Source organism: Clostridium sp. 001 (assembly GCF_019056555.1).
In the GTDB taxonomy this organism is placed as follows: Bacteria; Bacillota; Clostridia; order Clostridiales; family Clostridiaceae; genus Clostridium_B; species Clostridium_B ragsdalei.
This window is the reverse complement of record NZ_CP020473.1, coordinates 2,190,802-2,248,472: the sequence shown is the minus strand read 5'-3', so window position 1 is coordinate 2,248,472 and position 57,671 is coordinate 2,190,802. Positions and strand designations below refer to the sequence as shown.

Annotated in this window: 49 protein-coding genes, 7 tRNA genes, 1 rRNA gene and 1 other annotated feature (1 of these 58 running past the window's edge); of the genes, 44 read left to right on the top strand and 13 right to left on the bottom strand. The window is 31.0% G+C overall.

The window, feature by feature from the left end:
- Positions 1-156: 156 nt before the first annotated feature.
- From B5S50_RS10410 to B5S50_RS10395, 4 genes are all read right to left on the bottom strand, one after another.
- Positions 157-318 carry a CxxH/CxxC protein gene (locus B5S50_RS10410; protein WP_083985512.1) on the bottom strand — a complete coding sequence of 54 codons (162 nt, stop codon included), beginning with the start codon at positions 316-318 and terminating at the stop codon, positions 157-159.
- A gap of 63 nt (positions 319-381) precedes the next feature.
- A complete protein-coding gene (locus tag B5S50_RS10405) occupies positions 382-1,167 on the bottom strand; it encodes an MBL fold metallo-hydrolase (protein ID WP_065076924.1) in 786 nt (261 codons plus the stop codon).
- Between the two features lie 29 nt (positions 1,168-1,196).
- Positions 1,197-2,459, bottom strand: coding sequence for a UDP-N-acetylglucosamine 1-carboxyvinyltransferase (locus B5S50_RS10400; RefSeq protein WP_013240769.1), 1,263 nt, complete (start codon positions 2,457-2,459; stop codon positions 1,197-1,199).
- Between the two features lie 260 nt (positions 2,460-2,719).
- Complete coding sequence (locus tag B5S50_RS10395) at positions 2,720-2,887, bottom strand: DUF1540 domain-containing protein (protein WP_013240768.1); 168 nt, start codon at positions 2,885-2,887, stop codon at positions 2,720-2,722.
- Between the two features lie 217 nt (positions 2,888-3,104).
- On the opposite strand from B5S50_RS10395, the gene B5S50_RS10390 reads away from it, so the two are divergent.
- Positions 3,105-3,653 (top strand): 2'-5' RNA ligase family protein, encoded by a 549-nt coding sequence (locus B5S50_RS10390; RefSeq protein WP_065076923.1) that lies wholly within the window; start codon positions 3,105-3,107, stop codon positions 3,651-3,653.
- A 52-nt stretch (positions 3,654-3,705) separates the two neighbouring features.
- Here the strand turns inward: B5S50_RS10390 and B5S50_RS10385 are convergent, their stop codons facing one another.
- Positions 3,706-5,604, bottom strand: a complete 1,899-nt coding sequence (locus tag B5S50_RS10385) for a glutamine synthetase (RefSeq protein ID WP_065076922.1) — start codon at positions 5,602-5,604, stop codon at positions 3,706-3,708.
- Between the two features lie 340 nt (positions 5,605-5,944).
- On the opposite strand from B5S50_RS10385, the gene murI reads away from it, so the two are divergent.
- Both murI and B5S50_RS10375 read left to right on the top strand, forming a co-directional pair.
- Entirely contained in the window at positions 5,945-6,730 is a 786-nt protein-coding gene (gene murI / locus B5S50_RS10380) for a glutamate racemase (RefSeq protein WP_065076921.1), read from the top strand.
- Positions 6,731-6,856: 126 nt separating this feature from the next.
- A complete protein-coding gene (locus tag B5S50_RS10375; protein ID WP_065076920.1) occupies positions 6,857-7,525 on the top strand; it encodes a helix-turn-helix domain-containing protein in 669 nt (222 codons plus the stop codon).
- Positions 7,526-7,628: 103 nt separating this feature from the next.
- Here B5S50_RS10375 and B5S50_RS10370 read toward each other — a convergent pair whose 3' ends face one another.
- Positions 7,629-8,528, bottom strand: coding sequence for a radical SAM protein (locus tag B5S50_RS10370; RefSeq protein ID WP_065076919.1), 900 nt, complete (start codon positions 8,526-8,528; stop codon positions 7,629-7,631).
- Between the two features lie 78 nt (positions 8,529-8,606).
- Positions 8,607-9,656 carry a transporter gene (locus B5S50_RS10365; RefSeq protein WP_065076918.1) on the bottom strand — a complete coding sequence of 350 codons (1,050 nt, stop codon included), beginning with the start codon at positions 9,654-9,656 and terminating at the stop codon, positions 8,607-8,609.
- Between the two features lie 287 nt (positions 9,657-9,943).
- On the opposite strand from B5S50_RS10365, the gene B5S50_RS10360 reads away from it, so the two are divergent.
- From B5S50_RS10360 to B5S50_RS10350, 3 genes are all read left to right on the top strand, one after another.
- A complete protein-coding gene (locus tag B5S50_RS10360) occupies positions 9,944-11,047 on the top strand; it encodes a hypothetical protein (protein ID WP_065076917.1) in 1,104 nt (367 codons plus the stop codon).
- Positions 11,048-11,106: 59 nt separating this feature from the next.
- On the top strand, positions 11,107-12,039 hold the full coding sequence (locus B5S50_RS10355; RefSeq protein WP_217303715.1) for a TIGR01212 family radical SAM protein: 933 nt from the start codon (positions 11,107-11,109) through the stop codon (positions 12,037-12,039).
- Between the two features lie 317 nt (positions 12,040-12,356).
- Entirely contained in the window at positions 12,357-13,067 is a 711-nt protein-coding gene (locus B5S50_RS10350; protein WP_217303714.1) for a 2-phosphosulfolactate phosphatase family protein, read from the top strand.
- 38 nt (positions 13,068-13,105) lie between these two features.
- Here the strand turns inward: B5S50_RS10350 and B5S50_RS10345 are convergent, their stop codons facing one another.
- From B5S50_RS10345 to murC, 5 genes are all read right to left on the bottom strand, one after another.
- Positions 13,106-13,504, bottom strand: a complete 399-nt coding sequence (locus B5S50_RS10345; protein WP_065076914.1) for a hypothetical protein — start codon at positions 13,502-13,504, stop codon at positions 13,106-13,108.
- 64 nt (positions 13,505-13,568) lie between these two features.
- A complete protein-coding gene (locus B5S50_RS10340) occupies positions 13,569-14,222 on the bottom strand; it encodes an HAD family phosphatase (RefSeq protein WP_065076913.1) in 654 nt (217 codons plus the stop codon).
- A 142-nt stretch (positions 14,223-14,364) separates the two neighbouring features.
- Positions 14,365-14,440 (bottom strand) — tRNA-Pro (locus B5S50_RS10335).
- A 376-nt stretch (positions 14,441-14,816) separates the two neighbouring features.
- Positions 14,817-15,137: a hypothetical protein gene (locus B5S50_RS10330; protein ID WP_217303713.1), complete on the bottom strand. Its 321-nt coding sequence runs from the start codon at positions 15,135-15,137 to the stop codon at positions 14,817-14,819.
- Between the two features lie 66 nt (positions 15,138-15,203).
- Positions 15,204-16,577, bottom strand: coding sequence for a UDP-N-acetylmuramate--L-alanine ligase (murC, locus tag B5S50_RS10325; protein ID WP_217303712.1), 1,374 nt, complete (start codon positions 16,575-16,577; stop codon positions 15,204-15,206).
- Positions 16,578-16,840: 263 nt separating this feature from the next.
- Here murC and purR point away from each other — a divergent pair, with 263 nt between their 5' ends.
- The 16 genes from purR (at position 16,841) to B5S50_RS10245 (ending at position 36,292) form a co-directional block, all read left to right on the top strand.
- Complete coding sequence (gene purR, locus B5S50_RS10320; RefSeq protein ID WP_217303711.1) at positions 16,841-17,656, top strand: pur operon repressor; 816 nt, start codon at positions 16,841-16,843, stop codon at positions 17,654-17,656.
- Between the two features lie 101 nt (positions 17,657-17,757).
- On the top strand, positions 17,758-18,048 hold the full coding sequence (gene spoVG / locus B5S50_RS10315) for a septation regulator SpoVG (RefSeq protein ID WP_013240751.1): 291 nt from the start codon (positions 17,758-17,760) through the stop codon (positions 18,046-18,048).
- 273 nt (positions 18,049-18,321) lie between these two features.
- Positions 18,322-19,575: a transposase gene (locus tag B5S50_RS21575; protein WP_254306610.1), complete on the top strand. Its 1,254-nt coding sequence runs from the start codon at positions 18,322-18,324 to the stop codon at positions 19,573-19,575.
- Between the two features lie 282 nt (positions 19,576-19,857).
- Positions 19,858-21,228: a bifunctional UDP-N-acetylglucosamine diphosphorylase/glucosamine-1-phosphate N-acetyltransferase GlmU gene (glmU, locus tag B5S50_RS10305; protein ID WP_065076910.1), complete on the top strand. Its 1,371-nt coding sequence runs from the start codon at positions 19,858-19,860 to the stop codon at positions 21,226-21,228.
- A gap of 22 nt (positions 21,229-21,250) precedes the next feature.
- Entirely contained in the window at positions 21,251-22,210 is a 960-nt protein-coding gene (locus B5S50_RS10300; RefSeq protein ID WP_065076909.1) for a ribose-phosphate diphosphokinase, read from the top strand.
- A gap of 212 nt (positions 22,211-22,422) precedes the next feature.
- Positions 22,423-23,109: a response regulator transcription factor gene (locus B5S50_RS10295; protein WP_013240748.1), complete on the top strand. Its 687-nt coding sequence runs from the start codon at positions 22,423-22,425 to the stop codon at positions 23,107-23,109.
- On the top strand, positions 23,110-24,525 hold the full coding sequence (locus B5S50_RS10290) for a cell wall metabolism sensor histidine kinase WalK (protein WP_217303710.1): 1,416 nt from the start codon (positions 23,110-23,112) through the stop codon (positions 24,523-24,525).
- An 82-nt stretch (positions 24,526-24,607) separates the two neighbouring features.
- Positions 24,608-25,786, top strand: coding sequence for a S1C family serine protease (locus B5S50_RS10285; protein WP_065076907.1), 1,179 nt, complete (start codon positions 24,608-24,610; stop codon positions 25,784-25,786).
- A gap of 91 nt (positions 25,787-25,877) precedes the next feature.
- The gene (gene pth, locus B5S50_RS10280) at positions 25,878-26,453 is read left to right on the top strand and encodes an aminoacyl-tRNA hydrolase (protein WP_065076906.1); all 576 of its coding nucleotides are present in this window, start codon (positions 25,878-25,880) and stop codon (positions 26,451-26,453) included.
- Between the two features lie 325 nt (positions 26,454-26,778).
- A complete protein-coding gene (gene mfd / locus B5S50_RS10275; protein WP_217303709.1) occupies positions 26,779-30,300 on the top strand; it encodes a transcription-repair coupling factor in 3,522 nt (1,173 codons plus the stop codon).
- A 75-nt stretch (positions 30,301-30,375) separates the two neighbouring features.
- Complete coding sequence (locus B5S50_RS10270; protein WP_217303708.1) at positions 30,376-31,401, top strand: peptidylprolyl isomerase; 1,026 nt, start codon at positions 30,376-30,378, stop codon at positions 31,399-31,401.
- 159 nt (positions 31,402-31,560) lie between these two features.
- Positions 31,561-32,118, top strand: coding sequence for a stage V sporulation protein T (spoVT, locus tag B5S50_RS10265; RefSeq protein ID WP_065076904.1), 558 nt, complete (start codon positions 31,561-31,563; stop codon positions 32,116-32,118).
- Positions 32,119-32,269: 151 nt separating this feature from the next.
- Positions 32,270-33,805 carry a polysaccharide biosynthesis protein gene (locus tag B5S50_RS10260; RefSeq protein WP_217303707.1) on the top strand — a complete coding sequence of 512 codons (1,536 nt, stop codon included), beginning with the start codon at positions 32,270-32,272 and terminating at the stop codon, positions 33,803-33,805.
- 176 nt (positions 33,806-33,981) lie between these two features.
- Positions 33,982-35,427 carry a nucleoside triphosphate pyrophosphohydrolase gene (gene mazG, locus B5S50_RS10255; protein WP_217303706.1) on the top strand — a complete coding sequence of 482 codons (1,446 nt, stop codon included), beginning with the start codon at positions 33,982-33,984 and terminating at the stop codon, positions 35,425-35,427.
- Between the two features lie 281 nt (positions 35,428-35,708).
- Complete coding sequence (locus B5S50_RS10250) at positions 35,709-35,984, top strand: HU family DNA-binding protein (RefSeq protein ID WP_013240739.1); 276 nt, start codon at positions 35,709-35,711, stop codon at positions 35,982-35,984.
- Between the two features lie 59 nt (positions 35,985-36,043).
- Positions 36,044-36,292: an RNA-binding S4 domain-containing protein gene (locus B5S50_RS10245; protein WP_013240738.1), complete on the top strand. Its 249-nt coding sequence runs from the start codon at positions 36,044-36,046 to the stop codon at positions 36,290-36,292.
- 8 nt (positions 36,293-36,300) lie between these two features.
- Here the strand turns inward: B5S50_RS10245 and B5S50_RS10240 are convergent, their stop codons facing one another.
- Positions 36,301-37,689 carry a transposase gene (locus B5S50_RS10240; RefSeq protein WP_217301860.1) on the bottom strand — a complete coding sequence of 463 codons (1,389 nt, stop codon included), beginning with the start codon at positions 37,687-37,689 and terminating at the stop codon, positions 36,301-36,303.
- A 192-nt stretch (positions 37,690-37,881) separates the two neighbouring features.
- Between B5S50_RS10240 and yabP the strand changes: the two genes are divergently transcribed.
- From yabP to B5S50_RS10130, 22 genes are all read left to right on the top strand, one after another.
- Positions 37,882-38,172, top strand: a complete 291-nt coding sequence (yabP, locus tag B5S50_RS10235) for a sporulation protein YabP (RefSeq protein ID WP_217303705.1) — start codon at positions 37,882-37,884, stop codon at positions 38,170-38,172.
- Between the two features lie 26 nt (positions 38,173-38,198).
- Complete coding sequence (gene yabQ / locus B5S50_RS10230; protein WP_065076900.1) at positions 38,199-38,609, top strand: spore cortex biosynthesis protein YabQ; 411 nt, start codon at positions 38,199-38,201, stop codon at positions 38,607-38,609.
- Between the two features lie 122 nt (positions 38,610-38,731).
- Positions 38,732-39,004, top strand: a complete 273-nt coding sequence (locus tag B5S50_RS10225) for a septum formation initiator family protein (RefSeq protein WP_065076899.1) — start codon at positions 38,732-38,734, stop codon at positions 39,002-39,004.
- Between the two features lie 185 nt (positions 39,005-39,189).
- Positions 39,190-39,600 carry a S1 domain-containing RNA-binding protein gene (locus B5S50_RS10220; protein WP_013240734.1) on the top strand — a complete coding sequence of 137 codons (411 nt, stop codon included), beginning with the start codon at positions 39,190-39,192 and terminating at the stop codon, positions 39,598-39,600.
- A 130-nt stretch (positions 39,601-39,730) separates the two neighbouring features.
- A tRNA-Leu gene (locus B5S50_RS10215) sits at positions 39,731-39,819 on the top strand.
- Between the two features lie 8 nt (positions 39,820-39,827).
- Positions 39,828-39,903 (top strand) — tRNA-Met (locus tag B5S50_RS10210).
- Between the two features lie 16 nt (positions 39,904-39,919).
- Positions 39,920-39,996 (top strand) — tRNA-Met (locus B5S50_RS10205).
- Positions 39,997-40,007: 11 nt separating this feature from the next.
- Positions 40,008-40,096: transfer RNA gene (locus tag B5S50_RS10200), tRNA-Leu, on the top strand.
- A gap of 8 nt (positions 40,097-40,104) precedes the next feature.
- Positions 40,105-40,180 (top strand) — tRNA-Met (locus B5S50_RS10195).
- A gap of 306 nt (positions 40,181-40,486) precedes the next feature.
- A complete protein-coding gene (gene spoIIE, locus B5S50_RS10190) occupies positions 40,487-42,874 on the top strand; it encodes a stage II sporulation protein E (protein ID WP_065076898.1) in 2,388 nt (795 codons plus the stop codon).
- 505 nt (positions 42,875-43,379) lie between these two features.
- Positions 43,380-44,786, top strand: coding sequence for a tRNA lysidine(34) synthetase TilS (tilS, locus tag B5S50_RS10185; RefSeq protein ID WP_065076897.1), 1,407 nt, complete (start codon positions 43,380-43,382; stop codon positions 44,784-44,786).
- Entirely contained in the window at positions 44,773-45,318 is a 546-nt protein-coding gene (gene hpt / locus B5S50_RS10180; RefSeq protein WP_065076896.1) for a hypoxanthine phosphoribosyltransferase, read from the top strand. Before tilS ends, hpt begins: the two co-directional genes overlap by 14 nt.
- An 82-nt stretch (positions 45,319-45,400) precedes the next feature.
- Positions 45,401-47,209: an ATP-dependent zinc metalloprotease FtsH gene (gene ftsH, locus B5S50_RS10175; protein WP_065076895.1), complete on the top strand. Its 1,809-nt coding sequence runs from the start codon at positions 45,401-45,403 to the stop codon at positions 47,207-47,209.
- Positions 47,210-47,524: 315 nt separating this feature from the next.
- A complete protein-coding gene (locus B5S50_RS10170) occupies positions 47,525-48,304 on the top strand; it encodes a type III pantothenate kinase (RefSeq protein WP_065076894.1) in 780 nt (259 codons plus the stop codon).
- Between the two features lie 8 nt (positions 48,305-48,312).
- The gene (gene dusB / locus B5S50_RS10165; protein ID WP_065076893.1) at positions 48,313-49,275 is read left to right on the top strand and encodes a tRNA dihydrouridine synthase DusB; all 963 of its coding nucleotides are present in this window, start codon (positions 48,313-48,315) and stop codon (positions 49,273-49,275) included.
- A 58-nt stretch (positions 49,276-49,333) separates the two neighbouring features.
- Positions 49,334-50,155 carry a hypothetical protein gene (locus B5S50_RS10160; protein WP_217303704.1) on the top strand — a complete coding sequence of 274 codons (822 nt, stop codon included), beginning with the start codon at positions 49,334-49,336 and terminating at the stop codon, positions 50,153-50,155.
- Between the two features lie 179 nt (positions 50,156-50,334).
- Positions 50,335-50,814, top strand: coding sequence for a transcription elongation factor GreA (gene greA / locus B5S50_RS10155; protein ID WP_065076891.1), 480 nt, complete (start codon positions 50,335-50,337; stop codon positions 50,812-50,814).
- A gap of 16 nt (positions 50,815-50,830) precedes the next feature.
- Positions 50,831-52,342: a lysine--tRNA ligase gene (lysS, locus tag B5S50_RS10150; RefSeq protein WP_065076890.1), complete on the top strand. Its 1,512-nt coding sequence runs from the start codon at positions 50,831-50,833 to the stop codon at positions 52,340-52,342.
- Between the two features lie 130 nt (positions 52,343-52,472).
- Positions 52,473-52,547: transfer RNA gene (locus tag B5S50_RS10145), tRNA-Asn, on the top strand.
- Positions 52,548-52,629: 82 nt separating this feature from the next.
- Positions 52,630-52,798 (top strand) — a binding site (T-box leader).
- Positions 52,799-52,883: 85 nt separating this feature from the next.
- Positions 52,884-54,275 (top strand): glycine--tRNA ligase, encoded by a 1,392-nt coding sequence (locus B5S50_RS10140; protein ID WP_065076889.1) that lies wholly within the window; start codon positions 52,884-52,886, stop codon positions 54,273-54,275.
- Between the two features lie 449 nt (positions 54,276-54,724).
- Positions 54,725-56,101: a UDP-N-acetylmuramoyl-L-alanine--D-glutamate ligase gene (gene murD / locus B5S50_RS10135; RefSeq protein WP_065076888.1), complete on the top strand. Its 1,377-nt coding sequence runs from the start codon at positions 54,725-54,727 to the stop codon at positions 56,099-56,101.
- A gap of 576 nt (positions 56,102-56,677) precedes the next feature.
- A 16S ribosomal RNA gene (locus B5S50_RS10130) occupies positions 56,678-57,671 on the top strand (it continues 516 nt past the right edge of the window).

The window sequence follows — 57,671 nt, the reverse complement described above, 5'->3', positions numbered from 1 at the left end:
TTAAGGGCTGATTTGTATTAATACAATGCCAGCCTTTGTCTAAAATCACCATATTTATCTTCTATTTTAAATATTTTGTCTAAGTTAAAAATCTTTTTAATAAAAAACCTATACTGAGGTATTATAATAAAAATTATTATATTTTGCAATTCCTTTTTAAGGTCTTGATTTTAAGGCGTAAGTGGCCTCTTTGTTGCAATAAGTACACTTATGGCCTGTTATATTCACCAAATAGGGAAAAGTTTCATTATCCACCAAAAAATCATCAAAAGCTATGTCAACATGATGATCACAGCAATATGTAGTTTCTCTTTCCATTTTAATATCACTCCTGACAGTTTTCACAAGGCAAAATTAACTGTATAAAATCTTCCCATACTTTTAAAAGCTTATATAATTGCTGGGCTGATCACGTCTTGCCATGGATATGCTTACATCAGTATTTAATTTAATGCCGCATTCTCTTAAACTATTTGTTACAGTTTCATAGGCTAATTCAGGATAATTATTTATTTTACTTAAATGTCCTAAAATAATTCTTTTGAATTTTCCATTTAAAATGTCTGGGATGGCCATTCCACAGTCATCATTTGATAAGTGACCTATTTTACTTAGAATTCTCCTTTTTAAATCATAGGGATAAGGTCCAAACTTTAACATTTCTACATCGTGGTTACTTTCTAAAAGAATTAAATCTGAATCTTTTAATATATCCTTGATGTCATCTGATATAAAACCTAAGTCTGTTGCTACACATGCTTTCTTGTTTTTACAGTTAATTGCATATCCATAAGGATCTGCAGCATCATGGGATATACTATAACTTACTATGTCCATGTCTTTTATGTTTATATAATTGTCATAAATTATTTTGATATTATGTTCTTTTATCTTGCCTATAGATTTTAACATGGCTTTCCAGGTAAGGGTATTTGCATATATAGGTATATCATATTTCCTAGATAACACACCTACACCTTTAATATGGTCACTGTGTTCATGGGTAACTAGTATGGCGTCTATGTCATTTGGCTTATGTCCAATTTTTAAAAGAGCATTTTCTATACTTTTACCAGAAAGTCCTGCATCTATCAGAATTTTAGCATTATCAGATGCTATAAATATGGAATTTCCACTGCTGCCACTGTATAAAGGACAAAAAATCATAATAAATCTCCCTATTAATAATATTTGTATTACTCAGAATAAGATACTCTCTTTATATCGGCACCTAGAGCTCTAAATTTATCTTCTATATTGGGGTATCCCCTATCAATGTGTTTAATACTCAAAACTTCAGTAGTGCCCTCGGCAATAAGGCCAGCTATAACCATTGCAGCACCAGCTCTCAAGTCTGTTGCTTTTACAATAGCTCCACTGAGCTTACTTACGCCATCTATAATGGCGGTTCTACCTTCTACTTTAATATTGGCACCCATTTTTTTGAGTTCATCTACATGCTTAAATCTACTTTCCCATATACTTTCATTTATAATGCTTCTTCCTTCTGCTACGGTTAAAAGAGTACTTAAAGGTTGTTGTACATCTGTAGGAAATCCAGGGTAAGGTTGGGTCTTTATATTTACGCCCTTTAATTTTCCACTTGATTTTACAGTAACAGAATCACCATCTTCTATTACCTCAGCTCCCATTTCTATAAGCTTTGCTGATATAGATTCCAGGTGCTTAGGTATAACGTTTTGGACAACTACTTCTCCACCGCAGGCTGCTGCTGCAATCATATACGTACCAGCCTCTATTTGATCTGGTATAACACTATAGGAGCAACCTTTTAGTTCTTTGACCCCTACTATTCTTATTATATCAGTGCCTGCACCTTTTATATTCGCTCCCATGCTATTTAAGAAATTTGCTACATCTACTACGTGGGGTTCCTTTGCTACATTTTCTAAGGTAGTTACTCCTTCTGCAAGAGAGGCAGCTAACATTACGTTTATAGTGGCCCCTACGCTTACTACGTCAAAAAATATACTTGTTCCAATCAATTTTTTAGCTTCTACTAATACACAACCGTGTTTAATTTTAACTTGGGCACCCAAAGCTTCAAATCCTTTTATATGCTGATCTATAGGTCTAACCCCTATAGGGCATCCTCCTGGTAGTTCAACCCTAGCTTTTTTAAATCTACCTAGCAGTGCGCCTATGAGATAATAAGAAGCTCTCATTTTTCGTACATCATCAGTGTTTGCATCTATACTATTTATAGTAGTACTATCAATTACTACTGAATTTTTACCTGTTTTTATTTCGCAGCCTAAACTCTCAAGAATTCTTTCTATGCAGTGGACGTCTTCTATATTAGGTATATTATCAATTGAGCATAATCCTTTACTGGCCATTATTGATGCCGGTAATATTGCTACAGCAGCATTTTTTGCACCGTTAATTTCTATAAAACCGGAAAGAGGCCTTCCACCATTAATTACCAATTTATCCATTCACGTATCCATCCTTATCACAAATTTATATTTATATAAAGTTTAGAAAATCTCAAATTTAATTCATATTACACAAAATTTATTATATCATAATTTTGTGTTATTTTAACATAAAATTTGAAAATATGAATGATACTCTTAAATTATAATATAAATGAAATTAATTATTTTTTAAATTAAAGCCCAGCTTTAATGACAAAGCTGGGCTGGTGGAATTGTTTTAAGTTTTTATTGTTTCAAGTAGATACTGTGGAGAATAATTATTCTTGCTTCATAAAACTACCACAGTCAGTACATTGTACGTCTTTAGCCATAGATTCATGCTTTGTAACTTGTATTTTGTCGAGAGTGCAATAATTTGTATTCTTTGCATGAAATCTGCATTCATTTACTATACATCCAATACTATTATTTTCAGTATTATTCATAATATACCTGCTTTTAAAAGATAAATATATTTTAAAGCAGGATTTCACCTCTTTCTCTTTGTAAATTTTATAACATTAGTATTTTTACACTTAGACACATTTTATATACCTATAATTATTGGTAATTTTTAATGCTATAAGAATAATAATTATGTGATATAATGTTAGTTACATACTATACATTTTTGTAAAATTAATTTGGGGGATTGAGAAAATAATGAAATATTATTTAGTAGCTTTGTTTGATAAAGATTCCTATTCTTATATTGAGCATATACAAAGGAATATATGTAGAAAGTATAGATTGTATAAAAATATACCGCCTTTACATATAACTCTTGGAGCTGTGGAAAATCCAGATATAGAGAAATTTACTAAGATTGTTTCTGATATATTAAAACCTTATAAGAAGTTTAAAGTAAAAGTGAATGAAGCCATTTGTTTTAATCAATCTTATAAGTCTGTTAATTTAAAGGTAGAAAATAAAGGATATGTAATAAGGCTGGCAAGACAGATAAATGAAACTTTAAAACTTTATAAGTTTGATGTTAGAGAGAATGGAAACAATTGGGACCTACATACTGTACTTGCAAATACGAATTACTCCATTAAGGAATTGACATCCAAGGAGTACGTTTCAGCTTGTAATAATAACAAAAAAGATGAAATTTATAAAATGGCTCGAATAGATAGAATAGCACTTTGGAAACCTATAAACAATAGAAAGGAAACACTTATAAAAAATTTCCCTTTAAGGGATTTTTAATATAATTTGATTAAAAAGGTAGTAAACTTTAAGCTTACTACCTTCTTTATACTTAGATATCTAATAAATTTTTCTTATAACTTGAGTATAAATCTTTCAGTTCACTAATTTTTTCTTCAGCTTCTATTTGAAGGTTAGATACTTCTTCGTAATCTCCAGCTTCTGATGCAAGTTTTATTCTAGTAAATAAGCTTTTATTAGAATATGAATCTTTCATTAAGTAATATCTTAAATCATTTATTTTTTGCCAATTAGCTACATCTAGATCTAAAGCTTTATCTATGGAATGTAACATCTTACAATCTCTTATTTCATTGGAGTAATCATTTAATATTCTATGATTTAGTTCTATTAGCCATCTAGTTGTAGCTCCTAATCTAAAGCTGTTTATTAATTTTTCGTCTAATACACCTTCTGCAGTTAGGACAGCTTTTTTCTCTGGGTATTTATCAAGAGCGCTGAGATTTTCATATACAGTTGCAGGGGCTGTACCAAATAATCTTACTCTTTCTTCATCAGAAAAGGATTCAAATACATTTTCCTCACTTCTATATGCCCTTCCCTTTTCCAAATAATCTGCATCATCTTCAGCTTTCTTGGAAAGTTCCTTTAATAAGTCATCTTCTGTTTTTTCATTTGTAACCGCATATTTTATTCCGTCCATCATAGCTAAATATAATGTAGTTACAGCTAAATAGGTGTTTGTATGAGGATTTGGAGCTCTTAATTCAAATCTTGTAGCTAAAGGATTTGCAGAATCTCTTATAACTCCTATAAGTACAGTTCTGTTTCTTGAAGGAATCTCTGCAGAGTGACCTAGGGAAGTTACTATACATATAGGTGCTTCAAATCCAGGTTTTAATCTTCTGAGGGAATCAGTGGTGTTAGAAACAAAAGGATTTATAACTTCGTAGTTTTTAAGTATTCCCATTACAGAAGCATATCCAAAAATACTTAAGAAGTGTTCTTTAGTAGAAGAAAATAGATTCATAACTTTACCATTTTTAAGTTTTAGTGCTATTCCTATATGGGTATGTTCTCCGCTGCCAGCTACCCCTTCAATAGGTTTAGCAAGGAAAGTAACATCTAATCCATTGCTTCTAAAAGTTTCTTCAACTATATTCTTTACAAGTAATTCATTATCTGCTGCTTGAACAGCAGTACAGTATTTCCAGTCTATTTCTAATTGTTCCATTACATGATTGAAGTTTCCTGATTTATCTACTTTAGCTTTTACACCGCCTACTTCTTTATGTCCCATTTCAGGCTTTAAGCCGTATAAGTTCATATTTAATAGAGTTTCCTCTAAGGCTGTTTTTACTATACCTTTTGTTCTAGTCCAATATTGTTCTTGAAGTTCCTGAGATGTGAATAATTCTTCAGTGTGTGCTTTATCGTTAGGTGTCATTACCCAAAATTCTAGTTCTGTAGCACAAGTAGCAATTACATCATCTATATCCTCGTATTTTATTCCAAAAGATGATATAGTACTAGGGTATTTTTTAAATAAGTCTAAGAGATTTGATGTGAAATGTTCTACACAATTTTTTAGAGCGTATCTAGAATCTACTGCTTTGTTTTCATGATATAGGAAACAAGGAATTCTCAGTGTTCCAACAGGCTTATTTGTTTCAAGGTCAATATTTTCTTCATTGTATTCTACATACCAATTTACATCAAGATCAGGCAGCATATCTACTTTTGCATTGTTTAGAGTTGCTATTCCTGGAAGAACTACAGATGAACCATCAGTTTGAATTGCTCCATTTAAAAAGCCATTTATATCTTTCAAAAAGACCTCAATAGGGATTTTCTCATCAGTATTGTTACCAGAAAGATCTATACCTATAAGGGACACAAATTTTATTTCTGAATGTGCAGTTAGCATTTTCTTTAAATTTTCCTCTGAGTGCGTTTCTTTAGGCACTACATACACTAGATCTTTTAACATAATTCCATTCCTCCTATAAATAATTAGAAGAGTATCTCATTTTTAATACTCTAATATTTTTACACCTAATAAATTGCTACTTTCGTTATTTTAATAACTCAAATTTATATATCTATGATTTTATAATTAATATTGATATATGTCAATAGAATTTTGAAGGAATTTATAATTGTAATTGCAATATTAATAGAAAGCAAGAAATTTGCAACATACTTATATTGTAGATTTAAACGATTAATTATACTCATAATTTAGTTTTTTAGATTTTTTTTGTATAGTTTAAATGTATAATATATAATGAATATAGAAAGTTTTTTGATTAGAATAATGAGGTGATAGAGTGGATTTAGAAGATAGACCTATTGGTTTTTTTGATTCTGGAATAGGTGGAATAAGTGTTTTAAAAGAAGCAGTTAAAATCTTATCAAATGAAGATTTTGTGTATTTTGGAGATTCTAAAATGGCTCCTTATGGGGTAAAAACTGCAGAAGAGGTAAAAAGACTTACTTTTAATGCAGTAGAGCTTCTATTAACAAAGAATATAAAGGCGTTGGTTGTGGCTTGTAATACTGCAACTAGTGCAGCAATAATAGATTTGAGAAAAAAATATAGCAAATCTATGCCTATAATAGGCATAGAACCAGCTTTAAAACCGGCAGTAGAATTTAATAGAAAAGGTAAGATAGTAATAATGGCAACTACTATGACCCTTTCAGAAAGAAAGTTTAGTAATCTCATGAAAAAGTATGAAAGTAGATCATCGATAGAACCACTGCCATGTCCTGGTTTAGTAGAACTTATTGAGCAGGGTAAGATAGAAGGAGAGGAAGTAGAAGGTTATTTAAAGGAAAAACTAAATTCACTGAAAGATGAAGGAATTGCAGCAGTGGTATTAGGATGTACTCATTACCCATTTGTAAAGAAAAGCATACGCAAAATTTTAAATGAGGACATCCCTATAATAGATGGAAGTAAAGGTACTGTAGAACAACTTAAAAGACAGCTTGTTAAATACCATATAAAAAACAATAAGAATAAAGTAGGAAAAGTAACAATATTTAATTCCATGGAAAGTAAATTTATAATACAATTGAGTTATAAACTTTTAAAAGAGGGAAGTATATAGAAAGTTTAAAGTTTAAATATCAAAGTTCAAATAATGACTTCCTTCTTGCATTAGGAAATCTATAATTTTAATATTTTCTGACATTAGGAGAAAAATAATCATTATCTATTAAATTAGGAGGAGAAAATGAATAGAGTAGGACAAAAAATAAAATTAGCAAGAACTGAATTGGGTATTAGTCAGAAACAGTTAGCTAAAAAACTAGGAGTTTCAGAGAAATTTATAAATGAAGCGGAATCTGGAAAGAGAATAGTAAATCAAAATATAATTGATAAACTTTCCAAAATATTAGGTAAAAGTATAAATGATATAACTATGTCTTTTGAAGAGGAAGTATATAAAGAAGATAAAACTCCAAAATTTTCTCCAGTAACTAAGAAGGAGAAAGTACAGGACGTTTGGAGTGAGGCTTTTGGATCTGTTTTAAAAAAGGTACCTATTTATAAATATGATATGAGAAGATCAGTAGGATTTAGACAGCTTCCGTTGATTGATAATAAAATAGAAGGATATGCTCAGGATAAAGTGATGTATTTGCAAGTAGAAAGTGATGATATGGAAGGATTTAGAATACAAAGAGGAGATTTAGTTTTTGTACACATCACAGGGGAAATCTATAATAATTCTATATATTTAGTAGAATATAGTGGAAAAAGGGAATTGAGACAGATAAAGAAGCTGGATAGTAATAAGGTGCTTCTTATTAGTAGTAGAAGTGGTATAAGAACAGAAACTATTGAGATTAAAAGTTTAAAGATAATTGCTAAATTGGATAGACTTGAAATAAAACTTTAATTTGGAATTAAAGCTGAATATTTAGGACACAACTAGGTAAAAACAAAATATAGTGAAATTGGCTAGGATAGGAACAGAGATTCTATTCTAGCCAATTTCTAATTTAAATTCCTTCTAAGTTGAAGTCAGGTACAAAACTTTTAGAAGAACTTGTACTGTCTTGAATAAATGCATTTTTTATACCTAGAGATAGACAATAATTTATAAATGAATCATAGTGCTTTGGGCTTAAAGGCCTGTTTATTTCAGGAAACTTATAAGAATTATACATAGGTGTATATTGATTCATTATGCTTATGTAAACTGAATCTCCAAAGGTATTGTATATATAATCTATTATTTTCTTTGAGTCAAATAATAAACCGGGCAGCATGAGGTGACGTATTATAACCCCTTTTGTTACCATGCCGTTTTTATCAAATTTTATAGTGCCTACTTGGTTAAACATTTCTTCTATGGCTTTTGAAGCATAGATAAAGTAGTCGGGGGCATGAGAATATTTAACTGCATATTTGCTATTAAAATATTTTAAATCAGGAAGATACACATCTATATATCCTTTCAGGTCTTTTAAAGCAGCTGCATTTATATAACTGTTAGTATTGAATAATACTGGAAGATGAAGACCCTTTGATTTAGCTATATCCAGGGCTTTAATTATTTGTGGAATGTAATGGGTTGGAGTAACTAAATTTATGTTGTGAGCATTTCTATCCTGTTGTTCTAGAAAAATTTCACTAAGCCTTTTTATGGATACTTCTTTTCCTATGTTCTCAGCACTTATAGTGTGATTCTGGCAAAAAACACATCTTAGATTACAATTAGAAAAAAATATAGTTCCTGAACCATTAATACCAGAAATGCAGGGTTCTTCCCACTTGTGTAAGGATACTTTGGCTATTTTTACATTTTTGCCAGCATTGCAAAAGCCAGTTGAGCCTTTTAATCTGTTTGCTTTGCAGGATCTAGGACATAAGATGCAATTTTCCAAATAGTTTTGCATAAAAGCACTTCCTTTAAAGTTTAGATAATTAAAAATCAATATGATTATAGCTTTTTAATTATAACATAAAGAAGTAATTCATTTATTATAATTTCTAAGATAAAAAACAATACATTGTACTATAAATATAAGACTTACTAAACCAAAAGCAGGATATAAAAATGAAATTAGTTTTACAAAACCAATTTGGGATACAGGAATTGTAATTAATATTATTATAATTATTGATCTTTTATAGGGTATATTAAATACTTCTTCAAAGTTCTTTCCTACACTATATATATTAGATACCTCTGTAGAAAACATCTCCAACCAAATTATAGCAAGCAGTACTATTTCTAATATTTTTCCAAAACGATTTGCTATGTAGAGGAGGGGAATTTCATATTTAAATATATAGGGTATATTCAAAATTAGCATGAAGTTTATTATAAAAACCAGTATTGTAAGGATTAAGGAGCCGATAATAGAACCTGCGATAAGACTTTTCCTTTTGTTTATGGAAAGACTTAAAGGCACTAAAACGCCACTGCAGGATAACATATTAAAACCAGAATACATTAATGAAGAGAAAAGCCAGCTCTGTTTACAGCAATTTATATTTTTTAAGCTAGATATATTTAGATTTTTATAGAAAGCTAAATATAATATAAATAACGTTACTATTACTAATATAAGTGAAGGAACTATGACTGAATTTATTTCAAGCAGCCCTTTAGTATCTCTAAATAATGTAATCATAGCTATAAATATCATAAATATTATACCTATCCACCGTGATACTCCAAAGTATTGATGAATTAGGGCGCCACTTCCAGCAAGTATTATAGCTGATCCACCAATTAAGAAAAAAGTAGTTAAGGAATTGGTAAGTATACCTAAAAATCCAGGACTTACTAAGGATATGAGACCATCATAAGAGTTTAATTTATATTTTTTGCTTATGCTAATTATTATAATTGACATTACTATGTATACAATACAGCAGATCAATATACCTATGAAGCTTTTGTAACCATATTGGGTAAAAAATTGGCTTATTTCTTGTCCTGATGCTAAGCCAGCGCCAACTATTGTACCTATAAATACAGCGGCTACTTGGAAAATCAAAACAATCTCTTTATTCAAAAATATCCCCCCAGTAATATAATTTTTAATTTTACTTATGTCCACTTTTCCGAAAAGGCAGCCATCGAATAAATATATCCTATATATAAATATATAAATCACATATAAAAATAATGAATTATAAATTAAAATTCTATTTACGGGAAAAATAAAGTTTAAGTGAATTAGCTAAGGCATTTGAAAGAAAATAGGTTGGCATAATAACTAGTTATTTCTTTCAAAATCACTTAACTTAATAGAAGGAGGTGAATTTCTACTACAGAGTAAAAACTGAGAGTAGGAAGTATATGAGAAAAAGAAGTATAATTTGTACCATATTACTTATAATTTTTTCTTGTAGTTTAATATGCGGATGCAATTTAAATAAAAAGGAAGATACTAAAGAGTCAAATGAAAGTTTTGATATGAAAGCAGCAGGCAATACGGTAGATACTTATATGAAATATCTCATGAAAAGTGATGTTGAGAATATTAAAAAATTATATTCCAAAGAACTCCTAAAAAGTCCCATAAAGAGTGAAAATCAAAATTTAAAAATTGTTGGATATAGTTTAAGTGATAGCAGCGAAATTGGAAAGTCAGGGCAATTTAAGGTAAAAGTGGCAAGAGTAGATTTAAGCAAACCTTTTGCAGTGTTAGATGAATATTCTATAAAAGTAGTAAAGGAAGGTAATGACTATAAGATTAATAAAACTAGTGATGTTGTGGATAGGGAAGCATTTATTGAAAAAGATAAAATAAAAATGAGAAATAAAAATGATGTAAAGACAAATGTAGTAATAGACATAACAAATGTACCTAATTATGTATTTCCAAAAGATGATAAGGTAAATATAGATAAGGCTGCTGTACCAAAAAACAACTTTGGTATAATTGATTTTTCCTATACGGGAGATAACATGGCAATGGTTACTTATAACAAAGATTCATATATAGGAGTAATAAAAATAGATGAAAGCATGTCAGCACAATCCCAGGATTCTGACGGACAGCAGGGTGATGGCGGTGACAGTAAGGATGGAGGAGAAGGTGGCAAAAAGGGTGAAGTGGAGAAAACAGTAGGAAAAAATATAACTAATTTAGATCTTCTAAAGGATTCTAAAGTAGAATTTGTAACATTTTCTCAAGATGAGAAGTTTGTCATGGCACAATATACAAATGAAAATATAGGTCATTGTATAAGACTCTATAAGGCAAATTCAGGAGATATAGTGGATTACAAGTTTGAAGAAAAATTTCCTCTTGATAAAGTGGATGTAGTTTTTTCCTCTTTTGATGAAGATATATTAAACTTTGATGTTACATCAAAAAATAATAGTAGTGAATCACTTTCTAAACTAACTGGTAAGTGGAAGTTAAGCTTAAAGAATTTTAAAGCAGTGAAAATGTAATATTGTGATATAATGACAATGTATTATTTATTGGGAGATTGAGAGGATGAAGGGTTAGAATGCTGTGGGGAGACAAAACATACTATAGTTTGAATTATTATTTGAGGAGAAAATTTGGATGTAAAGTATTTAAGATATCTTTGGATGGTGGATTTTCTTGTCCTAATAGAGACGGTACTATAAGTACAGGTGGATGTATATTTTGCAGTGAAAAAGGATCTGGGGATTTTGCAGGAAACAGGAATGTATCTATATCAAGTCAGTTTCAGGGTATAAAGCAAATGATGAACAAGAAGTGGAAAGATGGAAAGTATATAGCTTATTTTCAAGCATATACAAATACCTATGCTCCTGTAGAAATACTAAAGCAGAAGTACGAGGAAGCTATAAATCAAGAAGGTGTAGTTGGTCTTGCAATAGCTACTAGACCTGATTGCCTTGGAGATGATGTGCTGGAATTACTTGAGAAATTTAATAATAAAATTTATACTTGGGTAGAACTTGGCTTGCAAAGTTCCAATGATTTTACAGCAGAAAAAATAAACAGGGGATATAAGTTAGAAACCTTTGAAAGATCTGTAAAAAGTTTGAGAAAAATAGGAATTGAAGTGGTAGTACATTTAATAATGGGACTGCCTTATGAAAATAAAGACATTATGATGAATACAGTAAAATATGTATCAAGTCAGGATATACAGGGAGTAAAGTTCCATTTGCTTCACTTAATGGAACATACTCCTCTTGTAAAATTGTATAACGAAGGATATTTGAAGCTTATGAGTCAAGAAGATTATGTAGATGTAATATGCTCAGCACTGTCAAATACTAGGCCAGATATTGTAATTCACAGGTTAACTGGAGATGCGCCTAGAAATTTACTTATAGGACCTAAATGGAGTCTTAAAAAGTGGGAAGTTCTAAATGACATAGATAAAACTATGAAGGATAGAAACATCTATCAGGGAATATATTATGGGAATAATAGGAAATAGTTAATTACTTAACTTACACAGTTTAAAAGTAATGCGAAGTAAAGCTTTGCAAGTTAATAATTAATAATTAATAGTGAAGGATGATTTTTAGCTGTCGCAAAAAATCTTTAAATTTATATAAGTCAGTGCTTAGTAATGTTTTGATTTAGCAAAACGAGTATTCAAAAATTTAATCAAAGATTTTTTGTAGTGTAACGGAAAAAAATCCACATTAACTATTAATTCTTCATTCTTAACTATTAACTAAAAAAATTTTGTATGTGCCAAAGTTGAGATATAAGTAATATGTGATTACTTTTAGAGGAGGAAATTGAAAATTGAAAATAGATGTAATAATATCAGCAGATGATATAAAAGATGAGAAAATTGAGGACAAGTCTGTGGTAATAGTGGACATGCTTAGGGCAACTTCAGTAATTACCACTGCTATGGACAATGGATGTAAGGAAGTGATACCTGTTCTAACTGTAGAAGAAGCTCTAGAAATAGCAGGGAGAGATAGGGAAAAATATATACTTGGAGGCGAGAGAAATGCCTTAAAAATACCAGAATTTGATTGCTCGAATTCTCCACTTGAGTATACTAGAGAAGTTGTAAAAGATAAAATTCTTATAATGACTACAACTAATGGAACTAGAGCAATAAAAAGAAGTGCTGCAGCAAAAAATATGTTAATAGGAGCCCTTATAAATGGAGCTAAGGTGGCAGATAAGCTAGTAAGCTTAAGAAATGATGTAACGATAGTTAATTCTGGAACAAGTGGACAATTTTCTATGGACGATTTTATATGCAGCGGATATATAATAAAGTGCATATTGGAAAAGACAGAGGTAGAGCTTACAGATATATCTAAAACTGCATTATATGTTTATGAAAAAAATCCAGATATTGTAGGATTTATACAAAATGCATCTCACTTTAAGAGGATACAACAGCTAGATTTGTATGATGATTTAAAATACTGCTGCAAGAAAGATATAATAAAAGGTGTTCCCGAATATTTAGATGGAGTTATCAAATTATTATAGAAATGTTGAAAAGCCCTAGTTTTAAGTAATGAAGGGCTTTATTCAATTATCCTTATATAATTGGACTTTATCCATCCTTTAGAATTCAGCCTGTTGTCTCCAGGCAAAAAAACTTCATACCAAAGTTGACTTTGAATTTGAGCACTATCTTGAATTTTTAAAGAAGCATTTTCTTTTAAAGTATTAACTATGCTGGAGTTTGAAATAGGTGAAAGATGGAGATTCCCACTTATAGTAACTACTGCGTTTAAAAATTGAGGAGTGACGTACTTAATGTCTATTTTCTTAGGAGTTTGTTTTAATAATTTTGATTTTAAATCATCGTTTTCATATTTTAAAGAAAGTATTTGTCTTCTCTGGATTGAGACCTTATCGTTAAATTTGTATAGAATAACAGCATTTCCTGCTATAATTAGAAGGAATAAAAAGGCTAGCATTTTAAATCTCCTCATTTAAGTACTTTTATATTAGTATATTCAATAAGGTACTTAAAAATGAAAATTATATTGTCTTCATTAATTCGTTATAATTAGATATATGCATGTCCGAATAATCTATTATTTCGTTCCACTGGTACTCAGAATATAGGTCATGCACACCTATTACAGTCATACCTGCTGATTTTGCACCTTTAACGGCACACAGCACATCTTCAAAAACTACACAATCCTTTGAATTTAAATTTAACTTTTGGGCAGCACAAATATATATATCGGGGAAAGCCTTACTTTTTGAAACTTCATCGCCTGTAATTATTGAGTCAAATAAATCATATATTTTATTCTTTTTGAGACATACGTTTGTTATTTCTCTATAATTGCTTGTAGCTAAAGCTATTTTAATACCCTTTTTCTTTAATAAAAGCAAAAACTCTTTAGCTCCTGGTTTAAGTGAGATATTATGAGAATATTCATAAATAGCCATATCATACCATTCTTTTTGAATTCCTTCTATACTATCAGAAATATTAAATTTGTTTTTAAAATACTCGGCAGTTTCATAAAAGCTCATATGTTCTATATCACTTTTTAAGCTTGGAGGAACAGTTAGTTTTTTTCTTGCTAAATAGTTTTCATCAATGTTTTCCCACATCCACATGGAGTCAATAAGAGTACCATCCATATCAAAAATAGCACCTTTAATGTTTTTAAGCATCTATACATAACCTCATTTCAAGTTTAGTATATTTTTATCTTTTTAATATAAAATGGGCTTTTTGAGGTTTCTCTCAAAAAGCCTAAAAGTTCTTATGAATACAAAACTTCAAAAGCTACAAACTTAAATTGTGCTAATGATTTGGTCGGAGTGACAGGATTTGAACCTGCGACCTCTTGCTCCCGAAGCAAGCGCGCTACCATCTGCGCTACACCCCGCTCATATGCTATTTTATACCATATATAAAAAAAAGACAAGATACTTGTAAACTGCAGTGCACAATGTACGATTTACAATTGAGGATAATTTTCAGTTATCGCAAAAATAAAAAATTGCGAAGCAAAGTTTTTGAGTTGAAAGTTGATAGTGGACAATTGACAGTGAAGGATGATTTTTAGCTATGGCAAAAAATCTTTAAATTTATATGAATCAACTCAGCTATGTTTTGCTTTAGCAAAACGAGCTTTCAAAAATTTAATTAAAGATTTTTTGTAGTGTAACGGAAAAAAATCCACCTTCACTGTCCACTTTCAATTTTCAATTGTCAACTAAATTGCTTCGTAATTTCTTAGTTTACGAATTGCAAATAAAGTATCATATACTCATTTTATCTTCGTTATCCCCTTCGCCTCTTGTAGGAACTGTAGACATGAGGAATCCAACTAGTACTGATACTAGGGCTGGTGATATTATATTTATATAAGCTATGTAAGAGGTTCTATATAATATTAGTGCAGTTATGCCTGTTAAAAGTATGCTGATTATAAAAATATAAATTACAAATTTAGCAAAAGAACTAAAAAACTTTTTATATAGTTTGTGTCTTTTAGGGCCACTTATTATTTTTTGAAACAAAAAATAGGATAATAGAATTAAAATTACGTCTACTGAAGCAGATATTAAAAAATTTTTCAAATAAAACACCTCCAATAGGTTTATTAATCTATAGTATTACCTTATTGGAGGCATTTTACACTTAAATTATTCGCTTAAATACATTTCTCCTACTTTAAATACATCTCCTGCACCTACAGTTAAAAGAAGATCTCCATCTTTTAAATTAGATTTTAAATAATCAACTATGGATTTAAAATCTGAGATATTAGTAGACTTTATACCACGTTTTGCAATTTCTTTAGATAGCATAGCAGAACTTACCTTGCCAGTGTCTTTTTCTCTTGCAGGATATATATTTGCTAAAATTAGTTCATCTACGTTGTCGAAAGCCTCAGTAAATTCTTTAAATAAGCTTATAGTTCGTGAAAAAGTATGGGGCTGAAATACACAGATTATTCTCTTATGAGGGTAATTTATAGCAGCATTTAAAGTTGCTTTTATCTCAGTAGGATGATGAGCATAATCGTCTATTACTGTTATGCCTTCTTTTTTACCCTTCAACTCAAATCTTCTGTGAGTACCTTTAAAGTTTTCCAATCCCATTTTTATGTTATCAGTGGATATATCTAAGACTAAAGATACGGCTGTACTTGCCAGTGCATTTAATATATTGTGTTTACCTGGAACACTCAAATGTAAAGATGATATTTTAACATCATTTTTATATATATCAAAGGATGCACAACTTTTTTCATCAAAACATATATTTCTAGCTGTAATGTCACCATCATTAATTCCATAAGTTAATACGTTGCAGTTAACGGTTGATATAACATTTTTCATTCTTGCATCGTCCGCACAACAAACTAAGTATCCTTCTTCTGGAATTAGATTTGCAAATTTTATAAAGGCATTTTGTATATCATCTATATCTTTATAATAATCAAGGTGATCTGCATCTATATTTAAGATTACGCCTATGGATGGGAAAAACTTCAGAAAAGATCCTTTGTATTCACAAGCTTCAGTAATGAAATAAGGGCTGTTTCCTATTCTTACATTCCCATTTATATTGTCCAAGTTTCCTCCTACTAATATGGTAGGATCTAAATCCGCTTTAAGTGTAATACATGATAGCATGGATGTAGTTGTGGTTTTACCATGGGTACCTGCTATAGCTACATTATACTTATGACCTTTCATTATATGACCTAAAAGTTCAGCTCTGGACATTAGAGGAATGTTCAAAGTTTTAGCTTTTAAAAATTCCTCATTATTTTTTTGGATTGCGGCAGTATATATAACTAAATCTATATCTGGTTTTATATTTTCACTGATTTGTCCTATATAAATTGTAGCTCCTTTTGATTTTAATTTTTCTGTTGCAGGAGAAGTTTTTATATCTGAACCGGATACTTTATATCCCTTTTCTATTAAAATTTCAGCTAAAGCGCTCATGCTTACTCCGCCTATACCTATAAAATGTACTGTCTTATTTTTTATAAAATCAAATGACAACTGAATCACTCCTTTAATTTAACTAACTCATCTAATAATTATATACAAAAATTAATTAAAAAACATAACTTTATGGATATAATTTATAATTTGCAATATTTGAACTTTAAACTTTTTAAAAATTTTATAGCAATGAATTCTTAAGCTACTAGTTGAGCCTGTAGTAAATAGGTGTTGATAAATAACATTTTTTAGAATACAATATGAATAATAGAATAAAATAGTAACATATTATTCGTAAAATTATATAGATGGGTGATAGAATGCAAAAGTTTAGTAGAAATCAGAGAATAGCTGCAGTAACAAAAATCTTACTTGAAAATCCTAATAAAATAATGGGCTTGAATAACTTCACAGAAATGTTTAATACTGCAAAGTCTACTGTAAGTGAGGATATTGTAGTAGTGAAGGATACTTTAAATAAATTGGACATGGGAAAAATAAATACTGTATCAGGAGCAGCAGGGGGAATTAAATATGTATGTGGTATGTCTAATGAAAAGAAAAGGGAATTTGCTGAAAAATTATGTATTATTTTGAAAGATAGAGAAAGAATAATACCAGGGAATTTTTTATATATGACAGATATAATGTTTAACCCTAAGATAATATACACTGCCGGATTGATTTTGGCATCTATTTTTATAGAAAAGGATATTGATTATGTAGTTACTGTTGAGACAAAGGGAATTCCATTAGCTTATGAAGTAGCCAGGATGCTCGGAGTTCAACTTGTAGTTGTAAGAAGGGAAACGAAATTTACTGAAGGCTCTACTTTAACTATAAATTATGTATCAGGTTCTACAGGAAGAATTCAAAATATGTCTTTGTCTAAGAAGGCATTGAAGAAAGGAAGTAAGTGTATTTTTATTGATGACTTTATGAAAGCAGGAGGAACTGCTAAAGGTATAGTAGATCTTTTGAAGGAATTTGAAAGTGAACTTTTAGGAATAGGAATTTTAATAGACAATATAGGAACATCTAACAAATTAGTTGAAGACTATGTGTCACTAGTTGATTTTAAAGGCATTGATGAAAATGGAAATGCAATTCTATTTCCTTCTGAAATGTTTAACTAATAAAATTTTCAAAAAATTTTATTAATTTTTAATAAAATAGGAAGGAAAAATACAAAATATAGAGAATAGTATATACATAAGCATCTTGGAGGTGGATTTATATGCAAATTACAGACGTTAGGGTAAGAAAAATTGCAGCAGAGGGTAAGATGAAAGCTATTGTTTCAGTAACCTTTGATAACGAATTCGTAGTTCACGATATAAAAGTTATAGAAGGTCAAAATGGTCTTTTTATAGCAATGCCAAGTAGAAAGACTCCTGATGGAGAGTTTAAAGACATTGCTCACCCTATAAATACTCAAACAAGGGAGAAAATACAAAAGGCAATTCTTGATGAGTATGAAAAAGTAAAAAGTGAAGAAACTGTTACCGAAGAAAAGGTTAAGGAATAATAAAAGGGAGTATAAATACTCCCTTTTATTATTCCTTAATAATTTTCATTTCAAAATACATTTAAAAATTATTATCCGAAAGTTATCAGAAGTTTAGCACTTAAAAAATTTTTAGGACGGTAGTCCTTTGGATTATAAAGTCTTATGAATATTTACAGTAGAAGTAATAGATTCCGATTTTTACTGGAAATTATACGGAAAAAATTTGCATAATAAAAGCATCCTTTTTATAATGGTTTTGCTGAAAACTAAAAATAAAAGGATGCTGATAAAATGAGTAAAAGTTATTTAAAACAATTACTTACTTATATTAATAAAGTATATGATATAGGTGAAAAAATCAATAGTTTAAAAGATAAAAGAGTAAAATCTCCAGTAAAAGTTTCAACAATAGTTTTCGTAGTGTTATTTGGATTCATGCTTCAAATAAGAAGTTTCAATAGATTAGAACATTGGATTGAAAAGAATAAATTTAAAAAAGTGTTACCTAAAAATACTAAAATGCTGCACATTGACGCAGTCAGGCGGTGTTTAAGTAACTTTGATATGGATGGCTTGAAAAACATTCATATCAGCATAATAAAAACAACTATAAAAAACAAAGTATTTCGAAATGGTACTATTGATGGTTTAAAAGTAGCTGCCATAGATGGTGTAGAGTTATTTGAAAGTACTAAAAAATGTTGCAATAAATGCCTTTCTCGAGAGAATAGAGATGGAACTACCCATTATTTTCATAGATCTGTAGTGTGTGCAACAGTAGGATCAGACCCACATATTATTTTAGGTCAAGAGATGCTTGAACCTAAAAAAGATAGTTCAAGTAAAGATGAAGGTGAAATTACGGGTAGTAAACGACTAATTAAGAAGTTATATAAGAAGTATCATCATTTCGCTGACATCATAGTGGCTGATGCTCTTTACTGTAAATCTACTTGGATAAAAGAAGTTCTTTCTATAGGAATGGATGCATTGGTAAGAGTAAAAGATGAAAGGCTGCACATTGTAAAAGATGCATTAGCCCTATTTAAATGCCGGGAGGCAGATAAAGATTGGACTGTAAAGGAAAATGTAAATACCTATAGAAAGATTAAAGCGTGGGATGATGATAATTTTCAAATGTCTGATTCAAGTATAGAAGTAAGATTCATAAAATTTATAGAAGAAATTCATACTGGAGATAAAGCAGAAATTAAAGAAGAATGGATCATAACAACAGATAAATTTATATCAGTAGAAACTTTATGGAAAATAATGCATAAAAGATGGGATATTGAAAATAATGTATTTCATCAGTTGAAAACTGAATGGCATTTAGATCATTGTTTTCTTCACAGTTCTACAGGGGTAGAGACAGTTTTAATGTTTATGATACTAGCATTTAATTTAATGCAGTTATATTTTTTTAGGTGTATCAGAGGTTTTAGGAAGAAAAAAATGCTCCAAATAGATATTATTGAAGATATAAAAGATGAAAGATTTACTATAGAAGATGATTGGGATAATCCACTATTCATAAAGACGTAATTTTAAAATAAAAACTGGAAACTTTGCATTAAGATTTTTAGGGGTAGGGGAGTGTATAACAATTTTTACGATCTACCGGTTTAAGGGCTTACCAGACCTTTAAATAAGTGTAAAAAAATATAATTCCAGTAAAAATAAAATTTTCACTGGAATTTAGGTGCTAAATCTCTGGAAAGTTATTTATAAGGTTGCAAATAATTTTCATATAAAATATAATATTATAGGATGTTTTAATAATATAATGTATAAAATTGAAGCTTATAACCATAAAGAGGTGTTAAAATGTATAATTGTGCTATAATATTGGCGGCTGGAGAAGGAAAAAGGATGAAATCATCTAATCCTAAAGTACTCCATAAGGTTTGCGGAAGAGAAATGGTGAATATAGTTATTGATACTGTAAAGAAAGCACAAATAGAAAATATAGATGTGGTAATTGGCAAAGGTTCAGATGAGGTAAAAAAACATACTGAAAGCAGGAATGTAAGTTATTCTTTTCAGGAAAAACAATTGGGCACAGGAAATGCTGTTTTATGTTCGGTAAGCTTTTTAAAGGATAAAAAGGGAACCGTAGCTGTATTTACAGGAGATGCACCTTTAATAAAAGAGGATACTATAAAAAAGATGCTAAGCTTTCATAATGAAGGTGGATATAAAGCTACTATACTAACTTCTTTAGTGAAAGATCCTTCCGGATATGGAAGAATTATTAGAGAAAAAAGTGGAGAAGTATCTAAAATAGTTGAGCATAAAGATTGCTCAGAGGAAGAGCTTAGAGTAAATGAGATAAATTCAGGAATGTACTGTTTTGATATAGAGAGCTTAACGGAAAGCCTAGATAAAATACATAATGATAACGCTCAAGGCGAATATTATTTGACTGATGTCATAGAAATATTGAAAGGTCAAGGAAAAAAAGTTGGAGCATTACCAATTCCATTTGAGGAGACTATGGGAGTTAACTCAAGGGTTCAGCTTTCAGAAGCTGAAAGGATTATGAGAAAAAGAATAAATATAAAACATATGAAAAATGGTGTTACTCTTATTGATGCTGATAATACTTACATAGAGTTAGACGTTAAAATAGGTAAAGATACTATAGTATATCCTGGGAATGTACTTCAGGGTAATACTGTAGTGGGCGAAAATTGTACATTGTATCCTAATTCTAGAATACAAAATAGTGTAATACAAAATAATGTAACAATTCAAAGTTCAGTAATACTAGATAGTACTATAGGGGAAAGTACTACTGTAGGACCTTTTGCATACATAAGGCCTGAAAGTACAATAGGTAAGTCTGTAAGAATAGGTGATTTTGTGGAAGTAAAGAAGTCAACTATAGGGGATAAGACAAAAGTGTCTCATTTGACATATATAGGAGATGCGGAAGTTGGAAGTGGATGCAATTTTGGATGTGGAACTGTTGTAGTAAATTATGATGGAAGGAAAAAGAATAAAACGTTAATTGGAAACAATTCATTTATAGGATGTAATACAAATTTGATCTCTCCAGTTAAGGTTAACGACGATACTTATATAGCAGCAGGTTCTACAATAACAGATGAAGTTCCAGAAGGAGCATTAGCAGTAGCTAGGGCACGACAAATAAATAAGGAAAATTGGGTATATAAAAAAGGATTAAAGAAATAAAATTTTAGGAGGGCTTTACATAATGATAACCCATGGTAAGAATATTAAAATTTTTGCAGGCAATTCTCATCCTGAATTAGCTAGGCAAATAGCGGATATTTTAGGAACTAAAGTTGGAGATTCTAAAGTTTCTACTTTTAGTGACGGAGAAATATCTGTAGATATTAATGAGACAGTTAGAGGAATGGACGTATTTATAGTTCAATCAACAAATGACCCTGTAAATGATAATTTGATGGAGCTTTTAATTATGATTGATGCATTTAAAAGAGCATCAGCAGGGAGAATAACTGCAGTAATGCCTTATTACGGATATGCTAGACAGGACAGAAAAGCTAAGGCAAGAGATCCAATTACAGCAAAACTTGTAGCAGATATATTAACTGCTGCTGGGGCAGACAGAGTACTTACAATGGATTTACATGCAGCACAAATCCAAGGATATTTCAATATACCTTTAGATCATCTTTTGGGAGCACCTATTCTTGCAAAGTATTTTATACAAAAGGAATTTGATAAGAGAGATGATATAGTTGTAGTTTCACCAGATCTTGGAAGTGTAACAAGGGCAAGAAAATTTGCCGACAAGTTAAATGCAAGCATAGCTATTATTGACAAGAGAAGACCAAAAGCTAATGTATCAGAAGTAATGAATATAATTGGAGATATAGAAGGAAAAACAGTTATATTAGTGGATGACATGATAGATACAGCTGGAACAATAACAAATGGTGCTAATGCTCTTATGAAACGTGGAGCAAAAGAAGTTTATGCTTGCTGTACACATGCAGTATTATCAGGTCCAGCAATAGAGAGAATAAAAGATTCTGTTATAAAAGAACTGATAATGTTGAATACTATAAACTTACCTGACAGCAAAATGCTGGATAAATTTAAGATACTATCTATAGCTCCAGTATTTGCGGAAGCTATAAAAAGAATATATGAAGATGTTTCTGTAAGTAAATTATTTGAAGATTAGAATTAAAAGGCATGTAGAAAATGTATTCTACATGCCTTTTAATTAAAAATATTAAAGTATACTTAGTATTTATGACTTATTTGTAACTTTTGATAATATATTATTATTTATACAAAAATATGTGATAAATTTATTATAGGGAATTTGTTTATTACAAATAACATGATTGATGAGGTATTCATATATCAATATTTATTTAGGAGGGTGAAATTATGGAAGGGTCTATAGGTAAAATTTTAATAGTAGATGATGATGAAAATATATGTGAAGTAATAAAAATGTACGTAGAAAGTGCAGGATATGAGACAAAGGTTGTTAATGATGGTAAGACAGCAGAAACTATGTTTTTAGAATATAAACCGGATTTAGTACTTTTAGATATAATGCTTCCAAATATAGATGGAATAGATGTACTTAAGTGGATAAGAAAAGAATATGAAACTCCTGTAATTATGCTTACAGCAAAAGGGGAAACTTTTGATAAGGTTTTAGGTCTTGAACTGGGAGCAGATGACTATATAGTTAAACCTTTTGAGGCCAAGGAGATGCTAGCTAGAATTAAGGCGGTACTTAGAAGGTATAGTGTGGATAACGAAAACAAGGAAGTGCTAAAATTTAATCAACTAACTATTGATATAAATTCATATACAGTAGTTTATAAAGATGATGAAATAAAAATGCCACCTAAGGAGTTTGAATTACTACATTATCTTGCAAGTAATAAAAATAGAGTATTTACTAGAGAACAACTTTTATGTGAAGTTTGGGGTTACGATTATCCAGGGGATTCTAGAACTGTAGATGTACATGTTAAGAGATTAAGGGAAAAGCTTCAAGGAGGACCAAATTGGCAAATAGAAACTGTGTGGGGTGTAGGGTATAAATTTGAGGTGAAGTAAATGAAAAAGGGGTTATTTTCAAAACTTATGGTTGCATTTACTGGAATCATTATAGTTAGTTTTGTAATGACATCAGGTTTTTTATCCTATTGGTTTGAAGGTTATTATTTTCAACAGAGAAAAGTAGAGATGCTTAGAGAATCTCAGCTTATAGAATATAAAGCTATACAGTATTTAAATGGGAATTTGACTTCAGATAATATAAATGAAACTTTAAGTTACATAGGAAAGTATTTATCAGCAGATATATGGCTAGTTGATAATTACGGATACATTTATTCTGTATCAAAAAGCGAGCATAAAAAACTGATAGCTACTTCTAGACAAATAGTTACTAAAGATTTACAAGACCTTAGAGAGAATAAAACAGTTAATAAGATACAAAATTACCCAGGTATATTTACAACTCCAGTTCATACATTTGAAATACCTATTTTTTCAAATGGAGTTTTCAGAGGTGCTATAATGATGCATACTTCTATAAGTGAATTAAAGAGCCCTCTAAAGAGAGTGTATGAAATTATATGGATATCAGCTGTTTTGGCCATTATAATATGCTGTATTGTAATTTACTATTTATCACAAAAAATAATAATAAATCCCCTTAAAAAAATAAATTATGCAGCAGATAAGATATCTAAAGGAGAAGTTGAAAAGAGAGTTCATATAGAATCCAAAGATGAAATTGGAGAACTTGCGAAATCCTTTAACATTATGGCAGATTCATTAGAAAAAGTAGAAAAGCATAGAAGAGAGTTTATATCCAATGTGTCTCATGAAATAAGGTCTCCAATAACTTCTATAAAAGGATTTATTGGGGGAATGATTGATGGAGTTATTCCAGCAGAAAAACAGAATTATTATCTGTCAGTTACTTATTCAGAGATACAAAGACTTACAAGGCTTGTAAATGATCTTTTGGATTTATCTGCAATTGAAGCTGGTGAATTTAAACTTAGAATAGAAGAAGTAGATATAAATGAGATTATAAGACTATGTGTTATAAAATTTGAAACTAAAATAAATAATAAGAAACTAAAAGTAGATGTATTGCTGGAAGATAATAAGTTGTATGTAGCTGCAGATAAAGACAGGATAACTCAAGTGGTTACAAATTTAGTGGATAATGCTATAAAATATTCAGATATTGGTGGAAATATAAAAATTTCAACTAAGGTTAAAGGTGAAAAGGCAGTTGTATCCGTTTATAATGATGGATCAGGGATACCGGAGTCAGATTTAAAACATATATGGGATAGGTTTTATAAGGTGGATAAATCCAGAACTTCAAAAGTGAGTACGGGGCTTGGACTTTCTATTGTAAGAAGTATACTTACCCAATTAGGTGAAGATATATGGGCTGAAAATAAGGAACCTAAGGGAATTATGTTTACTTTCACTTTAAAGAGGGTTTAAGGAATAATTACATTCTGTTCATATTTGTGTAAAATTTTTTTATTATAATTACTCTAAGTTTAGAGATTATGAGGTGTAATTAATGAATGATGATAACATAAAAGATGCTAATTGGGAAAATGTAAAAGATGATGAGGCAAAAATAAAGTTTGTAAATAGTAAGAAAAGGTCAAATATAAAAAAAATAGCCAGTTTATTTTGTGTTGTACTAGTAGCTGCAGTTTCTGGAGGTATATCTGGAGCATATGTAATTAATAAAAAACAGGCCTCTAAAATTTATACACCTGATAATCGAATGTTAGTTGAACCAAAGCAAGATAAAAGTGAAGCAAAAGATAAATCTGAAAGCACGAAGGAAAATTCTATAACGGAAGTAGCTGAAACTGTTGGTCCTGCAGTAGTAGGAATAAGTAATAAATCAGAAGGATATTTTGGATTGCAGGATGCAGGAAGTGGATCTGGAGTAATAATTGATTCCAATGGATATATAGTTACTAATTATCATGTAGTGCAGGGAGCGGATAAGATTACTGTTAAGCTTTCAAGTAATAAGATATTAAATGCTTCTGTGTTAGGAGCAGATCAAAGATCCGATTTAGCTGTAATAAAAGTGGATGCAAAAAACCTTCCCGTAGTTAGATTTGGAGATTCTTCGAAAGTGAAGGTTGGGGACACTGCAATTGCCATAGGAAATTCATTAGGTGAGCAGTTTGCAGGATCTGTTACTGCAGGAATAATAAGTGCATTAAACAGGAAGATAGAGTACAATGGATCAATATATAAAGTTATTCAGACAGATGCAGCTATAAATCCAGGAAACAGCGGTGGACCCCTTTGTGATTTACAAGGTAATGTTATAGGTATAAATAGTTTAAAAATAGGGGCTAATTTAAATGCAGAGGGAATGGGATTTGCTATAGACATAAATGAAGCAAAGGATATAATAAAATCACTTATGAACAGTGGAAAAGTATCAAGGCCTTATCTAGGTATATCTGGAGAAAGTGTAGTGTCAGAGGATGATAAAATTCAAGGAGTTTATATTGAACAGGTAGAAAAAAATAGTGGGGCTGGTGTTGCTGGTATAAAGCCTACGGATATAATAATGCAGGTAGACGGTAAAAAGGTAAGAGATGTATCAGATATAGAAGAAATAATAGAAAGTCATAAAATTGGAGAAAAGGTTGAGGCTGAAATTTGGAGAGATGGTAAGACTATAAAAGTGGAAGTAGTTCTCTCTGAATTGAAGGGAAATAAATAAAGAGACTTTTGGTCTCTTTATTATTTATGTCTTTTAGTATAATATATATTATGTAATGGATTTAATATAGTATTGAGATTGGAGTGAAATAATGTTTTTAATAGTTGGATTAGGAAATATAGGAACTAAGTATCAGCATACAAGACACAATATAGGGTTTGATGCTGTAGATTTAATAAGTAGTAAGTATAATATTCCTATAAATAGGGAAAAATTTAAAGGAACCTATGGAGAAGGCACAATATCAGATAATAAAGTAATGTTATTAAAACCAAGTACTTATATGAATTTGAGTGGAGAAAGTGTAATAGAGGCTGCAAATTTTTTTAAGATAAAAAGCAGTAATATAATAATTATATATGATGATATAGATCTTGAAGTTGGAAGGATTAGAATAAGAAAACATGGAAGTGCTGGAGGACATAATGGCATAAAGAGCGTAATAGCAAATTTAGGCACAGATGTATTCCCAAGAATAAAAATAGGGATTGGACAGCCTAAAGGGGATCTTGTATCTCATGTTTTGGGAAAATTTGACAAAAATGAAAGAAATGACATAGAAAAAGTTTTAGAAACTAGCGCAGATGTATTGGAATGTCTCATAAATTGTGGAGTAGAAGAAGCTATGAATAAGTTCAATGGATTAAAAATATCAAGTGATTCTTAGGTTCAGATGGAGTTTGCTTATAAGAATTGCTTTTTCTAGCTAAACCTTATTAACAGTATTCTTAGTGTCTTTAGCACTTAGAATACGTTATCCTTTAGGGGAAGAACTTATCCAGGCGCGTAGCAGTGCTTATTCCCTACTTTGATAAAAGAGGGTGTGTTAGCAATGGTAGCGATCAGATAAAGTTTATTACAAAATAATTCAATTGATACCGTATAATCTCTTTAAACAAAGAGATTAACGGTTGTTGTGCGTTAAATTAAAAAACTTAAGTGAAATATTTATCTAGAGTCGGATGAATAAAATTTGTAGGGTGGTTGTTAAAATGAGATTAGATGGACTTATAAAACCTATGAGGGAAAGCAGAGAATTTAGAAATATTATTGATGGAATAAGCAAAAAAAGGTTTCCTATAGGGGTATTTGGACTTTCAGAGTCAGCTAAAAGTTACTTAATATATGGAGTGTATAATGAAATAGACAAGCCTTTCTTAATTGTTACTCATAGTGATGTAGAAGCCAGAAAACTATATGAAGATCTATCCTTTTATTTAGCAGAAGTATACTATTTTCCTACTAAAGAGATGGTATTTTATAATATAGATGCCATATCAGGAGACCTAAGGTGGGAAAGGTTAAAGGTAATAAGGAAAATGATAGATACAGGTAGAAAAATTATAATAACTTGTGTGGAATCTCTAGCATCTACATATATACCTGTAGAGTTATATGAAAATTATATAATTAACATATCTGTAGGCAGCGTTTTAAATTTAAAAGATATAAGTGAGAAATTGGTTCAAGGTGGTTATGAAAAAAATGAAATTGTGGATTCAAAAGGCCAATTTTCCATAAGAGGTGACATAATGGATGTATACTCACCAATAGCTGCAGAAGCATATAGAATAGAGCTATTTGGGGATGAAGTAGAATCTATTAGGACTTTAAATTTAGAATCACAGAGAAGTATTGATAAAATAGACAGTATAGAAATATTTCCTGCTAAAGAGATTATACTTGATAAGGATAAGATTCAAAAGGCAAGAAAAAGTATAGAAGATGACGCAGCTCTAGTAGAAAAGAAATTAAAAAAGAGCAAGAATAAGGAAGCATTAGATAGAATAGATGAGTTAACAAAGAAAAACTTAGAAAATCTAGAGGAGAACTGGAGCTTTGAAAATATTGATAGTTTTCTTCCGTATTTTTACAATAAGCCTGCTTCTTTCCTTGATTATGCTAAGGACTATTTTATAGTTATGGATGATGTACAGAGGTGCTCTGGGAAATTAAATAGTGTATATTTTGAATTTGAAGAAAATTATAAAAGCCTTTTAGAAAAGGGAAATATACTTCCCAAACAGAGTAAAATGTTATGTGCAAAATCTGATTTACTTGAAGAACTTAAAAATAAGGAGATTATGACATTAGATGCTATTGCTAAGTCCTCTAAGGTTATTCAACCTAAAACTATAACTAATTTTTCTCAGATAACTTTAAATAGTTACCAAGGACAGATGGATCTACTTATTGAGGATATAAAGGATAAAAAGTCTAGAGGTTATAAAATTCTGATTTTATCTGGAACAAGACCTAGAGGAGAAAGATTGGTAGGCACTTTAAGGGAAAGAGGCATAGAAAGTAGCTATAGAGATGTTATTCATGAGATTAAATCAGGGGAAGTTGTTATAACTTTTGGAAGTCAACTCAAGGGTTTTGAATATCCAGATTTTAAAGTAGGAGTTATATCAGATAAAGAAGTTTTTGGTAAAGCAAAAAAGAAGAATGCAAGGAAGGCTCTCAAAAAGGGAGTAAGCAAAATAAAAAGTTTTACAGAACTTAAGCCCGGGGATTTTGTAGTACATGTAAATCATGGTATAGGAATATATAAAGGCATAAAGCAGCTGGAAGTTCAAGGTCACAAGAAGGATTATTTGGAACTCATATATGACTCTGAAGATAAACTGTATGTACCTGTAGAACAATTGGATATGGTGCAAAAATATATAGGCTCTGAAGGAAAAAGCCCCAAAATAAGTAAATTGGGAGGATCAGATTGGGCTAAAGCTAAGAAAAAGGTAAAGAAATCAATAGAGGAAATAGCTGAAGATTTAGTAAAATTATATGCAATTAGGTCTACTTTAAAAGGTTATAAGTATTCAAAGGATACAGTATGGCAAAAACAGTTTGAGGATGAGTTCCCCTATGAAGAGACACCAGATCAACTTACAACTATACAGGATATAAAGCAAGATATGGAATCAGATAAGGTAATGGACAGATTACTTTGTGGGGATGTAGGATATGGGAAAACAGAAGTAGCAGTAAGAGCTGCTTTTAAGGCTGTTATGGATGGAAAACAAGTTGCATTTTTAGTTCCAACTACGATACTTGCGCAACAACATTATAATAATTTTGTTCAAAGGTTTTCTGATTTTCCTGTAAAAATAGATATGATAAGCAGGTTTAGAACAACAGCACAGCAAAAAGCATCCATAAAGGCAGTTAAAGTAGGAGACGTTGATATATTAATTGGTACTCACAGAATATTACAAAAGGATGTACAATTTAAAGATTTGGGACTTCTTATAATAGATGAGGAACAGAGGTTTGGAGTAAGTCATAAGGAAAAGATCAAAAAGATTAGAAAAAATGTAGATGTACTTACGTTAAGTGCTACACCTATACCTAGAACCTTACATATGTCTCTCGTAGGGGCTAGGGATATAAGTGTTATAGAGACACCTCCAGAGGAAAGATATCCAATTCAAACTTATGTAGTGGAATATAATGATCAATTAATAAGAGACGCCATATTAAGAGAAATAAATAGAGGGGGACAGGTTTATTTTGTCTATAATAGAGTTGAGAGCATAAAAGAAATGGCTTCTTACATAGCCAAACTAATTCCAGAAGCAAAAGTAGCTGTGGCCCACGGACAAATGCAAGAAAGAGAACTTGAAAATATAATAGTTGATTTTATGAAAAATGAGTATAATATTTTAGTAGCAACTACTATTATAGAAACTGGTATGGATATACAGAATGTAAATACCATGATAATATATGATGCTGATAAAATGGGCTTATCACAACTATATCAATTAAGAGGAAGAGTTGGAAGAACTAATAGAATGGCTTATTGTTACTTGAGTTATAGAAGAGATAAGGTTCTTACGGAAGTAGCAGAAAAAAGGCTTAAAGCTATTAAAGAATTTACTGAACTTGGATCTGGATTTAAAATAGCACTAAAAGATCTGGAGATAAGAGGTGCAGGTAATATGATGGGATCATCACAGCATGGTCATATGGCTGCTGTAGGATATGATCTCTATTGTAGAATGCTAGAAGATACTATAAAGCTTGTAAAAGGAGACATAGACAAAGAGCCTGTAGAAACTACCGTAGAATTGAAAATAGACGCATATATACCTGATAATTATATAAAGAGTGAAGTTCAGAAAATAGAGATATATAAGAAAATAGCAGCTATAAGTTCATATGATGATATGCTTGATATAAAAGAGGAATTGGAAGATAGATTCTCTGATATACCAACTTCAGTATACAACCTGATGGATATAGCCTATATAAGAAGTATGAGTAAGAAAATTGGAATAGAGGAGATAAAAGAAGTAAAGGACGAAGTTGTTTTTTCATTTCAAGATCAGGATAGGGTTGACAAAAATGTGCTTAGGGAACTGTTTAAAACTTATCCACATGAGTTTGTGTTGAAGATGAATAAAAAGCCCGGGTTTGGATATAAATTAAAAAATGTAAAAAGAGAAGATATTTTACATCAAATTAAGGAAATTGTGAAATATATGCTAAAAATATATGAACAAAAATAGCTTTGTAGTAAAAATAGTTTTGTGTTAAAATTAATTTATATTTTGCAAAACACAAAAAGAGTGGGGGAATAAACCGTGAAGAATATAAAAACGTTGGTAGCTGCGGCATTTATAACAGTGTTCGCATTTTCAACTGTAGGATGTAATATGATAGAAAAAACACCAGAAGCTATAGCTAATAGTACTGTGGCAACAGTTAATGGAGAAAAAATCACAAGAGGTGATTTAGATAAAGATCCAAATACAATTCAATTGCTAAGTCAAGTTAAACAACAATATGGTTCAGACTATGCAAAAAATGATGAAGCTACTAGTGCTATTAAGACACAAAAAGAACAGATACTTGACAATATGATTACTACTAAAGTAATTGAACAAAAAGCTAAAGAGTTAAAGCTTGCACCAGATGAAAGTAAATTAAAATCAGATATGAATAAAAAGATTGATGAGATTAAAAAGCAGAACTTTAAAGGTGATACCAGTCAATTTGATGCAGCATTAAAAGCACAGGGATTTACTGAGGAATCATTTAAGACTATGTTTTTAGCACAATTGAAAACTCAAGCAATAGAAACAAACATAAGCAATTATCTTGCAAAAAGTGTAAAGATAACAGACAAACAGATTAAAGACTATTATAATGCAAATAAGGATAAGTATACAGAGCAGCCTAATAAAATGCATTTAGCTCATATACTTGTAAAGACAAAAGATGAAGCACAAAAAGTGAAAGCAAGGTTAGATAAGGGAGAAGATTTTGCAAAGGTTGCAAAAGAAGTTTCTCAGGATACCGCTACTAAAGATAAAGGTGGAGACTTAGGGTTTGTAAATTATAACGATTCAGGGTATGATGCTCAATTTATGGCAGGAGCAAAAGCATTAAAAGAAGGTGCTATATCAGATCCAGTTCAAAGTAGTTTCGGATATCATATAATCAAGTGTATAAAAAAGCAAGAGTATCCAGTTAAGGACTTTAACAAAGTTAAAGATGAGATAAAGAAGCAGCTGGAAAGTGATCAAAAGAGTAAATTAGTTTCTCAAAAAGTTCAAGAATGGAAAAAGGCTGCAAGTATAACTAAAAAAGAAAAAAATATTATGTAAATTAATTTTTATTTAAATAGGTAGAAAAGAACTGTAGCAATTGTGCTATAGTTCTTTTTATTTTTTCTAATTTAAATAACAATTGTGTATAAAATTGCATATTTAGAAAGATAATAATAATACAAGTTATATATTATATTTTATAGGAGGAATTATAGTATGAAAGCAACAGGAATTGTTAGACGTATAGATGACTTAGGTAGAGTTGTCATACCAAAAGAAATAAGAAGAACCCTTAGAATAAGAGAAGGAGATCCTCTTGAAATATTTACTGATAGGGAAGGTGGGGTTATATTAAAAAAATATTCCCCTATTGGAGAACTTAGTGATGTTTCAAAAGGATATACAGAATCACTTCAACAAACTATAGGAAATATAATTATGATATGTGATAAAGACAGCATGGTGTCAATTAGTGGTATACCTAAAAAAGAATATATGGGAAAAAAGATAAGTAATGAACTAGAAAAATTAATAGATAATAGAAAAACGGTTTCCATAGCTGGGGATAAGGAGGAAGATGGAATTATTCCTCTATATGATGATGAGGATGTACAGGGTAAGTACTCAGCTCAAATTATATGCCCTATAATAGCAGGAGGCGATGCAATTGGAGCTGTAATAATAGTATCTAAAGAAAAAGTTAATTTTGGAGATATGGAAATAAAGCTAGCTGAAACTGCATCATCCTTTTTAGGTAAACAAATGGAACAATAGATAATGGCAGCACTAGCTGCCATTTATATTCTGTTGACATTATTGACTATAATTTAAAAAGTATTCATTTAAAGTAATAATACCTTCGAGTTTTAAATAATTATAAACATGGAACAAATTGTTTGCAATTATAGCATTCGGAGGTATTTTTATGAAAAAACAATCCCTTATAAAAGGCACTTTTGTATTAGGGGCAGCGGGTATACTATCAAAATTTTTAGGATTATTTTTTAGGTGGCCACTTCAAATGCTCATTGGAGATGAGGGAGTGGGCTACTATCAAATGTCATTTCCACTTTATATGTTCTTTATTGCTGCAGCTTCAGGTATACCTGTAGCGGTGTCAAAGATGGTATCAGAGAGAAATGCCGTTGGAGATCATGAAGGGGTAATTCAGGTACTTAGAAAATCTATACTCTTAATGGTTATTTTGGGAACAGGTTTTACAGCTATACTACTTATATTTTCAAATCCAATTATACATTTTTTGAAATGGGATAGAAAATCCTACTATTCTTTAATTGCCATTGCATTTGCACCTATATTTATATCCATAATGAGTGCTTTTAGAGGATTTTTTCAAGGCCTTCAAAATATGAATTATACAGCTGTATCTCAAATTATAGAACAAATAGGTAGAGTAATAGTAGGAGTGGGACTGGCATATCTACTATTGCCTAAAGGTATAGAGTATTCGGCAGGAGGGGCAGCATTAGGGGCAGCAGCAGGAGGACTATTTGGAGGTATATATCTAATAGCAAAGTATATTTATGTAAGAAAAGAAATAAACGTATTTAAAGTCGCAGATAATAAGGATGTATTGAGTAAACTGCTGTATATAGCTATTCCAGTATCTCTAGGAGCAGCAGTTAGCAGTATAATGAGTCTTATAGATTCAGCTTTAGTACCTCAAAAGTTATTGGTGGCTGGATTTACATATAGGGAAGCTGCTATATTATATGGACAGCTTACTGGAAAAGCATTTGTGCTTATAAATATACCACTAACAATATCTTCAGCACTATGTGCTTCTTTGATGCCAATAATTGCAGAATCGTATATATTAAATAGAAAAGTTGATGTCATAAATAAGGTGGATTTGTCTTTTAAAATTTCTATGGTTATTGCAATTCCATCTACCATTGGACTATATGTTCTAGCACACCCTATTCTGGATTTAATTTTTCCAGGTCAATCTGCAGGATTTGATATACTTCAATATTCAGCATTGTCTATTCCTTTTATTGTACTTGTTCAGACATCTACAGCTGTGCTGCAGGGCATTGGACATTATGTTAGACCTGTAGCTAATTTGGCGTTAGGATGCATTATAAAGATAGTTATAACCCTATTTCTTGTGCCAATACCTTATATAAATATTTATGGAGCTGTTTTAGGAAGTATAGGAGGATATATTGCAACCTGTATTTTAAACATAATATTTTTAAGCAGGAAATTAAAAATTCGTGTAAATTATTTTGAAACTATGGTTAAACCCGCATTTGCATCCATTTTTATGATGGCAGCTGTTGTAATTATATATTTGTATGTCTATAATTATAGCATGAATAGTAGAATAGCTTGTTTTTTAGCTGTAATTGCCGGTGTGATTATATATATACCAATTATAGTTATATTTGGAATATTCAAATACAGTTATATAAAAAGGAGATTCTTAAAAAAATAAGGAATTTGAAAGAAAATAACAAGTCAAAGATGCGACGGGTATTTTTTATCAGACAAGGAGGTAGGTTCCGCAGATAGTGAATCCTATCTAAGGGTTCTACCGACACAGTATGATAAAGAATATCCTAGCATACTGACTAGTTATTTCTTTGAAAATGACTAAAGGAGGATTTACAAATGATTAAGGTAGTAGGTCTGGGGCCAGGATCCATAGAATCCCTTACAATAGGCGCTGTTAATGCACTGAAGGATGTGAGCAAAGTATATTTGAGGACGGAGAAACATCCTACTGTGGATTACTTAAGACAATTGGGTATAAATTTTGAAACATATGATCATCTATATGAAAAAAAGCAGAAATTTGAAGATGTATATAGATCTATAGCAGAAGATTTAATATTAAAAGAAAAAAGTTTTCATCAAATAATTTATGCAGTACCAGGACATCCTCTGGTAGCAGAAAAATCTGTAAAATTATTGTTAAAATTGTGTGAACAAAATTTTGTAGATGTGGATATAATACCATCAGTTAGCTTTATAGATGTTATTGCAGAAAAATTAAATATAGATGTTATTGAAGGAATAAAGATAATAGATGCTTTTGATATAAAGCATGAAGCATTAGATAAAAGGGTAGGTACTATAATAACTCAAGTATATGATAGGCTAATTGCATCTGAAGTAAAATTAAGTCTTATGGATTATTATGGAGATGATGCAGACATATATTTTATAAGAGCTGCGGGAATTAAGAATAGTGAAAGTATAAGAAAAATAAAATTGTATGAGTTGGACAGACAAGAGGATATAGACTATTTGACATCAATTTATATACCTAAAGATTTAGAGTGCAAGTATGATTTAAAAGATTTATTAGATGTAATGGAGAAATTAAGAAGTCAAGAAGGCTGTCCTTGGGATAAGGAACAAAGCCATGAGAGTCTAAAAAAGTATCTTATAGAAGAAAGCTATGAAGTACTAGAAGCTATAAATAAAAAAGATGATGTAGAACTGACGGAGGAACTGGGAGATGTATTATTTCAAATAGTTTTCCATTCCCAAATAGGCAAAGAAGAAGGATTTTTTAATATTAATGATGTAATTAATGGTGTATGTGATAAAATGATAAAGAGACACCCACATGTATTTGGAGATATAGAAGTAAATAATTCAGAGGAGGTGCTAACAAACTGGGATGCTTTAAAGAAAAAGGAGCAAGGACTTAAAACTCATACAGATGAACTTAGACATGTTGCACAAGCTTTACCTGCTTTGATGAGAGCTTCTAAAGTTCAAAAAAAAGCTGCTAAGGTTGGATTTGACTGGGACAAAGTTGAATATGCATTAGATAAAGTATTAGAGGAATATTATGAAGTAAAGGATGTATATAAAAGCAAGGAAAGGGTAAAAATAGTAGAAGAAATAGGAGATTTAATATTTGCTTGTGTAAATGTAGCCAGATTCCTTGACATTGACCCTGAATTTGCATTAAATTATACTATAGAGAAATTTATAAATCGTTTTGCATATATAGAGAAAGGTGCCAGAGAGAAAGGACTGGATATGGAAGACATGACATTAAATGAAATGGATGAACTCTGGGAAAAGGCTAAAAATATATAAATTTAATTTTTTATATGCAAAAAGAAGGAATTTTTTAATTAATGCAGAATATGCTACTATATCCATGTAAGTATATTCAATAGATTAGAAAGTGATGAATACTTTTAAGTATATATAAATTACATAGTAAGTTGCTAAATATTTTTGTATAGTATACAATATTTATTGCTTTCGGAAGCTTAATTAGAAAAAATTGGTTAATGATGACCGAAAATTAGCCGTAAAGATATTTGTGAATATTTGTACACATTTATCTATGAAAATAAGAGGAGGTAAAAAAAGTGAATAAATCAGAATTAATAGCAGGTATAGCAGAAAAGTCAAAATTAACAAAAAAGGATGTAGAGGCAGCTCTTAAAGGGTTTATAGAAAGTGTAGAAGAAACATTGGAAAAGGGAGATAAAGTTCAATTAGTAGGGTTTGGTACCTTTGAAACAAGAAAAAGAGCTGAAAGAATTGGAAGAAATCCTAGAACTAAGGAAGAAATAAAAATACCTGAATCAACAGTTCCTGTATTTAAAGCTGGTAAAGAGTTTAAAGATAGAGTAAATAAATAATGTATTTTTCAGAAAGCCTGGGTGAAAATCTAGGTTTTCTGTTTTAAAGGGGAGTTTGTATGAGATTAGATAAATACCTTAAAGTATCTAGAATAATAAAGAGAAGAACTGTAGCAAAAGAAGCATGTGAAGGTGGAAGGGTTGCTATAAATGGAAAAGTGGCCAAACCTAGTGTTGAAGTAAAAGAAGGGGATATAATAGAAATCAAATATGCTAATAAATGTTTAAAGGCAGAAATCTTAAATATTGCAGCTCATGTTACAAAAGAAAACGTTCAAAGTATGTATAGGATAATTTCAACTGAATAAGATTTAACTCAACTTTCGCAGGACAAAAAGACTAATTTCTCCTTGATGTAACAAGGTAAAGCAGCAATAAAACTATCTATTATTGAGTCAATAACGTCCTTTGAAAGAAGAAGTTTTTCAGTTAATACATTTTTTAAAATATCTACAATAAGATTCATTACTTCACAAAATTGGATATCTTGAAGTTCATCACAGCACTGATAAAAAAATCCACCAATAGTTCTAACATCATTATTCTTACGGCTTTCTAAAGTAAGCATAATGTATCTGGTAAAAACTATAGAAGTATGTGAAACCATGGAATCATAAGAACGCCCCTGAAACTCTTTAGCAAGTTTTAGAAAAGACTTGTTCATTTTAAAGAAAACCTCTATATCCCAGCGTTTTCCGTAAATTCTTATTATCTCATTGTCATCTAAGGATATATTGGTAGAAATTAAAGCAAGCCATTTTCTACTTCTGTTTCTATCTCTTACAAATACAATTTTTGCTTTTACCTCATTACCATTTTTGTCAGAGCCAATACCTACAATAACAGAAGAAAGAATTTTTGCCTTACCACGCTTTTTTCTTAAATTAGCATAGAGATTTTTAAGGTTCAATAACTTACCGTTATAATTGTAGTAAACCCTTGGCATTGCTTTGACCATGGCAATAGTATTAAGTTTGAGTTCTAGAATCCGTATAAGAGTTTTTGGGTACGTAAACCAACTGTCAAAAAGAACGTACGATGCAGGAATAGCATATTTTGAAACTTGTTGAAGTAAACTAATCATAACCTCAGGTGACTTTAAAACAGCCTCCTTACGGAGCTTAGAACCATTGGTTCTTTTATCAATATTGTGGTTTTCAGGACAAAGTCTGTTTTTCTCCTTTTCGGAAGAAAGCAGAGTGAAAGCAAGAGGTAAAAAAGTATTGCCATCTGACCAACCAAGGGTGAGAAGGCGAAAGCCTTTAACATATTTATGTTCAACATGGTCATGAACTCTTGCAAGAAGTTCAACAGATTTGCTCCTGCACCTACTGTATAAAGAATCATCAATTACAAGTACATTAACTCTATCTTTTGAAGTAAGTGGTACGATAATATTTTTTATGATTAATGAAGAAAGTAAAAACAAAAACTTTCTCCAATTAAAGTTTGGTGAATTAAGAAATCTATATACAGTATCCTTTGAAAATTGATTATTTTTTCCAGACTCCAAGTTCCTAAATAAGTTTTTTCCAGTAAAAACAAGCATAAAAATATATTGAAATATTTTAATACATGGAAATCCTTTTTCTTTAGAAAAATTGCATTGCTTAAGTATATGTCCAATTTTGTTGTCTTTAAAAAATCTATTTATAGTAAAATTAAATTGTTTATCATTAGTATCATTTGATATAATAGTATTCATAAGAAACATTCCTTTCCTTGGTGTGGTGTTTTTTGCAATTCTATTATACCAAAAGGAATGTTTCTTTGCTTTATGTGTTTATTCTCAAGGCTTTCCCCTTAATTTTTATGTGCGAAAGTTGAGGATTTAAAATACAAAGTAATATAATCCCCAATAGCTACATATATTTATTATAGGTGGAGGGGATATTTTATGGAGAAAAAGGAAATAAGTGTAGAAGACAAGAAAAGCTTATTAAGTCTTAAAAATAGAAAAAAGTTAATGTTAACTGGTGTCATTGAAGTAGTAAGTTTTAATGAAGATCAAATAGTTTTAAATACTAATCTTGGAACCCTCAATATTAAAGGAAAAAGTTTAAAGATGAATAAATTAGATGTACAAAATGGAGATGTAATTATAGTGGGTATGGTAAATTCTTGTGTATATACTAATAATAAGTCGAAAAAAAAGAATCAAAGTTTAATATCAAAGATGTTTAAATAAAACCATGTTACCATGAAAGGATTAGTATGATTATATCAATAAGTACTCAAATTCGACTTATAATATTTAGCCTTACAGCAGGAATAATAACGGGAATATTATTTGATTTTTACAGACTAATAAGAGGGTTTAAAGATTTAAATAAAGTAATAACGTTTATAGAGGATACCCTGTTTTGGGTATTTACAGCCATAATTGTATTTATATTTTTAATGTATACAAACTATGCCTATATGGGAATGTATGTGTATATTCTATTAGGTGTAGGTATATGTTTATATTTGAAGTTTTTCAGCAATTTGCTTATAGAATTACATAATAAATTCTTCAAAGTATTGGGAAGATTATTTAGGGTATTTATATATATAATAATATATCCTTTTCAATACCTTATTTATAGTATTAAAAGAAAAAATAAAAAAAAGTATAAAAATTAGCTTGAAGAAAATCAAAAATCAAATTACAATATAAGTGAGATATGATAAATCGAAGAAGGCAATAGTTAATAAAATAAGTATATAGAAACGTAAATCATTAGTGGGAGAATTGGTGATTATTAATGAAAATAAAAATCAAGTGGAAAAATATAATCTTTTTATTAATAGTTCTATATATAGGCTATGTTTTTATAAGTCAGCAATTAACTATGCAGAACATAAAAAAACAGATAAGTGAGAAGAAAGTGGAAGAGCAGAGGGGTAAATATAAAAATCAAAAATTACAGGAAGAGGTTAAAATGTCTAATTCTAATGTGTATATAGAAAAATTAGCTAGAGAAAAATTAGGTCTTATTAAGCAAGGTGAAACTCCTGTAATAGACAATAAAAACTAATTACCAGTTATGCTGTAATAGAAAACTATAACAGGTTTTTGAAATTATGCCTGTTGAGATTATGGAGGATAAGTGGTTGTGGATGTAGCAAAGATTTTTGGGCAAGACCCAAGAAGTCCTACTCTGTTAAAAGAGAAGAAGTTTATATTATATAGTATTATTTTTTAAGGAGGAGTTTTTTTAATATGACCTTAAAGGCAGGAAGCATACTAGAGGGTACAGTAGTTAACATTACTAGTTTTGGAGCTTTTGTAGATGTTGAAGGTAAAACTGGGTTAGTGCATATATCTGAGGTGTCAGACACTTATGTTAAGAATATACGAGATTATTTAAAGGAAAAAGACAAAGTAAAAGTTAAGGTAATTTCTATTGATGACAATGGGAAAATTAGTTTATCTATAAAACAGGCTGGACTTGATAAAAAAAGTGTTAGACCTATGGAAATAGATTGGCAAAAAGAAAAAACTAAGCAGAATCAAGGTAATTTTGAAGATAGATTATCTAAATTTTTAAAAGATAGTGAAGAAAGATTTCAAGATATAAAGAAACATCAAGATGCAAAAGGCAAAGGATATAAGAAATCTTCTAATTACTAGTAGGATTACCTAAGGAGGCTGTTTAGCCTCTTTTTAAATTTTATTTATAGAAATTTTTAAAAATCAGTTGACAATATAGTTAGTACCATATATAATAATATATGTCGTCAATTTGTTGTGTATATATTTTGCTGGAGTGGCGGAACAGGCAGACGCACAGGACTTAAAATCCTGCGGGCTTTAAAACCCGTACCGGTTCGATTCCGGTCTTCAGCACCAATTAATGTCGCGGGGTGGAGCAGCTGGTAGCTCGTCGGGCTCATAACCCGAAGGTCGGAGGTTCAAGTCCTTCCCCCGCAACCACAGAAATATATAACATGGCGGAATAGCTCAGCTGGCTAGAGCATTCGGTTCATACCCGAAGTGTCGTAGGTTCAAGTCCTATTTCCGCTACCAATTGATGATGTGCTGGAGTGGCGGAACAGGCAGACGCACAGGACTTAAAATCCTGCGGGCTTTAAAACCCGTACCGGTTCGATTCCGGTCTTCAGCACCAATTAATGCCGCGGGGTGGAGCAGCTGGTAGCTCGTCGGGCTCATAACCCGAAGGTCGGAGGTTCAAGTCCTTCCCCCGCAACCAAGAAAACTTGCATATATTGCAAGTTTTTTTTAGTTTCTAATTTATTTGTCTTTAAAGTTATTAATAATGAACAAAGTCTAATCAGGTTAAAGCATATCTTTCTAAAATTATTAAAATCACAAACTTATTAACACTGTGGATAAAATAGGATAACTAGTTTTTAGTAAGTATTTAAAATAAGAATTATGAAAAAAACATAAAATTAATGTCCTAAAAAAAATATAGGGGTATCTCATGTTATGACATTTATTTCCAGAAATTACTGCTATAATGTAAGCAGTAATTTTATAAGGTGGGTGGTATAATATGCAATATGGAGCAGAGGTATTTCCTTATCAAAGGACAGAAAAGCTAAAGAATGAAGAAAAAAACCATGAAGCTAGGGATATGACAAAAACAATTCAAATAATATTTTATTTCCTAGCAGGTTTTTTAGTTGGAAGGGTTATGATGGTAAATCTTATGGCACCCTTTGGAATAGCCTTTTTTATATCAATAGCACAATGTGAAAAGCGAAAACCTTCCCTGATTGCTGCAGTGGGAACACTATTAGGGTACATTTCAATGTATGGAAATATTAAATATCTTCCTGTATATTGTATAGAAATTGTAACATTAGCAACTTTAAATCATATATTAAATAATATTAGTGCAAAAAAGAAGTTGGTATTATTATTTTCTGCTGCGTTAATAGAGTTTTTTGCCTATAAGTTTTTAATATTGAAATTAACTGTTGGGGTAGCTGCTTTTAATTCTGTTTTTGAAGTTATGTGTATCTTTCCAATATATTTTATTATTAATTATTCAATAGTATGCTTAAAAAAATTAAAAACTAGACATTTATACAGTAGTGAGGAAATAATTAGTATATCTATAACTGCATCTTTGATTATAGCAGGAACTTGGGGGATGAATATACATGGAGTATCTTTTAGAAATATAATAGCACTAGGTTTTATACTTATATTAGGTTATGTAAAAGGGAGTCCATCGGGGGCAGCAGCTGGTGTAGCTATGGGAACTATAATAGGAGTTACCTCTAGCGATATGATGATATATATTTCAGTTTATGGATTATGTGGGCTTATATCAGGTGTGTTTAGGGAAACAGGTAAATGGATGAGCGGAAGTGCTTATATTATAGGATTTATGGTGCTAAAGATGTATTCTAATATAGGGACAGAATTTAAAATAATAGAAATAATTATAAGCTGTTGTATATTTTTTGTAATACCTGAAAAAATATACAAAAAAATAGAAATGGAATTAGATTGGGAAAAAAAGCAAGAGCATTTAAAAGAAAATTATGCAGGTAAAATCAAATCTATTTTTTCACATAAATTTGATAGTTTTTCTAAAGTACTTAATAACATGTCAGTTGTTTTGGCTAAATTAGCAGATAATGATAAACTTGCTTTGAAAAATAAAAGTAGTGCACTTATAGAAAATTTGGCAGATAGAGTGTGTTCTGATTGTGATATGAAGCACATGTGTTGGAACAGAGAAGCTTTTTATACTTATAATGCTTTTGCAGAATTAATACAAAATTACGAGGATAACAAAAAGCATATGCCAGGGGAACTTCAAAGAAAATGTACTAAAAGAACGGTACTCATAAAAAATACGGAAGAGATTGTAAATAATTATATTGTAAGTGAAATGAGAAAGAACAGACTCAGTGAATGTAGAGAATTATTAGCATCTCAAATAAAGAATATGGGAAAAACTATAGGGGATATAGTAGAAGATTTTAATTTAAATATGAAGTTTAATCCTGAGGTGGAAAATGATATACGAAGAATTTTAAACAAAAACAATATACATTATAAAGATGTATTTTGTTTTAATAATAAAAAGGGACACTTAGTTGTAAACTTATCTATGGAAGCTTGTGGCGGCAAACAGGAGTGTGTTAAAAATATACTCCCCCTTATAAACAATGTAACTAAAAAATTAATGTGTGTAAGTGAAGATGGATGTAATATAAATTCTTCTATGGATAGCTGCAGTATAACTTTTGAAGAAACCCCTAAATATCATATAGCAGCTTATGTGAGTAGAGTTTGTAAAGATGGTGAAAAATGTAATGGTGATAGTTATAGCTTTGGAAAATTGCCAGATGGAACATATATGACGATTATAAGTGATGGAATGGGTTCAGGCCCTCAAGCAGGACAGGAAAGTAGTGCATCTGTTGAGCTTATAAAGGAATTTACAAGTGCGGGTTTCAATAAAATGACAGCTATCAATACGGTAAATTCTATAATGGGTATAAAATTTACTGAAGATGAGAAGTTTTCCACATTAGATTTAAGCAGTGTGGACTTATATAAAGGTGAAGTAGATTTTATGAAAGTAGGAGCAGCGGCTAGTTTTATAAAAAGAGGGGAAGATGTTATAGTAATAAAATCAAAAACACTTCCTATAGGAATATTAGATAAAGTGGATGTGGACATTAGTAATAACAAAATAATGAATGGAGACTTCCTAATAATGGTAAGCGATGGAGTAATTGATTATGAAAGTGAGGCAGCAGGAAATTTATATTGGATGATAGAATTCCTAAAAGAATTAGATTGTACTGATCCTAAGGAAATGTGCAAGAAAATTACGGATAAGGCAAAAGAACTTTCTGGAGGGAAGGCAAAAGATGATATGACAGCAATAGTAGAAAAGGTATACAGCCTTTATTAAAGGAGATAAGTATTATTTTTTAAGTATTCAACTTTCACAGTTTAAAAACATTGTGAAGCAAAGCTTCACAAGTTAAGAATTAATAATGAAAAATTAATAGTGAAGGATGATTTTTAGCTGTCGCAAAAAATCTTTAAATTTATATAAATCAGCAATGTTTTGCTTTAGCAAAACGAGTGATAAAAAGCTTAGTCAAAGGTTTTTTGTAGTGTAACGGAAAAAAATCCACATTAACTATTAATTCTTCATTCTTAACTATTAATTAAAAATATTGCATCGTAATTTTTTTAGTTTACGCCACTTAGTTTTTAGATTTTTCATAACACTTGCAGAGAAAAGTCTACTGAAATTGTGCATTGCGAACTGTGCGTTGTAAATTGCGAATTGGTGCTGTAGACAGTCTAAATATAGCTTTTATGTCATTCTTGCACAAAAAATAATTCATTTATGTTATAATAAATTAGCGTATTGTTTCTAAAATAATAATTTTTAGGAAGTGTTTGTTTTGATAGAATCTGTATTGGATACTATAACAAAAAATAAAATGTTTGATAGAGGAGATAAAGTAATAGTAGCTGTATCGGGAGGTCCAGATTCGATATGTCTATTACACATATTGTATATTTTGAGAGAAAAGTTAGACATAACTTTATGTGCAGCTCATGTAAATCACTGTTTAAGAGGAAAAGATGCAGATGGAGACGAAGAATATGTAAAAAAGTTTTGTGAAAATTTGAAGATACAATTTAAAAGCTTAAAAATAGATGTAAATCATGTTTCACAAGAGGAAGGCATATCTTGTGAGAGTGCGGGAAGAAAAGTAAGATATAGTTTTTTTGAAAAACTAAAAGATGAGTTAAAAGCTCAAAAAATAGCTATAGCCCATAATGCTAACGATCAGGCTGAAACAATTTTAATGAGAATTATGCGAGGTGCAGGGTTAGACGGTTTAGTAGGAATAAGACCTGTAAGAGATAATATATATGTTAGGCCTCTGATATGCAGCACTAGAGATGAAATTGAGAAATATTGTAGCTTAAATAATCTTAATCCTAGAATTGATAAAACTAACTTAGAAACTTTATATTCTAGGAATAAAATAAGGTTACAACTTATACCATATATACAAGAGAACTTTAATAAAGATATAATTAAAGTATTAAATAGATTTTCTGATACAATAAAAATAGATAATGAATATTTAAGTTATATTTCACAAGAAAAATTTAAAAAACATTGTGACATAAAGGGAGAAAAGGTTATAATATCTAAAGAGGCATTCTTAGAAAAGGAAGCAATATTAAGTAGGATAATAAGAATGTCCTTAAAAGCTGTAACTGGAAATTTAAAAGATTTTGAGAGAATTCATATTCTAAATATAATAGAAGTTCAGAAACATTCTACCGGGAAGGAACAGATGCTTCCCAATAATGTATTGGTTTTGAACGACTATGGGAATATTATAATAAATAAAAATACAAAAAAAGCCATATCAGATCATAAAAAACAGTATATATTGCAAGTTGGATGTAATAATATCTCCCCAATTAAATCTACCGTTTACATAGAGCTAGTTGAAGCTAAAGAATATATACATTGTAAAAAAAATAAGTTTATACAGTATTTTGATTACGATAAGATAGAAGGAGATATTATATTACGAAACAGGAGAGAAGGGGATAAGTTTATACCACTTGGGATGACTGGAAGTAAGAAATTAAAAGACCTGTTCATAGATTTAAAAGTATCTAAAGATAAAAGAAATGATGTTCCTATCATATGTTTTGGAGATAAAATTGGATGGATTGTTGGATATAGAATAAGTGAACTTTTTAAAGTTGATAAGAATACTAGAAATATTTTAGCTATAAAATTTGAAAGTGAGGAACTAGGAAAGTATGGCCAACATTAGTGATGATATCAAGGAAGTACTACTTGATGAAGGTAAAATTAAAAAGAAAGTTAAGGAAATAGGAAAAAGAATAAGTCAGGATTATGATGGAAAGGATTTGCTCCTTGTAGGCATATTGAAAGGTTCTGTCCCATTTATGGCAGATTTGCTTAAAGAAATAACTATTCCATGTAGTATGGATTTTATGGCAGTTTCAAGCTATGGAAATTCTACGAAAAGCTCAGGTGTTGTTAGAATTTTAAAAGATTTAGATTTTGAAATAGAGAATAAGCACATATTAATAGTAGAAGACATCATAGATTCGGGTATAACCTTAGCTTATCTTGTGGATTACTTGAAAGGAAGAAAAGCTAAGAGTGTAGAAATAGCATGTCTTTTAAATAAAGCCGATAGAAGAAAGGTTAGCGTTAATGCAAAATACATAGGATTTGAAGTGCCTGATTATTTTCTAGTAGGATATGGCCTGGACTATGCAGAAAAGTATAGAAATTTCCCATATGTTGGGATATTAAAAGAGGAAATTTACAAATAATTAGTAATAAATTTTATTGTAAAGGAATTTTAATTATGATACAATTTTACAGTATAAAACTAGAAAGAGAGGGGGGCCTTTAATGAAAAAATTTTCAAGTGCAACGGCCTGGGCAGTAGTTTTTATATTAGTGATAGTTGCAGCATTGTTGCTGGTAAGAACTAATGAAAGTTCAACATCCATTAGTTTTAATGATTTTCAGAAGTACTGGTTAAGTAATGATGTAAAAAGTTTTCAGCTTAGAGAAGATAAAATGACAGTTCAAGGTAGTTTAAAAAATGGAACAGCATATGAGACTGTAGTCCCATCTGAAAGATTATTTCAATTTATAGGTCAGCATCCTAAAGATGGTGAAGTTCAAGAAATGTATGCTAAACCTGCAACAATACCTATGTGGGTACAATATTTACCGACTGTCCTTTTAATACTTATGCTTGTAGCATTTTGGTTTATGTTTATGCAGCAATCGCAAGGTGGCGGTGGAAATCGTAATGTGATGAATTTTGGAAAGAGCAGAGCTAAAATGGCCACGCCAGACAATAATAAGAAGAAAGTTACTTTTGCAGATGTTGCAGGAGCAGAAGAGGAAAAAGCAGAACTAGCAGAGATAGTAGACTTTTTAAAACAACCTAAAAGATATATAGAAATGGGAGCCAGGATACCTAAAGGGGTTTTACTTGTAGGACCTCCAGGAACAGGAAAAACTCTTCTCGCTAAAGCTATATCTGGTGAAGCTGGAGTACCGTTTTTTAGTATATCTGGTTCAGATTTTGTGGAAATGTTTGTTGGTGTAGGAGCTTCTAGAGTTAGGGACTTATTTGATCAAGCCAAAAAAAATTCACCTTGTATAGTTTTTATAGATGAAATAGATGCAGTTGGAAGACAAAGAGGTGCTGGACTTGGCGGAGGACATGATGAAAGAGAACAGACTTTGAATCAACTCTTAGTCGAAATGGATGGATTTGGAGTCAATGAAGGAATAATCATGATAGCTGCTACAAATAGACCTGATATATTAGACCCTGCGCTTTTAAGACCTGGAAGATTTGATAGGCAAATACTTGTAGGGGCGCCTGATGTTAAGGGAAGAGAAGAAATACTTAAAGTTCACTCTAAAAATAAGCATTTATCAGATGAAGTTAAATTAGATGTATTAGCTAAAAGAACACCTGGATTTACAGGTGCAGATCTGGAAAATCTTATGAATGAATCTGCGCTTTTAGCAGTTAGAAAAAGTAAAACACTAATTGGTATGGATGAGTTAGAAGAAGCAGTAACTAGAGTAATAGCAGGACCTGAAAAAAAGAGCAGGGTAATTGACGAGGAAGATAGAAGGCTTACAGCATATCATGAGGCAGGTCACGCTGTTGTTATGAAACTTTTACCTAATTCGGATCCTGTTCATCAGATAAGTATAATACCTAGAGGAATGGCAGGGGGATATACTATGCATCTTCCTGAGAAGGACAGTTCTTATATGTCAAAGTCAAAGCTAGAAGATGAAATTGTGGGTCTTCTAGGAGGAAGGGTAGCAGAAAAATTGATTATAGGCGATATAAGTACTGGAGCTAAAAATGATATTGAAAGAGCTACAACTATAGCTAAAAAAATGGTAATGGATTATGGTATGAGTGATTTAGGCCCTATTGCATTTGGATCAGGACATGATGAGGTATTCTTAGGTAGAGATTTAGGCAAGGGTAGAAATTTTAGTGAAGAAGTAGCTTTTGAAATAGACAAGGAAATAAGAAAATTAATAGATGAAAGTTATGATAAAGCAGAAAAGCTTCTTTCAGATAACTTAAATAAGCTTCATGCAGTAGCAAAACAGCTTTTAGAAAAAGAAAAACTTGAAGCAAATGAATTTGAAGAAATATTTGCTCAGGCCTAATTGAATATATTTAAGTAGAGAGTCCCTGTGATAGTATGCAGGGGCTTTTTCTATATTACCAATACTTGTGCTAATGCCCCTATGTATACTATGAAAGTGACTATCACAAAGTTGTAGCACCTTTGGAGTATATGATTTTCTTTAAAGTGGATGATGGCAATTTAATCTTGACAAATAAAATTTTATTGATACAATTAAATTATTATTTTGACTTAAGTTGATGGTTTCTAGGGGGCAGCTACAAAGCTGCTCCTTAATTGTGTATATCATGTAAGTAATCATTATTATTTAAATTTAGAAGGGTGGTGTTGTTTAATGATTCTAGTTCTAGATGCAGGAAATACTAACATTGTTTTAGGAGTATATGATGGAAGTAAACTTATTTCAGTATGTAGATTGTCTACAGATTCTAAAAGGACAGCAGATGAATATGGAATTCAAGTAATGGAACTTTTCTTACACGAAAAATTGGATACTTCAGATATAAAAGGAGTTATAATATCCTCTGTAGTTCCAAATATAATGTACTCATTAGAGCATATGATAATGATATATTTTGGGATAGTTCCAATTATAGTTGGACCTGGAGTAAAAACTGGAATAAATGTGAAGTATGATAACCCAAGAGAAGTAGGGGCAGATAGAATAGTGAATGCTGTAGCAGCTCATGAAATGTACAATAGATCTCTAATTATAATAGATTTTGGCACAGCTACTACATTTTGTGCAGTTACTGCAAAGGGGGATTATTTAGGGGGAGTAATATGCCCGGGAATAAAAATATCTGCAGATGCTTTAGTTGAAAAGGCAGCTAAGCTTCCAAGAGTGGAAATAACCAAGCCTCAAAAAGTAATATGCAAAAATACAGTTGCGAGTATGCAATCTGGCATAGTGTATGGTTATATTGGTCAGGTGGATTATATAGTTGGGAAAATGAAAAAAGAAATGATGGATTTAGGAGAAGACGAACCTTTTGTAATAGCTACAGGTGGCCTTGCTAAACTGATAAATGAGGAGTCAAAGTCTATAGATACAATAGATTCTATATTGACATTAACGGGACTTAAGATAATCTATGACAAAAATAAAGAGTAGGTGCTTTAATGAAAATAGGAAATTTTGAATTGAAAGACAATGTGGTTTTGGCGCCTATGGCTGGAGTTACAGATAGGGCTTTTAGAGAATTGTGCATAGAGATGAAGTGCGGATTTACCTATACAGAAATGATAAGTGCCAAAGCTCTTTTCTATGACAGTGATAGAACTAAACAGATGCTCAAAGTGTCTTCTATAGAAAAGCCTTTAGGTGTTCAAATATTTGGAAGTGATCCACTTATAATGGCTAAAGTTTGTGATTTTTTTAATTATAATGAAGATATTGCCATTATAGATATAAACATGGGGTGTCCTGCTCCTAAAATAGTAAAAAATGGAGAAGGATCTGCACTTATGAAAAATCCTTCTCTTGCTTCTCAAATAGTAAAAGAAGTGAAAAAAGCTTCTGTAAAACCAGTTACTGTAAAAATGAGAATAGGATTTGATTTTGATAATATAAATGTAGTGGACTTTGCCCAAGTTATGGAACAATCAGGAGCTGATGCTGTGACTGTTCATGGTAGAACTAGTACACAGATGTATAATGGCAGTGCAAATTGGGATATAATAAGTCAAGTAAAGAAAAAAGTAAACATTCCTGTAATCGGAAATGGAGACGTATTTACAGCAGAAGATGCAGTAAGACTGTTTAATAATACGGGATGTGATGGAATAATGATTGGAAGAGGTTCCATGGGAAATCCGTGGATATTTAAACAGATATATGAAATTAGAAATCATCAACCTGTTATATTCCCAAGTCCTTCAGAAAAAATAAATTTGTGTATGGAACACTATAGAAGGGCAATATATTACAATGGTGATGATAGAACTGTAAGAGAAATGAGAAAGCACATAGCATGGTATATAAAAGGACTAAAAAATAGTAAGGAGATAAAAGATAAAATAAATTGTGAAAAAAAGAGTGAAAATGTATTTAAAATTTTAAATGAATATAAATCTTTGTTGTAATTTTTAATAGAACATGAGAATAGGATATTACTGTAAGCAATGTAATAGGAAGAAAAGTGTGAAATCCATTTTATATACTACATCGCAAAAAACTGGATTCTATAATGACAGCAGTTTTTTGGGAAAAATTAAAGATAGATTTAGGCTAAAATTGAAGGAAGAAATCTTTATAAAAGAGCTAAAATTAGAAATAAAAAATGTTAAATTTCCGCCAAATATTAATATAGAGTCTTATAATAGTAACATCCTAAGAGCAAAAAAGATATCAGGTATAAGAGATATGGAACTAGCCCCTAAAGTATATAGATATTTAGATTATAATTTATACAATAAATTTCAAAGGGAGCTAATGGCTTTTAGTATTATAAAGAGTTTGAAAGTTATACTTAGGATTAAGAAAAAAAGTATAAGACATAGTTGTATAGTTGTTTATGATGCTTCAGAGAAAATTTTATTTGATACCATATGCTATTTAGCTAGAGAAGCTAAAGACATAATATTACTTTCTAAAGATATTATGAAAACTAAGGGTATTGGACAATATATTATTGCTAATTATGGAATAACTCCTATAATTACATCTGATATGAAATTTTCTTTTGAAAGTGCAGACTTTGTAATAAGTTCTAAGAATGTCACTGTAAAGAGTGATGCATATGTATGGTATATAGATAATAGTTATATACCCAGTGATAGAGGCGTAATAGTAAACGATGTTAGTTATAAAGTTCCATGGAATTGTAAGTACAATGGAGTATCTTTTGAACTTTTAGGGTCTATACTTTGTCAAATGAATGAAAAAAATGTGGAAAAATCTTTATCCTATAATGGCATATTTCTTGATAAAATAAAATTTAATGAGGATATGCTGGTTTTATAATCTAGAGGAAATTGTAATATGAAAATTCAATTTTCAAAATGTTGACATTATAATAGTGCTGTTTTATAATTACTTAAATAATAATTAGTATGAGTAAAAATGAGTAAAAGTGAGCACGTTGATGGCTAATAGGGTTATCTATAAGAATTTTAGATAAATTGTTAAAAGGGGATAGTTAAATGAGTGGATCAAAAAAATATGTAATGACCTATGAAGGTATAACAAAACTTGAGGATGAATTAGAATATTTAAAAACAGCTAAAAGAAGAGAAATTATGGAAAAAATTAAAGTAGCACTTTCTTTTGGAGATTTAAGTGAAAATTCAGAGTATGATAGTGCTAAAAATGAACAAGCATTTGTAGAAGGAAGAATAGTACAACTTGAAAATATGCTAAAAAATGCTACTATAGTAGATGAAGAAGAAATTCCGCCAGGAGTAGTAGGCATAGGATCTATTGTAAAAGTTAAGGATTATGATTTTAATGAAGAAGTAGAATATTTGATTGTAGGGTCTGCAGAAGCGGATCCAATTAACAATAAAATATCCAATGAATCTCCAGTAGGTAAGGGGCTTGTAGGTAAAAAAGCTGGGGATGTAGTTGAAGTACAGGTTCCAGATGGAGTTAGTAAGTATGAGATACTCAGTATAAGAAGATAATTGGAGGGTAACATTGATGTCAAAAGACGAAAAGAAATTACATGCACTAGAAGAAAAGTCTAATGAGCTCATTAGGGAGAGGCTGCAAAAATTTGAAGACCTTAAAGAAGCAGGAAAAGATCCCTTTGACGTATATAAAGTAGAGAGGACACATACTTCAAAAGAAGTAAAGGACAACTACGATACTTTAGAAGGTAAAGATGTAACTGTAGCAGGAAGGCTTATTTCGAAAAGAGTTCATGGAAAAGCTGGATTTTCCGATTTATATGATAGATATGGAAAGATACAGTTATATATAAGGATAAACGATGTAGGTGAAGAGAAATTAAAAGAGTACAAATCCTATGATATTGGTGATATTTTATCTGTAACTGGTAGAGTGTTTAAAACTAAGACAGAAGAAATATCAATTCATATTACAGATTTTGAACTGGTAGCTAAGTCTCTCAAACCGCTTCCAGAAAAATGGCATGGATTAAAAGATCCAGATTTGAGATATAGGCAGAGATATGTGGATTTAATAATAAACAGTGACGTTAGAGATACTTTCTTGAAGAGAACTGCCATAATAAAGTCAATAAGAGAATTCCTAGATAACAAGGACTACATAGAAGTGGAGACTCCAATACTTTCGTCAATAGCTGGAGGAGCTGCAGCAAAACCTTTTACAACCCATCATAATGCACTTGATATAGATATGTATTTGAGAATTGCTACAGAACTATATCTTAAAAGACTTATAGTTGGTGGTTTTGAAAAAGTATATGAAATAGGTAAATGTTTTAGAAATGAAGGTATGGATATAAGGCACAATCCGGAATATACATCGATTGAATTATATGAAGCTTTTGCAGATTATAACGATATGATGGAAATTACTGAAAATATGATAGCCTATGTATGTGAGAAAGTCCTTGGTACTACAAAGGTAGTTTATGAAGATACAGAAATAGACTTTAAGCCACCATGGAATAGAATTACTATGGTAGAGGCAGTTAAAAAATTTGCAAATGTGGATTTTGATGAAGTGAAAGATGATGAGGAAGCTAGAGAAATTGCTAAAGAAAAACATATTGAATTAAAGAAGGAATTGAAGGATTGTTCAAAGGGTGATATATTGGATGCTATGTTTGAAGAGTTTTGTGAAGAACAATTCATTCAACCTACTTTTGTAATGGATTATCCTGTAGAAATATCACCTCTTACTAAAAAGAAAAGAGGAAATCCTAAATTTACGGAAAGATTTGAAGGATTTATATTTGGAAGAGAAATATGTAATGCATATTCGGAACTAAATGATCCTATAGTGCAGAGAGAAAGATTTATGCAGCAGCTAAAAGAAAGAGAACTAGGTGATGATGAGGCATATATGATGGATGAAGATTTCTTAAATGCACTTGAGATAGGCATGCCTCCAACTGGAGGTTTGGGAATAGGGGTAGATAGACTTGTAATGTTCCTTACGAATGCCACTTCAATAAGGGATGTTATATTATTTCCTACAATGAAGCCAAATCAACAGCAGTAAGTATGTAACTTGTTTGAAGACCTAAGGAAATTTCAGTTAAAATCCATAGGTCTTCAAAATGTTTTTACATAAAAAATAAAAAAATGTTGCATTTTTAAAATCCCATGATATAATATTATATGTAAGTTATTCCGTGGTAGCTCAATGGTTGAGCATTCGGCTGTTAACCGAAGGGTTGGAGGTTCGAGCCCTCTCCACGGAGCCATTTCATTTTTTGTAATATTTAAAGACTTGTTATTTACATTTAAAGATAATAGGATAAAATGAAAACTATATAGAAAAAATTAATATATGCTGTGATAAAGAATAGTATTAATGTAAATCTCTACAGAGAAGTTGTGGATGGTGTAAACAACTGGGATTTTATTTATGAAGGAACTTTTGAGCTAACTATGTATTTAAAGATGAGCTTGTGCTAAAAAGGGTGGAACCGCGGAAATAAAATTCGTCCCTTATGTGGCAGGTTCTTTTTTTATATTTGAAAATCCAAATTTAATGTTTAATAATAAGTAATGAATTAAAATAGAAAGGGGAAAAAATAATGTCTTTTGAAAAAACTATGGATAAAGTAGTAGCTTTAGCTAAAAGTAGAGGATTTGTATATCCTGGGTCGGATATATATGGAGGTCTTGCTAATACATGGGATTATGGACCTGTTGGAGTGGAGCTAAAAAATAATGTAAAGAAAGTTTGGTGGCAAAAGTTTGTTCATGAAAGTGAACATAATGTAGGAATAGATTGTGCCATACTTATGAATAATGAAGTTTGGGTAGCTTCAGGTCATGTGGGAAACTTTTCTGATCCACTTATGGATTGTAAAGAATGTAAGGCTAGGTTTAGAGCTGATAAATTGGTAGAAGAACATATGACAGCACAGGGAGTAGAAAAGGCTAGTGCTGATGGATGGAGCAATGAAAAACTAAAGAAATACATAGATGACAACAATATTGTTTGTCCTAGCTGTGGAAAGAAAAATTTTACCGATATCAGACAATTTAATCTTATGTTCAAAACATTTCAAGGAGTTACAGAGGATTCAAAATCAGAAATATATCTGAGGCCTGAAACTGCACAGGGGATATTTGTAAATTTTAAAAATGTTCAAAGAACAAGTAGAAAAAAGATACCTTTTGGAATAGCACAAATAGGTAAATCCTTTAGGAATGAAATAACTCCAGGAAACTTTACTTTTAGAACTAGAGAATTTGAACAGATGGAACTTGAATTTTTCTGTAAACCGGGAACTGATTTAGAATGGCATGATTATTGGAAAAAGTATTGCTGGAATTTCTTATTGAGTCTTGGAATAAAAGAAGAAAATATAAGATTTAGAGATCATGATAAGGAAGAACTTTCTCATTATAGTAAGGCCACTTCTGATATTGAATATTTATTTCCATTTGGATGGGGCGAGCTTTGGGGTGTAGCAGATAGAACGGATTATGATTTAAAACAGCATCAAGAGCATTCTGGTAAGGATATGACTTATTTAGATACGATAACTAAGGAAAAATATATACCATACTGCATAGAACCTTCTGTAGGAGCTGATAGAGCTGTACTTGCATTTTTAGTTGATGCATATGATGAAGAAGAATTAGAAGGAGGAGATGTGAGAACAGTACTACATTTTCACCCTGCTATAGCTCCATTTAAAGCAGCTATCTTACCTCTTAGTAAAAAATTATCAGAAAAAGCTTTAGAAGTATACAACATTTTAAGAAAAGATTTTAATGTGGAGTACGATGATGCAGGAAGTATAGGTAAGAGATATAGAAGAGAAGATGAAATTGGAACGCCTTATTGTATAACAGTAGATTTTGATACAATGGATGACAATACTGTTACTGTAAGAGATAGGGATACCATGGAGCAGTTTAGAATAAAAATAGAAGAATTATCGTCATTTATGCAAGAAAAAGTACAGTTTTAGTAAAAAGGTGTCATATAAATTTGAGAAAATTTATATGACACCTTTTGTTATTCCGCGGTTATTTATCCAGGATAGCATTCCTCTAAATTTTTTTATTAAAAAAATTTACCGAATCAAAAGATCCGGTAAATTAGGGTTTAATCATGGGGATATGTTATATGTTTAATTAAAACTTGGGGAATTATATTAATGTTTCCTTACGGCACAAACATAGTATAACATAACACAATAATAATTTTCAATAGAGTCATATAAAGTCATTAAATTAAATATTTTCTCACAATTTAGATTTTAATAGCATATTAGGGCGAACAAACTAAATGTTGGTTAAGATCTATATGGGTGGAGTTATCTTAGTATGATATATCTACTTCATACAAATTTATAGAAAATTATGTTATGATATAAGCGTGATTATAATTAGCAGATTTATTTTTGGAGGTTTTTTAATGAAGGAAGATTTTGATAACTTTAAAAAGTTTATAAAAAATAAAAAGACGGCAGTAGTTGGAATAGGAATAAGTAACAGACCTTTAATTAATTTTTTATTGGGACTAGGTGCACAGGTAAGTGCTTTTGATAAAAAAGATGAAGGGGAACTTGGTGAAGTTGCCAAGAAATTAAAAAAGCGAGGAGTGGGTTTAGTATTAGGCAAAAATTATCTCGAACATTTAGATAATTTTGATGTAATATTTAAGACTCCTTCTATGAGAATAGATAGTCCTGCACTTGTAAAAGCTAAACAAAATGGGGCATATGTAACTTCAGAAATGGAAGAGTTTATTAAATATTGTCCTGCTAAGATATATGGAGTAACTGGCAGTGATGGAAAAACTACAACTACTACACTTATATATAATATGTTAAAGGAACAGGGATATAAAAGTTGGGTTGGGGGAAATATAGGCACCCCATTATTTTCTAGGATAGAGGAAATAAGTCCTAAGGATAAGGTGGTTCTTGAACTTTCAAGCTTTCAACTTATGGGCATGGATGTATCACCGGAAGTAGCTGTGATCACTAATATAAGTCCAAACCATCTTGATATTCACAAGGATATGGAAGAGTATGTGAATGCAAAAAAAAGTATATTTAAGTATCAAGGAAACCAGGATATGGTCATTTTTAATAGAGATAATGAGTGTACTAATGCTATGGTAAAAGAAGCTAAAGGAAAAGTAAGACAGTTTAGTATTGAAGAAGAATTAACTTCTGGTGGATATTTAAAGGGAGACATTTTATGTATTGATGGGAAAAAAGTATGCAAGATAAGTGAAGTTAAACTTAGAGGAATGCATAATGTTGCAAATTTGCTTACTGCATTTTCTGCAATTAAAGAGGATGTTTCTGTAGATAATATGAGAAAAGTTGCTACTACATTTGAGGGAGTAGAGCATAGGTGTGAATTTGTAAGAGAATTAGATGGAGTTAAATATTATAATGATTCTATTGCGTCTAGTCCTACAAGAACATTGGCAGGATTGAGAGCTTTTGAGAAACCTGTAATATTAATAGCAGGTGGATATGATAAAAAGATACCTTTTGATGTTTTGGCAGAGGAAGGATATTTAAAAATAAAAACTCTAATACTTATGGGGGCTACAAAAGATAAAATTAAAAAATCATTTGAGAAACTTAAGTGTGAAAAAGGAATTGATGTGCCTATAGTAGAGGTAGATTCATTAATAGATGCAGTAAATTCTGCTAGAAAATTATCAAGTAGTGGTGATATTGTGACTTTTTCACCTGCATGTGCTAGCTTTGACATGTTTCCTAATTTTGAAGTTAGGGGTAATGCGTTTAAGAATATAATAAATAATTTTTAAAATATATGAGAAGAGAAGTTGTTTTAAAGAAGCAATTTCTCTTTTTTTGCCAAATTTATTATAATAACGTTTCCTCGTGTATCGGTATGTGAATATTAAAGATTTTTATAGAAATTTATAGTATTATTTAGATAAATGATGCATATAATATATAAGTATGTAAAAGAAAATTGTAGGTATGGTATTATATCAACTGTTGTCACGTAAATAAGTCACACAGTTTCTTAGAAATAAATTAAAAAAATGTGTTGACAAAGAAAAAAATACATGATAAACTATAAAAGCTGTCGAAGTAAGACGGCAAAATGATCCTTGAAAATTAAACAGAGGAAGATATAAGTATAACTTATTTAGAATAAACCAGCAATTCTTTTGAGCTGCGAGAGCAGCTAAAAAAGTAATTTCGTAATTTGGTGTATTACATTTAGTAATATACTAAAATCAATAATAACGAGTAGTTCAAGGAAAGCCTTGAGCGAGGAGCGGAGTTTACTTAAGTAAATGAGCACCACAGCGAAAGGTTTGACGCAGAAATGCGAAGTTAGTATTGATTTTCTATAGAGCCATATAAACTTTTAAATTAAGAGTTTGATCCTGGCTCAGGACGAACGCTGGCGGCGTGCTTAACACATGCAAGTCGAGCGATGAAGCTCCTTCGGGAGTGGATTAGCGGCGGACGGGTGAGTAACACGTGGGTAACCTACCTCAAAGAGGGGGATAGCCTCCCGAAAGGGAGATTAATACCGCATAATAATCAGTTTTCACATGGAGATTGATTTAAAGGAGTAATCCGCTTTGAGATGGACCCGCGGCGCATTAGCTAGTTGGTAGGGTAACGGCCTACCAAGGCGACGATGCGTAGCCGACCTGAGAGGGTGATCGGCCACATTGGAACTGAGAGACGGTCCAGACTCCTACGGGAGGCAGCAGTGGGGAATATTGCACAATGGGCGAAAGCCTGATGCAGCAACGCCGCGTGAGTGAAGAAGGTTTTCGGATTGTAAAGCTCTGTCTTTGGGGACGATAATGACGGTACCCAAGGAGGAAGCCACGGCTAACTACGTGCCAGCAGCCGCGGTAATACGTAGGTGGCGAGCGTTGTCCGGAATTACTGGGCGTAAAGAGTGCGTAGGCGGATATTTAAGTGAGATGTGAAATACCCGGGCTTAACCCGGGCACTGCATTTCAAACTGGATATCTAGAGTGCGGGAGAGGAGAATGGAATTCCTAGTGTAGCGGTGAAATGCGTAGAGATTAGGAAGAACACCAGTGGCGAAGGCGATTCTCTGGACCGTAACTGACGCTGAGGCACGAAAGCGTGGGTAGCAAACAGGATTAGATACCCTGGTAGTCCACGCCGTAAACGATGAGTACTAGGTGTAGGAGGTATCGACCCCTTCTGTGCCGCAGTAAACACAATAAGTACTCCGCCTGGGAAGTACGATCGCAAGATTAAAACTCAAAGGAATTGACGGGGGCCCGCACAAGCAGCGGAGCATGTGGTTTAATTCGAAGCAACGCGAAGAACCTTACCTGGACTTGACATACCCTGAATATCTTAGAGATAAGA

What these genes read in the sequence shown, in the direction of transcription:
- spoIIE (WP_065076898.1), top strand. Translation starts at nt 40,487, where the DNA reads ATGCAATATGGAGCAGAGGTATTTCCTTATCAAAGGACAGAAAAGCTA.
- B5S50_RS10290 (WP_217303710.1), top strand. Translation starts at nt 23,110, where the DNA reads ATGAAAAAGGGGTTATTTTCAAAACTTATGGTTGCATTTACTGGAATC.
- B5S50_RS10295 (WP_013240748.1), top strand. Translation starts at nt 22,423, where the DNA reads ATGGAAGGGTCTATAGGTAAAATTTTAATAGTAGATGATGATGAAAAT.
- B5S50_RS10170 (WP_065076894.1), top strand. Translation starts at nt 47,525, where the DNA reads ATGATTCTAGTTCTAGATGCAGGAAATACTAACATTGTTTTAGGAGTA.
- B5S50_RS10370 (WP_065076919.1), bottom strand. Translation starts at nt 8,528, where the DNA reads ATGCAAAACTATTTGGAAAATTGCATCTTATGTCCTAGATCCTGCAAA.
- B5S50_RS10340 (WP_065076913.1), bottom strand. Translation starts at nt 14,222, where the DNA reads ATGCTTAAAAACATTAAAGGTGCTATTTTTGATATGGATGGTACTCTT.
- dusB (WP_065076893.1), top strand. Translation starts at nt 48,313, where the DNA reads ATGAAAATAGGAAATTTTGAATTGAAAGACAATGTGGTTTTGGCGCCT.
- B5S50_RS10260 (WP_217303707.1), top strand. Translation starts at nt 32,270, where the DNA reads ATGAAAAAACAATCCCTTATAAAAGGCACTTTTGTATTAGGGGCAGCG.
- lysS (WP_065076890.1), top strand. Translation starts at nt 50,831, where the DNA reads ATGTCAAAAGACGAAAAGAAATTACATGCACTAGAAGAAAAGTCTAAT.
- ftsH (WP_065076895.1), top strand. Translation starts at nt 45,401, where the DNA reads ATGAAAAAATTTTCAAGTGCAACGGCCTGGGCAGTAGTTTTTATATTA.
- B5S50_RS10225 (WP_065076899.1), top strand. Translation starts at nt 38,732, where the DNA reads ATGAAAATAAAAATCAAGTGGAAAAATATAATCTTTTTATTAATAGTT.
- B5S50_RS10245 (WP_013240738.1), top strand. Translation starts at nt 36,044, where the DNA reads ATGAGATTAGATAAATACCTTAAAGTATCTAGAATAATAAAGAGAAGA.
- greA (WP_065076891.1), top strand. Translation starts at nt 50,335, where the DNA reads ATGAGTGGATCAAAAAAATATGTAATGACCTATGAAGGTATAACAAAA.
- B5S50_RS10375 (WP_065076920.1), top strand. Translation starts at nt 6,857, where the DNA reads ATGAATAGAGTAGGACAAAAAATAAAATTAGCAAGAACTGAATTGGGT.
- B5S50_RS10355 (WP_217303715.1), top strand. Translation starts at nt 11,107, where the DNA reads ATGCTGTGGGGAGACAAAACATACTATAGTTTGAATTATTATTTGAGG.
- pth (WP_065076906.1), top strand. Translation starts at nt 25,878, where the DNA reads ATGTTTTTAATAGTTGGATTAGGAAATATAGGAACTAAGTATCAGCAT.
- B5S50_RS10360 (WP_065076917.1), top strand. Translation starts at nt 9,944, where the DNA reads ATGAGAAAAAGAAGTATAATTTGTACCATATTACTTATAATTTTTTCT.
- B5S50_RS10410 (WP_083985512.1), bottom strand. Translation starts at nt 318, where the DNA reads ATGGAAAGAGAAACTACATATTGCTGTGATCATCATGTTGACATAGCT.
- spoVG (WP_013240751.1), top strand. Translation starts at nt 17,758, where the DNA reads ATGCAAATTACAGACGTTAGGGTAAGAAAAATTGCAGCAGAGGGTAAG.
- B5S50_RS10400 (WP_013240769.1), bottom strand. Translation starts at nt 2,459, where the DNA reads ATGGATAAATTGGTAATTAATGGTGGAAGGCCTCTTTCCGGTTTTATA.
- B5S50_RS10405 (WP_065076924.1), bottom strand. Translation starts at nt 1,167, where the DNA reads ATGATTTTTTGTCCTTTATACAGTGGCAGCAGTGGAAATTCCATATTT.
- yabP (WP_217303705.1), top strand. Translation starts at nt 37,882, where the DNA reads ATGGAGAAAAAGGAAATAAGTGTAGAAGACAAGAAAAGCTTATTAAGT.
- purR (WP_217303711.1), top strand. Translation starts at nt 16,841, where the DNA reads ATGCAAAAGTTTAGTAGAAATCAGAGAATAGCTGCAGTAACAAAAATC.
- B5S50_RS10395 (WP_013240768.1), bottom strand. Translation starts at nt 2,887, where the DNA reads ATGAATAATACTGAAAATAATAGTATTGGATGTATAGTAAATGAATGC.
- B5S50_RS10285 (WP_065076907.1), top strand. Translation starts at nt 24,608, where the DNA reads ATGAATGATGATAACATAAAAGATGCTAATTGGGAAAATGTAAAAGAT.
- B5S50_RS10390 (WP_065076923.1), top strand. Translation starts at nt 3,105, where the DNA reads ATGAAATATTATTTAGTAGCTTTGTTTGATAAAGATTCCTATTCTTAT.
- B5S50_RS10385 (WP_065076922.1), bottom strand. Translation starts at nt 5,604, where the DNA reads ATGTTAAAAGATCTAGTGTATGTAGTGCCTAAAGAAACGCACTCAGAG.
- glmU (WP_065076910.1), top strand. Translation starts at nt 19,858, where the DNA reads ATGTATAATTGTGCTATAATATTGGCGGCTGGAGAAGGAAAAAGGATG.
- B5S50_RS10300 (WP_065076909.1), top strand. Translation starts at nt 21,251, where the DNA reads ATGATAACCCATGGTAAGAATATTAAAATTTTTGCAGGCAATTCTCAT.
- B5S50_RS10220 (WP_013240734.1), top strand. Translation starts at nt 39,190, where the DNA reads ATGACCTTAAAGGCAGGAAGCATACTAGAGGGTACAGTAGTTAACATT.
- mazG (WP_217303706.1), top strand. Translation starts at nt 33,982, where the DNA reads ATGATTAAGGTAGTAGGTCTGGGGCCAGGATCCATAGAATCCCTTACA.
- B5S50_RS10240 (WP_217301860.1), bottom strand. Translation starts at nt 37,689, where the DNA reads ATGAATACTATTATATCAAATGATACTAATGATAAACAATTTAATTTT.
- murD (WP_065076888.1), top strand. Translation starts at nt 54,725, where the DNA reads ATGAAGGAAGATTTTGATAACTTTAAAAAGTTTATAAAAAATAAAAAG.
- B5S50_RS10140 (WP_065076889.1), top strand. Translation starts at nt 52,884, where the DNA reads ATGTCTTTTGAAAAAACTATGGATAAAGTAGTAGCTTTAGCTAAAAGT.
- hpt (WP_065076896.1), top strand. Translation starts at nt 44,773, where the DNA reads ATGGCCAACATTAGTGATGATATCAAGGAAGTACTACTTGATGAAGGT.
- B5S50_RS21575 (WP_254306610.1), top strand. Translation starts at nt 18,322, where the DNA reads ATGAGTAAAAGTTATTTAAAACAATTACTTACTTATATTAATAAAGTA.
- mfd (WP_217303709.1), top strand. Translation starts at nt 26,779, where the DNA reads ATGAGATTAGATGGACTTATAAAACCTATGAGGGAAAGCAGAGAATTT.
- B5S50_RS10345 (WP_065076914.1), bottom strand. Translation starts at nt 13,504, where the DNA reads ATGCTAGCCTTTTTATTCCTTCTAATTATAGCAGGAAATGCTGTTATT.
- spoVT (WP_065076904.1), top strand. Translation starts at nt 31,561, where the DNA reads ATGAAAGCAACAGGAATTGTTAGACGTATAGATGACTTAGGTAGAGTT.
- yabQ (WP_065076900.1), top strand. Translation starts at nt 38,199, where the DNA reads ATGATTATATCAATAAGTACTCAAATTCGACTTATAATATTTAGCCTT.